We start from the raw sequence: 51,786 nt of genomic DNA on the forward strand, positions 1-51,786 counted from the left end.
CCGTAGGGCGTATGCGGTATTAGCAGTCGTTTCCAACTGTTATCCCCCTCGACTGGGCAGATCCCTAGGCATTACTCACCCGTCCGCCGCTCGCCACCTCAGGAGTAAACTCCCTTGTGCTGCCGCTCGACTTGCATGTGTTAGGCCTGCCGCCAGCGTTCAATCTGAGCCATGATCAAACTCTTCAATTAAAGTTTTGTTGCTTCCGTCTTACGACTTCAGCGGCTCAATGAATTCTGATTTTTTGTTCCCACTTAAAAGCAGAAACAAACTGTACATATTGCTATGAACACTCATTGTTACATTGATTTAAATTTTTGACTGCCAACCCAAAGGTTAAGCAGTTTCGATTAACTCAACACCTGTGAGTGTCCACACAGATTTGCTTGATAAATTGTTAAAGAGCGTTGACCACACACTGAGTTTTCAGCGGGTCAGGGCTGCGTATTCTACGCATTCCCGTTAGTGCGTCAAGTAGTTTTTTCAACTTTCTCAACACTCATCGTTTAGCTCGCTAACCGATGAACTGCTTGGCTTTCTTTGCTTAACTTGCGTTACGCTGTCTGCCGTGTCAGTGGATGCGCATTATAGGGAGATTGAGAAAGTCCGCAAGGGCTTTTTTGAGAAAAATGGATCTTTTTTTAACACTTTCAGTTAGTCACACAATACCCCCACTTTATCCTCAGACTTATCCACAAAATGGGTTTTAACGGTTAAATTTGCTACAGCGGCGGGTTAACTTTAGTGGCTATAGATAAGAGTGAAATGATGTTCAATGGGGAATAACGACGATTAGCTATATAAAGAAGAGTAAGAATGTAATCCGGATGACACGAGAGTAAGCGCTAGGCTTATTAAAGAGGAAATAAAAAGGCAACTTAAATAAGTTGCCTTTAGTGTACGTTTTATTCTACTTATTCAGTAGGCTTAATCTGTCAGCAGATTAACTTAACTTGCCGTGACATTGTTTGTACTTACGACCAGAGCCACAAGGACAAGGATCGTTGCGACCCACTTTGTCACCATCACGGATCATAGGTGCTTGCGCAGTGACAGCTTCATGCTCATCATCACCGCCAACAAGCGACTCTGCCGCTGCGTGTTGATAGTCGCGCTGGATCTTGGCATCTTCTTCACGACGACGCGCTTCCATTTCTTCCACATCTGACTGAGCTTGCACTTGTACTTTCGACAGCACACTGATGACGTCGTGTTTCAAGGTGTTCAGCAGTTGTTGGAATAACTCAAACGACTCACGCTTATATTCTTGCTTTGGATTCTTCTGCGCGTAACCACGTAAGTGGATACCTTGACGCAGATGGTCCATCGCCGCTAAGTGTTCTTTCCACAGACCATCGAGCGTTTGCAGCATAACGGCTTTCTCGAACTGGCGTAGCACTTGTGCGCCAACCATTTCTTCTTTTGCCTTATACGCATCGCCCCAAGCAGTGATAATACGCTCACGTAGACTCTCTTCATGCAGATCGTCTTCTTTATCTAACCATTCTTGGATAGGTAATTTGAGCATAAATTCTTGGTGTAGACGTTGCTCTAAACCCGGGATATCCCACAACTCTTCTACCGATTGCGGCGGAATATATTGATCGATTACCGCGCCAATTACATCGTCTTGGATGTTTTGGATAGTATCTTCAATACTTTCGGCATCCATCAACTCATTGCGCTGGGCGTAAACCACTTGGCGTTGATCGTTAGCGACGTCATCAAATTCGAGTAATTGCTTACGGATATCGAAGTTACGGGCTTCAACTTTACGTTGAGCGTTTTCAATTGCGCGAGACACCCATGGATGCTCGATCGCTTCGCCTTCTTCCATACCCAGCTTTTTCATCATGCCAGAGACACGATCCGAGGCGAAGATACGCATTAAGCTATCTTCCATCGACAGGTAGAAGCGTGATGAACCCGCGTCACCTTGACGACCCGCACGACCACGTAACTGGTTATCGATACGGCGTGATTCGTGACGTTCTGTGCCTAGGATATGTAAACCACCCGCAGCAACGACTTCATCATGACGAATTTGCCAATCGGCTTTGATCTTAGCTTTTTGCTCTGCTGTTGGATTATCGAGTTCATCGATTTCCATGTTCCAGTTGCCGCCAAGCACGATATCGGTACCACGACCTGCCATGTTCGTCGCAATAGTCACAGAGCCAGTACGGCCAGCTTGCGCGACGATTTCAGCTTCTCGTTCGTGGAATTTAGCATTTAAAACTTCGTGCGGGATCTTTTCCTGCACCATTAAGCGCGCTAACAGTTCAGACTGTTCGATTGATACTGTACCCACCAATACTGGCTGACCACGTTCACGGCAATCTTTAATGTCTTTAATGATCGCTTGATATTTTTCATCGGCGGTCAAATGACTGTGTCTAATCCATAGATATGTTGGAATTCAAACGCTTCAGTATCGGCTGTACCTGTCATACCTGCCAGCTTCTCGTATTGACGGAAGTAGTTCTGGAAAGTGATCGAAGCCAATGTTTGGTTTTCGTTTTGAATGTGTACGCCTTCTTTGGCTTCGACAGCTTGATGTAAGCCTTCTGACCAACGACGACCCGGCATAGTACGACCCGTGTGTTCATCGACTATGATGACTTCGTTGTCTTGTACTATGTAATCCACATCACGCTCAAACAGCGTGTGCGCACGAAGCGCCGCGTTGACGTGGTGTAATAGGGAAATATTTGCAGCAGAATAGAGTGAGTCGCCTTCGGCTAACATGCCGCGCTCGATCAGCAGGTTTTCTACTTTTTCTTGGCCACGCTCGGTGAAATGCACTTGTTTGGCTTTTTCATCAATGCTGTAGTCGCCCTCACCCACAAACTCTTCCGTATCTTCTTTATCTTGACGGGTAAGATTAGGGATCAAGGTGTTGATCTTGATGTATAGCTCAGAGCTATCTTCGGCGGCGCCAGAGATGATCAGCGGCGTACGCGCCTCGTCGATTAAGATTGAATCCACTTCATCGATTAGGGCGTAGTGCAACGGACGTTGGACCCGTTCTTGCGGTGAAAACGCCATGTTATCGCGCAGATAATCGAAACCAAACTCGTTGTTGGTCCCGTAAGTGATATCGGCGTTATAGGCCGATTTCTTCTCATGTTGGCCAATACCAGCGACGTTGATTCCTACGGTTAAACCAAGGAACTCAAACAGTGGGCGGTTATTCTCGGCATCACGACGTGCCAAGTAATCGTTCACTGTAATCACGTGAACGCCTTTGCCTGTCAATGCGTTTAAGTAAGCGGGTAAGGTTGCCGTTAAGGTTTTACCTTCACCCGTACGCATTTCAGCAATACGGTTGCTGTCGAGTACCATACCGCCGAGTAACTGTACGTCGAAATGACGCATATCAAATACACGCTTAGACGCTTCACGCACTGTCGCAAAGGCTTCAGCCATGATGCTATCTAATGAAGCTCCAGCAGCTAAACGCTCACGGAACTCTGCGGTTTTCGCCTTTAATGCTTCATCGGTTAATTTTTCATAATCAGCTTCTAATGCGTTAATGCTAATAACGATCTTTTGAAGCCCTTTAAGGGTGCGGTCGTTGCGACTACCAAATACTTTTGTCAGTAATTTACCAAACATCTGAATCACTTATTCTCTGTAGGCCAAGTCCATGATGGAAACTAGAAGCCAATGTTTCAATTAACTTGCTTTGCGGTAGACAAATTTTTGTGGATCTATCTGCTGTCCGCCGCGCAACACTTCATAATGCACATGAGCCCCAGTTGAGCGCCCAGTGCTTCCCATACTGGCGATAGCATCGCCTTTTGCGACCACATCACCTACAGTCACTGACAAAGCTTTATTATGGCCATAACGCGTATGCAAACCGTTACCATGGTCGATTTCAACCAATTCGCCATAACCGAACATATTTCCAGCAAAAGTCACCACGCCTGCAGCAGTCGCAACAACTTTAGCTCCTTCTCGACCGGTAAAATCAATCCCCTTATGCACAGACCTGCGACCGTTGAAAGGGTCATTACGTAATCCGTAGGGCGACGATAACCAACCTTTATCGAGCGGGATACCTGATATATAACGTTCATCATCTATATGGTGGTTAGATGACACTGTTTCAAGTAGTGAAAGCTGAACATTATTATTGTCAATTCGTGATGCCAACTTATCCATATCGTCGATAAGCTGTCCGAGCTCGATGTTAGTGCCTAGTTCGCTCAAACCACCCACACCAACCTCGGATGAAAAATCAAAATCTTCATCCAACTTATTCTGCTGGGCGACCTGTTGACCTAAAGCTTCGAGACGGGTGATCTTGGCTTGCATACGTGCAACATGAGTCACAAGCATAGCCAGTTGAGACTCAGTAGCACTTTTAAGCTCTAAGACTTGTTTCTTTTGTTGTTCGCGCACGAGACGATCGTTATCGACACTGGCTTGCTGATCTTGAAATCGAGCGGAGTTGTGTTGATAAATACCGGACCCAGTGGCCAACAATAGTATTGGAAGTAGCAACCAGCGTTTACTGGGCTGCCAGCGTGTGACGCCATTCCGACCTTGAATAAATACTGTTACACTCATAGCCTAATTCAGCCATCTTATTATCATATGAAAAAGCCCCCTCAAGATCTCAGCCAATTACTGCATCAATCGGGAAAATTACCCGACCTTGCTGAGAAAGCGGAACTACTTATGTATCTGGATCAGCATGTGAAGCAGATTATTGCAGGTCCTGTTGCGGAGCAACTAAAAGTCGCTAATTTCCGCCAGGGTGTTCTTGTGGTTGAAACCACTTCGGCAGCTTGGGCTGCGCGAATTAATTTCCAAAAGCCGAAGCTATTAACCCAGCTTCAAGCAGAAACGCTCCCAATCCTTACCGCAATTGAAGTTAAAGTCAACCCGAGATTAGCAATGTATGACGCAAAGCCTAAACAGGGACATAAAGAATTAAGCCCAGCAGCAGCAGAGCACATTGCAGCATTAGCGGAAAATATTGGCGGTTCACTGGGTGAAAAACTAAAACGGCTGGCCTCATTGGCCAGCCGTAATAAATAATCTTATCGCTTTTTAAGCAAATACAGCGCCACCTGGTACGGTAAAGCTGACTGGGACATCGGCTTCTTTTTCGAAGCTGACCAACTCCCACGCATCTTGTTGCGCGAGTAAAGCACGCACCAATTGGTTGTTCAACGCATGACCGGTTTTATACGCAGTGAACTCACCTAAAATAGCGTGCCCAGCCACATATAAATCACCAAACGCATCTAGAATTTTGTGCTTAACAAATTCGTCCTCATAACGCAGGCCGTCGGGATTAAGGACGCGATATTCATCAAGTACAACAGCGTTTTCCATGCTGCCGCCCAACGCTAGGTTGTTGGCTCGCAAATATTCGATATCACGCATAAACCCAAAAGTACGTGCGCGGCTGATATCTTTCACGAAAGCAGAAGTTGAAAAGTCCATCACCACATGCTGTTGGCTACGAGCGATTTCTGGATGCGCAAAATCAATTTTAAAATTGACTCTAAAACCTTTAAACGGTTTTAACTCGGCCCATTTATCGCCATCTTCAACGCGCACAGGGCGCTTAATCTTTAAGTACTTCTTAGGCGCGGCCTGCTCTTTAATACCCGCAGACTGCAACAAGAAGACGAATGGGCTTGCACTGCCATCCATAATAGGAATTTCAGGCGCGTCCACTTCGATTACAGCGTTATCTATGCCTAAACCCGCAAGTGCTGCAAATAAATGCTCAATGGTCGAGATACGAATACCTTCGTCATTGACAAGTGCCGTACACATAGTGGTTTCACGAACTTGCTCCGCCTTCGCTGGGATGGCGACGGCAGGACTCAAATCGGTGCGCACGAGTACGATCCCTGAATTAACGGGCGCGGGCATAATGCTCAAAGTGACCTTGTTGCCAGAATGCAATCCGACACCAGTTGTTTTCACCATTTTCTGAACAGTTCGTTGAAATATCATTCAGTTACCCGTTTATATGCCAATTATAAAGCCTAATATTTGTACACTCAGCGTCGGCAAATCGAGCCGCACTGGTCCAACATAATAACATAACTTTATTATGTCACACAAATGCAGCTATGTTGTGGTATTGCCCAAAACGAACAACACCTCACATATTACGCTGGACTCAAACGCTCTCGCTAGTCGGCTTGCTTACGCAAAAATGCTGGAATATCAAGATAATCCAATTCATGCTTTGTCGATGGTGCAGGCGTAGGAGCTGGCTGCGGAGCCGCTGGCAACACGTTGCCTTTTGGCGCTGCATAGTTCACATGTGCAGCTTCTTCGACATAGGCTTCGACTTTTGGTTCAACCACTACAGGCTCTGGACGAGGTGCAGGTTTAGAAACCAATTGGATATCTGGACGCTTTTCAGCACCAATACCAGTCGCAACAACCGTTACACGCAACTCATCACTCATTTCAGGGTCGATGACAGCACCAACAACCACAGTCGCGTTGTCAGAGGCATAAGCCTTAACATGATTACCGACAGTTTCGAATTCTTCGATACTCATATCCATACCCGCAGTGATGTTCACTAACACACCACGCGCACCGGCTAAGTCGATGTCTTCTAATAATGGGCTGGCAACAGCAGCTTCGGCCGCTTCTTCAGCGCGGTCTTCACCGCGAGCGACGCCAGTACCCATCATGGCATTACCCATTTCAGACATCACAGTCTTCACGTCGGCAAAGTCGACGTTAATCAGACCAGGACGAGTGATAAGCTCGGCAATACCTTGTACCGCACCAAGTAACACGTTATTCGCTGCGGCGAACGCATCGAGTAAAGAAGTACCACGGCCCAATACTTTTAATAATTTTTCGTTCGGGATCGTGATTAACGAATCCACGTGCTTAGCCAGCTCAGCAATACCTTGCTCAGCGTAAGCCATACGTTTTTTCCCTTCGAATGGGAAAGGCTTAGTCACAACCGCAACGGTCAGAATACCTTCTTCACGTGCGATTTGAGCCACAACAGGTGCAGCACCTGTACCTGTACCACCGCCCATACCGGCAGCGATAAAGATCATGTCAGAACCTTTGATTGCCGCGCGAATGTTTTCGCGATCTTCTTCAGCTGCAGCACGACCCACATCTGGGTTTGCCCCTGCTCCAAGACCTTTAGTGACATCGCGTCCTAATTGAATTGTTGAGCCAGCGCCTGATTTTCTCAGGGCCTGAGCGTCTGTATTGGTAACGATAAACTCAACACCTTCAATGTTGTGTTTGACCATATGTTCGACAGCGTTACCGCCGCCGCCGCCAACGCCGATGACTTTAATCACCGCGTCGTCTGAGTGAGTATCCATGATCTCAAACATTGTCTGATCTCCGTGTTGCCTGCGTTATGAAAATTAAAATTCGCCCTTAAACCAGCTTTGGACCCGATTCCAAGCGCTAGTTACCCCTTGGCGCTCAGGACGTTCGAACTGACGTTCGATCACCCGTCGTGCGCCGTAATGAAGCAGTCCGACTCCAGTGGAGTAAATAGACTGGTCCACGTATTCATATAAACCTTTGATCGGTAGCGGTGACGCTACGCGAACTGGCATGCCAAAAGTCGCTTCCGCAATATCGACCACACCTTGAATCGACGCTGTGCCACCTGTGAGCACAATACCTGCGGCGATTTGATCTTCTAACCCACTGTCTTTCAACTCTTTAAGCACAAGCTCAAACAGCTCTTGGTATCTTGGTTCAACCACTTCGGCGAGCGTGTGACGTGACATGCTCCGCGATGGACGACCACCTACCGATGGCACTTCAATACTGTCTTCGCGGCTCACCATAGAACTGCGAGCACAGGCGAACTGCACTTTAATTTGTTCAGCATGTGACGATGGCGTGCGGAAAATCTTCGCAATGTCGTTCGTCACTTGGTTACCAGCAACCGGTACAACCGCACAATGACGCAAGGCGCCATTGGTATATACCGCGATATCCGTAGTGCCACCGCCGATATCGACGATACACACACCTAAATCTTTCTCATCGAAGGTCAACACAGCATCGGCTGAAGCAATCCCAGAGAACACTAAGTCGTCGACCTTAAGGCCACAACGCTCAACGCTCTTAGTAATATTCTTCGCCATATCATTGGCGCAGGTCACTATGTGTACCTTGGCCTCCATACGCATACCGGACATACCGATTGGGCTGCGAATACCGTCTTGAACGTCGATTGCATATTCCTGCGGCAGCACGTGTAAAATGCGACGTTCGGTCGGGATCTTCACCGAGCGAGCCGTATGGATCACGTTATCAACATCTTCCTGTGTCACTTCTTCATCATTGATCGATACCATGCCGTTTTCATTTTGGCAGGCGATGTGTTTACCCGAAATACTCAAGTAAACCGATGAAACTTGGCAATCCGCCATTAATTCCGCTTGATCGAGCGCACGTTGCACACTGCGAACTATCGAATCTAAATCGTTCACGCCACCTTTATCCATGCCCCTTGAGGGATGGTTACCAAGGCCGACTATGCTAATTTCGCCATCGGGCAGAACTTCGCCTATGATCACTGCGACCTTAGAGGTTCCTATGTCCAATCCGACGATAAGGTTTCTATCTTGGTTTTTGATCATTAATTATCGGCTCTCTTGTTTGTGCATCGCCCCAGCCTACGGCCAACCCTGTGTCGTAGCGCAAATCTACTCTGGCAACGGATTTCTCTTGTTTCGCCAAAACCGGATAAACAGTAATAAATCGTTGTATCCGTGCAATTTTATCTTCTCGACCCAAATCTAAAACGATACCGTTTCCAAGGGTCGCGTGCCACGCATGTCGTGGCGTTAAATTCAAACTGGCTAAGGTAAAGCCATTAATCTTTAGTAGGGAGTTGATCTGTGCATAGACAGTCAACACCTCAAGGCCCATATCATTTGGTCCAGATAACTGCGGTAAATGTTCAAGCTCTGGGTGCGATGGCGCTTCGAATACTTCTCCATGCACGTTCAACCACAAGTCACCATTCCAATGGGCTGCGGGTTGTTGCTCTTGCAAATACACCCTGAGTTTCGCTGGCCACTCGCGCCTTACCGATGCGCGATACACCCAAGGTAAAGCTTCTAACGCCTGCTGCACTAAGGTAATGTCAGCACTAAAAAAACTGCGCTGCATTAAATGCTGTAGTGCTACTTGTATATCTTTATCTGTGGTGTAAACCCGCTCACCTTTAATGGCAACGGCCTCAATCGGCAAGTTGCTGGCATCATTCAAAAATTTATGTAACTGATAGCCACCAAATACAAAACTGGCTACGATGAAGAATAAAAAGCCAGCCCCGCTCCATTGATACCAATTAAACCGTGACATTCTTGCCCGCCAGTGCCGCCTCTTATCACTCCAAGACACGCTTCATCCCACCTTTAACGACACCCATTAAAAACCACAGAAAACCGGCCATTATATAGACCAAAATCCTTTGGTCAAAATTTCCTTTTTCTCGCAGATCAAGCGCTAAAGATCAGCTTGCTTGCGCAGGTAATTCCACCACAGCAAACCCTAATCCAGACGACGCTAACTGTCGTGACAGGGCGCCAATATTACCCGCACCTTGGGTGAGTAATAAATCCCCGTCCTGCAATACATCGGGCAACACTTCTGCAAGCAGATCTGGGCTTGCGATAAAGATCGGATCTAGCTGACCACGCAAGCGAATTGAGCGGCATAATGCTCGACCATCCGCACCTGTGATCGGCGCTTCACCCGCACTATAAATATCGAGTAACAATAAGCAATCCACTTGCGATAACACTTCCACAAAATCCTCATACAAATCACGGGTACGAGTGTATCTGTGCGGCTGATACGCCATGACCAAACGTCTATCAGGCCATCCTGCGCGCGCAGCTTTAATGGTCGCCGCAACTTCGCTGGGATGATGACCATAATCATCCACTAACATGACTTCGCCCTTCGGCGTGGCAAATTTGCCTAAATGCTGGAAACGACGCCCTATACCTTGGAACTCCACTAGAGCCTGAGTAATAGCGTTATCGTCGATTTCATCTTCAGTCGCCACCGCAATGGCCGCTAACGCATTGAGCACATTATGTTGACCCGGTAAATTCAACACCAGATCGAGATCTTCTTTAGCTTTACGTCTGACAGTAAAACGGCACTGATGACCTTGCTGGCTAAAATTAAGTGCTTGCACGTCCGCATCGTCACTGAAACCATAGGTCACGTGTTTACGGCCAATACGCGGCAGAATCTCACGCACGACGGCATCATCAATGCACACCACAGCGACACCGTAGAACGGCAAGTTGTGCAGAAAATCCACAAAAGTCGATTTCAGTTTTTCAAAATCACCGCCATAAGTATCCATATGATCAGCTTCGATGTTAGTCACCACACTGACCATAGGCTGCAAATGCAAAAAGCTCGCATCACTCTCATCGGCTTCGGCAATCAAATAACGGCTGGTACCTAATCTGGCATTGGTACCGGCACTGTTAAGCAAGCCACCAATCACAAAGGTTGGGTCCCGCCCAGCTTGACCATAAACGCTGGCGATAAGACTCGTTGTCGTGGTTTTACCATGAGTGCCCGCAATCGCCACACCATGTCGATAACGCATCAACTCGGCTAACATCTCAGCACGACGCACAATAGGAATACGTAATTCTTTAGCGGCAAGGATTTCTGGATTTTCCAGATTAATCGCGGTTGATATAACGACCACATCCACTTGCTGCACGTTTTCAGCGGCATGACCAATTTGGATCTTGGCTCCGAGTAAACACAATCTGTCGGTCACGGCATTTTGCGCAATATCCGAACCACTCACCTGATAGCCTTCGTTCACTAACACTTCGGCGATCCCGCCCATGCCCGCGCCGCCAATGCCGACGAAGTGAATACGCTTAATACGGCGCATTTCTGGGATCATGCTTCTCAGTTGTGCGTATCTTTCTGTCTTAGTCATGCTTATCCTTTCTCAGCAAGGCTGATGCACACTGCGGCAACTTGTTCAGTCGCATCCAGTACCGCAACGTCTCTCGCTCTTTGGCCCATACGGGCTAATTCTGTTCTGTCATTGGCGAGCAACTGTAATTTGTTCGCCAGTTTATTCACATCCAAGATGGCCTGTGGCAATAGGAAAGCTGCGCCAGCCTCAACCAATACTTGAGCGTTACGGGTTTGATGATCATCCACTGCATGGGGATAAGGTACCAGAATACTCGGTAGCCCCACCGCCGCTAACTCAGACACAGTCAAGGCGCCAGCTCGGCACAATACCACATCAGCCCAGCGATAGGCGGCTTCCATATCGTCGATAAACTCAGCGATATTCACGCCACCATCTTGTCCTTGTTGCTGATATGCCGCCTTCACGCCCGTAAGATTATCTTTACCCACTTGATGCCAAATCGTCACTGACTGCTGCTGACTCAGTATCGCGACAGCTTCTGGCATAAGATCGTTAAATACTTTGGCGCCAAGGCTGCCACCGACCACGAGCACTTTTAAAGCTTTATCAGCCTCATGCTTAGGTTCTGCGCCTAAGGCAATCAGTTCTTGGCGAATCGGATTACCAACGACCTTGGCCTTCACTGTGGTAAAGGTATTTTTAAAGGCGCATAACACTTGCGTCGCAATCCGCGACAATAACTTGTTTGTCATCCCTGGGATGGCATTTTGCTCATGCAGCACCAGTGGAATACCGGCTAATCTTGCCGCCACACCACCTGGGCCACTGGCGAATCCGCCCATGCCAAGGACCACATCGGGTTTAAACTCAACAATCACGGCCTTAGCCTGCAATATTGAACGCACCACTTTAAAGGGCGCCGCAAGCTTTCGGATCAAACCATTACCGCGCACACCTTTGATATCGATGAAATCAATATCAAATCCATACTGGGGCACTAAACGCGCCTCCATACGATCGGCCGTGCCTAACCAACGCACTTGCCAACCCTGTTGAGCTAAATACTTAGCCACCGCCAGTGCCGGGAACACATGTCCTCCCGTACCACCCGCCATGACTAAAATACGTTTTCCTGTTGGAGTCATCACTTCAATCTCCCTTGCACGGCCTGAACTAATGTCATGCGCCGCTCGTAATCAATGCGCAACAACATCATAGCTGCCGCAGTCATGACCCATAAACTACTACCACCGTAACTGATAAAAGGTAATGTCAGCCCTTTGGTTGGCAACATGCCGATACTCGCGCCGACATTCACCACAGTCTGGAAACAAATCCAAATACCGATGGCATAACCTAAATAACCTTCAAATGGCTTATCCATGGCTAAACACAAATTACCTAAACGAATCGATCTCAGCGCCACAAATAGCAGTACAGATAACACAGCAATAATGCCGATAAAGCCCAATTCTTCCCCGATCACGGCAAAGATAAAGTCAGTGTGCGCTTCGGGTAAATATTCTAGTTTTTGAATACTATTTCCGAGCCCTTGGCCGAACCAATCACCTCGACCATAGGCCATCAAAGATTGAGTCAACTGGTAACCGCTACCGAAGGGATCTTGCCAAGGATCCATAAAGGAGGTCACTCGGCGGATACGATACGGTTCCAATAGTACTAGGGCCACGAACGCCAATACGCCCGCAAAAATCAAGGCAAAGAAATCGAGTAAACGCGCACCGGCTAAGAACAATAAACCAACCGTTCCCACAAATAGCACCACCACAGTACCTAAGTCGGGCTGCATCAAAATCAGCACAGCGTAAATCGCAAATACTGCAATCGGCTTATAGAAGCCTTTAGCATTCTCGCGCACTTCCTGATGACGCCTCACTAAGTAACCCGCCATATAGATGGCGAAGGCAAATTTAGCGACTTCCGCCACCTGGATGCGAATAGGGCCTATGGATAACCAACGCGTTGCACCGTTTACCGTAGTGCCAACCACCAATACAGCCAACAACATCAAACCCACAATCAACAACAACATGGGGCTCCAGCGCTGCCAAGTCTGCATCTCTACTCTTAGCACAAATGCCGCAATGAATAAGCAACCCACTAAATAACCCACATGGCGAGTCATAAAATAAAATGGGTTCCCCGTGAGCGTTTGCGCTTCAGGCATAGAGGCTGACATCACCATTACAAAGCCGAAGCTAATCAAAGACAACACAGCCGCGAGCAAAGCACGGTCGTACAATTGCACGCCCGGAACTTCGGTATCACGTTGCCAATTGGGTATTGCTAAACGCAAACGCCCAAATAGGCTAAGTTGTCTTGCATCACTCGCCATTAAGTTGTCCCACGAGGTTTCTAAAATCATCACCTCGAGCCATGAAGTTACTGTACATATCTAAACTGGCGCAGGCTGGCGATAATAAAACGATATCACCAGAGGTTGCCAATTCAGCGGCTTTCGCTACCGCAGCAGCCATAGTGTCGACTCTTATCGAGCCGTCTTTCAATGCAGCAATCTTTTTACCATCGCGGCCTAAGGTGATGAGGTGCGTCACTTTAGCTAAAGCCACAGCTAAAGGCTTAAAATCAGCCCCTTTACCGTCACCGCCAGCAATCAAAATAATATCGCCTAAGTGGTCACTCAAGCCATCGAGCGCGGCGACTGTGGCACCGACATTTGTCGCTTTAGAGTCATTGACATAGGTCACGCCATTCTTAATACCAACCACTTCACAGCGATGGGATAAGCCAGTAAAAGTACGCGCCACTTTTGCCATAACGTGCTTATCGACACCGACGACATCCACAAGCGCCATCGCCGCAAGTAGGTTGGCATGGTTATGACTGCCAATCAGCGAGACTTCAGTGATCGGCATTATTTCGCTGCTGCCGTGATAAATCTTGCTGTCGCTGATGCCCCATTCGTCCGCTTCTGGCGCAGCTAAACCAAAACTATTTTGGTTCATTGGTTCTGGCGGTACGGTCAGTTTATCGTCACGATTAAAGAGTACGGCACGGGTTTGTTTGTATAAACGTAATTTAGCCTCGCGGTAGGCATCAATGTCACTGTATCTGTCCATGTGGTCTTCGCTGATATTCAAACAGGTCGCCACCACACACTTAAGGCTGTGGGTGGTTTCCAATTGAAAGCTCGACAACTCAAGCACAAATAAGTCCGCATTTTCATGCAGTAAATCCAGCGCAGGCACACCGATATTACCTCCGACGGCAACGGCAATACCCGCTTCCCTTGCCATCTCCCCCACCAGCGTAGTGACAGTCGATTTACCGTTAGAGCCAGTAATGCCAATCACACAAGGTTTACGGTCAGCAATTTCACGGGCAAATAGCTCCACATCGCCAATCACCTCAATGCCCATATCCACAGCGGCACGCACCTCTGGGGTATAAGTAGCAATGCCGGGACTGATAATGATCTGCGTCGCTTGCACAAGATAACGGCAATCGAATCCGCCAGAAATCAGCTTCACATCAGGAAAAGACGTTGCTAACGTTTCAGCACCCGGAGGCTGCCGACGACTGTCCATCACCAATGGCGTAATGCCCTTTCCACACAAATAGCGCACCACGGACAAGCCCGTGGCCCCCAAACCTAACACTATGTGTGAATACTGATTTTGCATAACCAATTACCTTAACTTCAACGTGGCTAAGCCAAGTAAGACGAGGAATATCGAGATAATCCAAAAACGCACTATCACTCGAGGTTCAGGCCAACCTTTTAACTCATAGTGATGGTGGATCGGCGCCATGCGGAAAATACGCTGGCCGCGTAACTTGTACGAACCCACCTGCAGAATGACTGACAGGGTTTCCATCACGAACACGCCGCCCATAATCACTAACAAAATCTCTTGGCGAACGAGCACTGCAATTGTGCCCAGTGCAGCACCTAATGACAGAGAACCCACATCGCCCATGAAGACTTGCGCAGGGTAAGTGTTGAACCACAAAAAGCCCAGACCCGCACCGACAATGGCGGTACAGACAATCACAAGCTCACCAGAACCGGGTAAATGCGGAATATGTAAGTAGTTCGCAAACTGAGCGTGACCCGACAAATAAGCAATCAAGGCAAACGCCGCCGCGACCATTACCGTCGGCATAATCGCCAAACCATCGAGACCATCGGTTAAGTTCACCGCATTACTCGAACCCACTATCGTGAAGTATGCCAATACGATAAATACGGCGCCGAGTTGCGGCATCACGTCTTTAAAGAAAGGCACCACTAACTGGGTTTCACCTGGATTTGCCGCTGTGGCATACAGGAAAAAAGCAATAAGCAGCGCAGCCAAAGATTGCAGAATGTACTTCCAGCGCGCGATCAAGCCTTTAGTGTCTTTACGTACCACTTTGCGATAATCGTCGATAAAACCGATCAAACCGAAACTGCCGAGCACAAACAGCATGACCCACACATAGCGGCTACCCAGATCGCCCCACAGCAACACGCTGATGAAAATAGCAGCCAATATCAGCAAACCACCCATAGTCGGTGTGCCACGCTTACTAAAATGTGATTCTGGACCATCGTTACGCACAACCTGACCAATTTGCAATAATTGCAAACGTTCAATCAGTTTAGGGCCAAACCATAAGCTAAAAACCAATGCGGTCAATAAGCCTAAAATGGCTCGAAATGTCACATAGGAAAACACGTTAAACCCGGTATGAAAACGGGTTAAATACTCGGCCAGATATACCAGCATTTACACTAACTCCCCACGCCCGAAGGCTACTGTTAGGCCATCCACGACCCGCTCCATGGCGGCGCTACGTGAACCTTTAACGAGAACCGTTACCTGTCCCGGCAACTGGTTTATATGCTTTATAAGTTTTTCTACTAACGTCGCCACACTGTCATAGTGCTCCGCACCGAAAGCTTGGCTCGTGTGCTGACTTAAAGTTCCGGTACAAAACAAGGCATCAATCCCCTGTTGCTTGGCCAGTTGCCCTAGTTCAGCGTGTAAAAGGGGCGCATTGTCGCCTAATTCTCCTAAATCTCCCAGTACCAGACAGCGATTTTCAGAAATTTCCTTTAACCAAGCGATAGCAGCGCCAACGGAGACAGGATTTGCGTTATAGCTATCGTCGATTAGACGCACGCGCCCCAATTGACTCGGCTGCATACGTCCTTTCACTGGCGTTAATTGGCTCAAGCGTTCAGATATTTCAGTCAAACTCAATCCCAAAGCAATACAAACACTTGCAGCGGCGAGTGCATTACTCACCTGATGACGACCCGCCAACGGCAATACCACTTGGCAAGATTCACCTAAATAATTGAGCATAAAACGATAGCAACCATCCGCATTAGTCTTATGGCCTGTCGCTATCACGTCGATATGACGTTTAGCGGCGCCATCTTGCTGGGAGAAGCTCAGTTGCTTATAAGGTCTTGCCTTAACGCTCATAAAATCAGCGAAGGCATCATCGGCGTTGATGATGGCAGTGCCATCGGCCTGCAGATGATTAAAAATCTCTGACTTCGCCTGTGCGACACCCGCTTGCGATCCAAATCCTTCTAAATGGGCGCTGCCGACGTTATTCACCAGCGCGACGTTTGGACGCACAAGTCCCGAGGTGTAATCGATTTCACCTTTATGGTTAGCGCCGAGCTCGAATATCCCAAACTCATCCTCTGGCGTTAAACGCAGCAAAGTGAGCGGCACACCAATCTCATTATTAAAATTGCCAGCGGTATAGAGGATTTGATGCTTTGCCGACAGAATGGTCGCGATCATTTCCTTCACGCTGGTTTTGCCGTTTGAGCCAGTCAAAGCAACACAAATCGGATTGATCTGGTCACGAACATAAGCACCAATCGCACCCATGGCTTTTTGACAATCAGCCACTATGAGCTGCGGAATATCAAAAGCTAACTCACGCTCAACCATTAACGCCGCGGCGCCGTTCGCAATAGCTGTAGCTGCAAAATCATGGCCGTCAAAGCGCTCACCCTTTAAGGCAACAAACAGGGTTGCAGCGCCGATTTTACGGCTATCACTGCTTAAATCTTGGATGGTGACGTCGTCACCGACTCGATGCACGCCTAAGTGTTGACTTAGAGTCTCGAGAGAAAGAGGGATCATCTTGATTGCTCCGATAACTGGCGTGCCAGGGCGCGTTCATCATAATCATGACGCACACCTGCCGCCTCTTGGTAAGTTTCGTGGCCCTTGCCCGCAAGCAAGATCACATCGCCAGGTTTAGCCAATGCCACAACCTCTTTAATCGCTGCGATACGGTCAACCTCAGTCAATGCCTGTTCAGGTGTTGCAAGCCCTTGGATAATATCGGTAATAATTTGCGCAGGATCTTCACTGCGCGCATTGTCGCTGGTCACCATAATACGGTCGGCATACTGTTCTGCAGCTTGACCCATCAAAGGACGCTTGCCCTTGTCACGGTCGCCACCACAGCCAAATACGCACCATAAATCACCGGCACAATGGCGACGTAGCGCGTTTAACGCTTGTTCAATCGCATCTGGCGTATGGGCATAATCGACCACTAAGGTGATGTTATTCGCAGTTGTGAAACGCTCCATACGACCTGCGACAGGCGTTAGGTATTGCACTTGCTCGGCTAACGCTTTCATATCAAAACCTTGCAGATACAAGGCTGAGAGCGCCGCGAGTAAATTAGAGAGATTAAAGGCACCAAGAAGTGGCGAGTGGATTTGAGTCTCGCCCTCGGGCCACACTAAGGTTGCACTGACACCTTGATCGTCAAACTTGGCATTTTTAGTATAAAAAGCCGCACCTTGATGACCTTCAATGCTAAAACCCCAAATCTGCGCAGGCACAGGCTTAAGCTCAGTCAACCAAGACGCGCCAACTGCATCGTCGAGATTTAATAAACCGTGACCTAAAGTGCTGAAACGAAATAGGCTTTGTTTAGCGGCGGCATAGCTTTCCATATCGCCGTGGTAATCGAGGTGATCGCGCGTCAGATTAGTGAACACGGCAACATCAAATGGTACTGCGTCGACGCGGCCTTGCACTAAGCCGTGGCTCGACACTTCCATGGCGCAGACGTTCGCGCCTTGGGCTTCAAACTCATGCAACTGACGCATTAAGGTAATCGCATCGGCAGTGGTATTACCGCTATCGACTAAAGCCCCCCAGAGACCATTACCAAGGGTGCCCATGACGGCGGCTTTGCCCCCCAATGAAGTTACCAGTTGTGCAATGAGTTGACTCGTAGAGGTTTTACCGTTAGTTCCAGTAATGCCGATAACCCCAAGGGATGGCATAACGGCAGACTTGTGCGCTAAGGGATAACGCTGGGCGGCAATTGCCGATACCTGACGACTTAACTGAAAGAAATAAATCTGCACACAGTGCTCGGCATTATCGCCCAGCAACACTTTGCCATGTTGGTCAGCCTCATCCGTGTGAACTAATACGGCTGCGGCACCTAAATCTAAGGCTTTTTCAATAAACTGTCTGCCATCGACCTTATGTCCTGGCAGCGCCAAAAACACATCGCCGCGACGTATTGCGCGGCTATCTAAGGTCAGATCATTGAAGGACTGCGCGCCAGCATAATGTAGCCAAGGCGCTAGCAAATCCCGTAATAACATCATTCTGCTCTCCCAGCGGCGATTCCCGCCAATTGCACTTGTTCTTTATCGGTAATGGGTTCAACGTTTAACATTTGCAGTGCGCCAGACATGACTTTGGCAAATGCAGGCCCCGCCACTGAACCACCATAATAGAGATCGCCCTTAGGCTCATTCACTACCACCACTATCGCTAATCTAGGATTATTCGCAGGAGCAACACCCGCAAATAAAGCAACATAATCATCACCATAACCACCAGCAACTGCCTTACGACTTGTGCCAGACTTACCTGCAACTGGATAACCGTCGATGTGCGCTAAGGTGCCAGTGCCGCCTTTTTCCGTTACACCGACCAGCATTTGCATTACATCGTGGGCCACATTTTCAGAAATAACTCGCTCACCGACAGGTGGCTTTTTCAGTTTCATTATCGAGACAGGAAACAAAGTGCCGCCATTGCCTAAGGTGGCATACATGCGCGCAAGTTGAAGTGTTGTTGCCGTTAAGCCGTAACCAAACGACAAGGTGGCACGTTCAAAGTCTGACCAACGGTGGCGATCTTGAATCAAGCCAGCGCTTTCACCCGTGAGGTTAATTCCCGAAAAACTGCCAAGTCCCATGGATTGATAAGTACCGAGCAGTTGCTGCACCGGAATAGACAAAGCCAATTTACTGATGCCGACGTTACTGGATTTAGCCAAAATACGCGCCAAACTCATATCGCCGTAGTTGGCGGGGTCACGTACTTGGCGACCACCTAAACGCATCCAACCCGGTGAAGTGGCAATAATATCGGTCGATTTAACTGTGCCAGCTTCAAGCGCTGCGGCAACCACAAATGGCTTAATGGTCGAACCCGGCTCAAAGGTATCTGTCATAGCACGGTTACGCATTCTGAAGGTTTGCAGATTGTCGCGCGCATTGGGGTTATACGAAGGCGTATTCACCATTGCCAAGACTTCACCCGTGTGAATGTCGAGGACGACAATCGAACCCGAAGTCGCTTGGTTCATCTCAGTGGTGCGTTTTAGTTCGCGATAGGCTAATTGTTGGATCCTATGATCGATACTCAGCACGAGATCGTTAGGGCTCTCACCTTCCTGCACTATATCCAGACGCTCGACGACATGACCATCGCGTGACTTACGCACTTTTTGTTTGGAAGGCGTACCTGTTAACCAACTATTGTAAGCATTTTCAACACCTTCAATCCCAACATCATCTATGTTAGTGATGCCGATTAACTGAGCTGTGATTTCACCGCCAGGATAATAACGGCGGGATTCAGACTTTAGAAATACACCGGGTAATTTAAGTTGAGTAATATAGTCCGCAACCGCAGGGGTAATTTGGCGTTTCAAGTAGGTGAAGCGTTTGGTGGGGTTACTGCGCACTCGCTCTAACAAATCTTCGAGGGGCTCATGCAACACATCGGCTAAGGCTTGCCAGCGGCGCATATCGGCAAAACCATTACTATCATTGACTTGTTTTGGATCAGCCCAGACGGCTCGTACAGGTACGCTCACGGCCAGCATGTCGCCATTACGGTCGGTGATCAAGCCACGCTGCACTTCACGACTTGTGGTCCGCAATGTTCGCATGTCACTTTCGTGACGTAATTTGTCGGGCTCGATAATTTGAATGTAAGCTGCGCGTCCCACTAGGCTGCAAAACAACGCACACACAAACCCGACCACTACGTATAAACGCCAGTGGATCAATTGAGGTTTTTGCGGTTTGCTTACCCGTTTGATTTTCGCTTGCCTAGTCATATCTTCCCTATACTCACGGCACCTTTACCACAACTTCTTCGCTGGGTAACGGACGACTCATGTTGAGTTCCTTAGAGGCAATACGCGTAATACGACTGTGCTCAGTCTGCGATTGCTCTTCTAATAATAAATTGCGCCACTCAATATCTAATCTATCTCGCTCCTGCAGTAACTGGTCCCACTGGGTTGTCAGTTGACGGCTAACATGGCTGCCATAAACCACGGCAACCGCATTACTCAGCACAAGCAAGGCTAATAACAAGATCCATTTGTGCAGCCATAAATCATGTAAAACGATCCGTGGCAGATTAATCGAGGGCTTACTCACAGTGCGCCCCTTAGTAATCTAAACGCTCGGCAATGCGTAACACTGAGCTGCGAGCTCTGGCATTGCGTTCGATTTCTTCGTCGGATGGCATAATCGCCTTGCCCACGGCACGTAACTTACGCGACTTGCTAATTTGATCTTCAGTCACCGGAAAACCGTGCGGTACACTTTCGCCTTGGCTATGACGACGAATAAAACGCTTCACGATACGATCTTCTAAAGAATGGAAACTGATGACCGACAAGCGTCCTTGGGGAGCAAGCACATTGACGGCTCCTTCAAGTGCCTGATCAATTTGATCTAATTCACTATTGATATAAATGCGGATCGCTTGAAACACCCGAGTCGCAGGGTGCTTATTGCGTTCTTTATTTTTAGTGATACGCGCAATTAAATCGGCTAAATCTTTGGTACGTAAAAACGGCGTTTTCTCACGGTCGGCAGCAATACAACGGGCAATATGGCGAGCATTTTTCTCTTCACCGTAGGTTTTAAATACCCAAGCCATATCTTCAATTTCGGCACGAGCCAACCATTGCGCAGCCGTTTGGCCTTGACTGTTATCCATACGCATATCGAGTGGACCATCGCGCAAAAAACTAAAACCGCGCTCAGCATCGTCGAGCTGGGGTGAAGACACACCTAAATCGAGTAATACGCCATCAATTTTGCCCACAAGCCCAAGCTCTTCGACATAATCGGCTAATTGACCAAAGCCACCATGCACGATTTGAAAGCGTGGATCGTCAGCAAATTGTTTGGCCGCTTCAATCGCTTGAGGATCACGATCGATGGCGATCAATCGACCATGTTCACCGAGTTGTTGTAATACTTGTCTTGAATGACCACCGCGGCCAAACGTGCCATCGATATAGATGCCATCGTCTTTGATGTTTAAACCGCCAACCGTTTCTGCTAGCAGTACGGATAAATGGGCAAATTCTTGACTCATTACTCTCTTCTTATTTAGTTATCACGACTCGTTAAAGTGAAAAATCCGCGAGGCGCTCATTATTAACGAGATCCTCACTTCGAATCGTTTCCTGACATTCATCAATTTGCTGCAGCCAAGATTGCTCATCCCACAGCTCAAATTTATTCAATTGCCCCACTAGCATGATGCGCTTATCTAAATTGGCATATTGCCTTAACGGTGGCGGCAATAATATGCGCCCATTACTGTCGAGCTCCACTTCGTGGGCGTAGCCGAGTAGCAGGCGTTTTAAGGATCTCTGGGTTTTATCGGTATCTGAAAGCTTCAACAACTTAGCTTCGATCAATTCCCATTCGTGAATGGGATACAAGAGTAAACAGGCGGATTGGATATCAACGGTAATCACGATGCGGCCTTGGTGCTCAAGCTGCAAAGGTTCGCGGTATCGCACTGGAATAGCGATCCGTCCCTTTGTATCTAAGTTGATAGCACTGGCTCCACGAAACACGCTAATTCATCCTATCCTTTGATTTTTGATCCACAAATATCCACTATTTCCCACAACTGCTAAGTTTAGGGACAGTCGACAAGCATTGTCAAGGGATGGGATCCTTTTATAAATCCAGTCGGCAAGCGGGTTAGCCGCATGTTGAGCACTTAACCTCGCGACAAACTTTTGACAAGAAAAACCATTAGAGATTGACTAAACAGAGGAAACAACAGGAATAAATAGCGCCGATATATTCAGCAACCTTTTGCTTTCAGGTGCTTGCGATGAAAAAAATGGGGAATTATTTCTGTATTTGTGGGATTTTACGGGTCGAGAAATAACGTCAAACTCAAAAACGCAACAAAACAAACTTACGTCCATCCTTATTCGACAGTCAAAAAAGAGTTGAAATCAGCATAAAAATCTAAATTTTTATTCCAAATAAAGACGTTCATCTTTTTACTAATGGCTGAATATTAATGTCGCGATTGCGAGAAAGATCAAAAATCCCACGTAAAATCCACCAAAAGAACCACTTTCTCCCTATACATTCACCTTATACCCGCACTAGCTACCTAATGGCTCGCCTTATTCGCCTTAACAAGTTAAACGGCGTATAGTCTAAATATTGACCTACTTCAGCCGATATCATATTAAGAGGTGTAATAACAAGGAGGCGTTATGAGTGGATTGGATAGCATTTATGCCATGCTGGCACAGCCAGTAAAAGCCGTGTTTCACCCTAAACGGGTTGTTGACCAAGTCAGCAGCGCAAGCGCAAATGCCCCCGATAGCCATGAAACACCGCAGTCGCAGTTACCTCCAGCGTTAGAAAGCCGCAATACTAAAGTCAGGGAAAGACGCAAAGAATCAGATAACAATAAAAATAAGAAACGCCGTGCATCGGATGAAACCGAAACGCTAAAACTAAAAGAAGGTGTCGTACTTGAAGTGACCGATGATTCCGCAGAAATCAAGAAGCTACCGAGCCAACATATCATTGATGTAGAGGTATAAATCCGTACTGATATAAAACGGAAAAGGCGCAATCCCATTGGATTAGCGCCTTTTTATTAGCCTCTTTTTAGCAGCACTATCGAGCATGTCTGAAATCAGACCAGATTTCGAATCATGCGATACCTCAAATTAAGTTTGATCTCAAACCAATGCCGCCTCAAGACGTATTGTTTAAGTTCGAGTTCTGGCCACCGCGTCCTGCCAACCTGCGTATAGCTGTACTCGAGTCTGGGCATCGATATTAGGGATAAAATGCTTATCGATGCAGGCTTTGTGCTCAAGCTCTATCACACTCTCCCAAAAGCCCACTGCCAACCCAGCTAAAAATGCCGCACCTAAAGCGGTTGTCTCACAAACGCTTGGCCTTAACACTTCCACATCGGTAATGTCGGCTTGAAATTGCATCAAAAAATCATTAGCGACCGCGCCGCCATCCACCTTTAAACGCTTAAGGCTAACGCCACTGTCTTTGGTCATGGCATCAAGTAAATCTTTACTCTGGTAAGCAATAGACTCCAACGCCGCCCGAATAATATGATTACGATTCGCCCCGCGTGTCAGACCAAATAGCGCACCACGGGCATTGGGATCCCAATAGGGCGCACCGAGTCCCACAAAAGCGGGCACCAGATACACGCCATTAGTATCGGCGACCTTAGAGGCAAAGTACTCAGTATCACTGGCATCACGAATAAGCCCCAGTTCATCTCGCAACCATTGAATGGTCGCGCCGCCCATAAAGACTGAACCTTCGAGGGCATAGTTCACTTCACCCTTAGGCCCCACGGCAACTGTAGTCAATAAGCCATGGTTTGAGCGCACCGCTTTTGTCCCTGTATTCATCAACAAAAAACAACCAGTACCGTAAGTATTCTTCGCCATGCCGGGCTCGACACATAGCTGACCAAAAAGCGCAGCCTGTTGATCGCCCGCCATTCCTGCAACTTGGATTTCACTGCCTTCGCCAGCAATCCGTGTCGTACCATACACGCTGCAGGAGGGTTTAACGTCAGGCAACATAGACAAGGGAATATCTAAGGCTTCGAGTAACTTATTATCCCAAGTCAGGCTATGGATATTGAATAGCAAAGTGCGGGCAGCATTGGTTGGATCGGTGACATGCACCTTGCCCTCGGTTAACTTCCACACGAGCCAAGTATCAATAGTGCCGAACAACAACTCACCACGCTCGGCTTGCTCACGGGCATTGGGCACATTATCTAGAATCCACTTGATCTTAGTGCCTGAAAAATAAGGGTCTAGTAATAAACCAGTATTCTCACGCACATATTCTTCTAACCCTTGAGCTTTGAGTTGCTCACAAATCTCAGCGCTGCGACGGCACTGCCACACTATCGCGTTATAAATAGGTTTACCTGTGGCCTTCTCCCATATAACAGTGGTTTCCCGCTGATTGGTAATGCCAATGGCGGCCACTTCATCGCTGTGAATACCCGCACGCGCCAATACTTCAATTAACACTGAACTTTGGCTTGCCCAAATCTCCATGGGATCATGCTCGACCCAACCCGGATTAGGGTACAACTGGGTAAATTCCCGCTGGGACACGCTGACAATGTTTGCGTCGTGATCGAACACTATCGCCCTTGAGCTGGTCGTACCTTGATCTAAGGCCACCACGTATTTTTTCTGCACGCTACTATCCTATCTGAACTCTCCGCCGCCTTTTTATGCTGGCGAGAATTAACATGATCCACCGACTTATGCAGTGAATATATTCGGAATTTACCGCCGTGACCAGCAAGCAAGCCGTAAAACAAGATAACGCCACCATGCTATAGCCATAAAAAAGCCCTGAAGATTCAGGGCTTTTTTTAACATACTGAACTTACATCTTGTAGCTCATTTGGATACCCGCAAGCCATACATCGCCGCTTGCTTCGCCGTTAAAGTTAACAGTCGCGAGGTTCAATAGGTTTTGCTGTTCGTTGATTGGCGCATCGCCAGTCGCTTTAATATAAGTCACAGCAAAATCAACGTTCAGGTTCTTAGTTGCCTGATAACCTGCGCCCACAGAGAACCACAGACGGTCAGAGTCTGGAATTGTGGTTGTGCGCCACTCGTCATTTGCCGCCGTTTTATCTAAAGCAACACCGGCACGCACTAACCAGTCGTTATTCACTTGATAAGTCGTCCCTAGCGCGAAGCGCCAGTTATCTTCGAAGTGCTCTTCTTTAACTAAATCAGACTCTAAGCCGCCCTTAGGCTTAACTTCACCAGGGAAATAAGCCACTAGTTGATCGAATACACTCCAATCGGTCCAGTTCACACTCGCATGCATGGCCCAGTTATCGGTCAATTGGTGATGGGAAGCTATCTCTGCAAAAGCGGGCAATTCAAGCGGTAAATAACCTTCAATGGACACATCTTGGCCGCCAGTGTACAGAACACCAGACGCATGGCCATCTAAGTCCAGTTGCACGCCGCTGTGATAAGCAAAACCTAAACGGTGAGCAGGATTAATTTGCCAGCTTGCACCTAACTGCCAGCCGTAACCCACATCATCACCCTTCATGCTTTTCAGCTCAGTGCCACCTGGAGGTAACATAGCCTGCACAGGAGCCGGCAGAGCAGGTTTGATACCATCAACCCAACCTGGTAATGAGGCACCAATTTCGCCTTCACCATAAACGATCCGTACACCAGCACCTACGCTGACAGCATCATTGATGCGATAAGCGATGTTTGGATTAAATTCAACGGTCGTAACCGAAGTCTTATTACCAAAAATAGCCGCTGCGTGAGTAGCGGGTAATTCAGTGGCTAGACCATAATTAGAGTTTACCGCTAGGCCCCAAGTCCATTGATCATTTAGCTGATTTGAATAATAAAAATTTGGCACGAGTGCGTCATCGGCCACATCCAGTGCATCGCCACCTTTCATAACAACAGGATTAGGACCAATTAACGGTGAGCTAAGGCTGACATCACCTGTCACATCGACGTTTGGCATAACGTAAATGCCACCCGCGGACAACTGACGTCCTTCTAAATAAGTCAGCATTGCAGGATTTCGACCTTGAGCCGAAGCGTTATCCGCCATAGCGGCTTCACCCGCAAAGGCGCGACCTAAACCTGTAGCAGAGTATTCCGCAAGTTGAAAACCCGCGGCATGGAGTTGAGTCGTTGAACTTAACAAGGCTGCAGTGACAGCCAAAGTCAGAAGACGTTTTTGCATTGTTATTCTCTAATCATATTATTGTTATCTGTACTACTTAGATGAGTACTGCGGCGTTCAGGCAAAATAGAGCAAACACTCCATATTGAATGCGCAGCAGTTTACTTATGCAGAAGATGTTTGCAACCGAAGGAGATAAAACAGACAGAAACTCTAAAGAAATGCGACTTTAAAACAGATTTAGTGACATACATCACCATTCAAACAAAAGCCAACCATTAAACACTCAAAAATCATTCACGACAGTCGTGAGATTTAAATTAAGAACCCAACAAATACCAATATTAAACAACAAGATAAAAAATTAAAACTTTGGAACACCTGTAAATCATTTAAACTCGACAAATTCAGCATAAATCACTGCAGAGAATGAAATTTTCTAGTATCAAAACGACAATAAAAATTTATGTCTTAAAATACAATAAATTAAATTAAGAGTGTATTGAGATTCAAAACAAAAACGCCTAGGTATTAACTTAGGCGCTTAATTATAGACTCAACACGAGTACAAATGTGCGCTGAAAGTTTAGCGGCGCCAACCTTGGATTTGAGTTTCGTACTGACTGATTTGCGCAGCATGGGACAAGGTCAACCCAATAGCATCTAACCCATTGAGTAACTTATGTCTCGCCGACTCTGCCAGCGTAAAACTAAACTCAGCACCTGACGGTGCAATCACTTTACAGCTTGTGAGATCAACCGTGATTTGCGCGCCTTCTTCTGCCGCCACTTCGTCCATCAACTGACGCACCTGCGCATGGGTTAACGCCACAGGCAATAGGCCATTATTGATTGAGTTGCCGTAAAAAATATCGGCAAAACTCGGCGCTATAATGGCGCGCAAACCAAAGTCTGCCAGCGCCCAAGGCGCATGCTCGCGGCTTGAACCACAACCAAAGTTTTCCTGCGACAAAAGAATTGAAGCGCCTTTATAACGAGGCTGGTTCAATGAAAACTCAGGATTAGGCACATCGCCCGCATCATCTAAATAACGCCAGTCATGAAATAAGTGCACGCCAAAACCATCGCGCGTCACCTTAGACAAAAACTGTTTCGGAATGATCTGATCCGTATCGATATTGGTGCTGTCTATCATGCCCGCAATCCCGGTATGGGTCGTAAAAGGTTGCATTAACTTCTCCTCTTGGGTTTACGGTAATTAGTAAGGTTTACGAATATCGACAAAATGCCCAGCCACCGCAGCGGCGGCGGCCATTGCAGGGCTCACCAAATGGGTGCGACTGCCACGGCCTTGGCGGCCTTCGAAGTTACGATTACTGGTCGAAGCGCAGCGATCACCCGCTTCTAATCTGTCATCGTTCATCGCTAAACACATAGAACAACCCGGTAAACGCCACTCAAACCCCGCTTCGATAAAGATTTTATCTAAGCCTTCGGCTTCGGCTTGCGCTTTCACTTGACCAGAACCGGGTACGACAATCGCGGTGACGCCATTCGCGACTTTACGACCTTTGGCATGTACGGCGGCGCTGCGTAAATCTTCAATCCTTGAGTTAGTACAAGAACCGATAAATACCTTGTTGATACTGATGTCTGTCATAGGCGTGCCCGCACTCAGGCCAATGTATTCTAAGGCCTTTTCCATGCTGGCACGGGTGCTTGGGTTGGCTTCATCAATAGGATTTGGCACTTTTCCATCGATCGCTACGACTTGGCCGGGGTTTGTACCCCAAGTCAATTGTGGTGCAATATCGGCGGCATCGAGTACCACAGTCGCATCAAACACGGCGCCATCATCGGTTTTTATGGCTTGCCAATAAGCGACAGCCTCAGTCCAATCTTCGCCCTTGGGTGCAAACTCGCGGCCTGCTAAATAGTCGAAAGTGGTTTGATCCGGCGCGACCATGCCCGCCTTAGCGCCCATCTCAATCGCCATGTTGCACACTGTCATGCGGCCTTCCATCGACAGGGCTTCAATCGCCTCACCGCAGAACTCCACCACATAACCCGTGCCACCATCCATGCCGATTTTGCCAATAATAGCGAGTACGATATCTTTGGCGGTCACGCCATCGGTGACATGACCACGCACTTCAATCTTCATGGTCTTAGCTTTTAGTTGACGCAAGGTTTGGGTTGCTAAAACGTGCTCAACCTCGGACGTACCAATGCCAAACGCCAATGCCCCAAAGGCGCCATGGGTCGCGGTATGGGAATCACCACAGACAATCACAGTGCCCGGCAAGGTAATACCCAATTCAGGGCCCATTACATGCACAATCCCTTGATTAGGATGGTGAATGTCGTATAAACGCACGCCAAAGTCTTTACAGTTTTGCGCTAGGGTTTCCACCTGAGTGCGCGCCATCGGGCTTAAGGCATCTAAGCTGGCGCTACGGGTCGAAGTATTGTGATCCATAGTGGCAAAGGTTTTTTCCGGTGCACGCAGTTTGCGGCCCGCCACTTTTAAGCCACTGAATGCTTGCGGAGAAGTCACTTCATGGACTAAATGTCTGTCGACATAAATGATCGGCGCTTCGCCCTCGGGAGAGGCAACAATATGTGCATCCCATACTTTTTGATACAACGTCTTTGCACCCACGTTTTTTGGCACAGTCGTCATTACACACCTTCCTTTATAGCATTGGCGATAAAGTCACCCATCTCGCGAGTGGATTTAGCTTGGCTACGCTTGTCTGCGCTCAATAGTTCACCGGTTAAATAGCCAGAATTTAATGCTTTGCTGACGGCGCGCTCAATCGCACAGGCGGCTTCTTCTTGCTTTAGGCTGTGGCGCAGCATTAATGCCGCCGACAGGATTTGGGCGATAGGGTTTGCAATGCCTTTACCCGCGATATCTGGCGCACTGCCACCCGCAGGTTCGAATAAACCAAAGCCAGTGCTGTTCATGCTCGCCGATGACAACAAGCCCATAGAGCCCGTTAACATGGCGATTTCGTCGGATAAAATGTCACCGAACAGGTTAGAACATAACATAACATCGAACTCATCGGGGCGACGCAGCAGCTGCATGGTCGCGTTATCGATATAGATGTGTTCAAGCTCGACATCGGGGAAATCTACCGCCACTTCTTCAACCACTTGGCGCCATAACACTGAACAGGCGAGCACGTTGGCTTTATCCACTGAGGTCACTTTTTTACGGCGACCACGGGCGGCTTCGAAGGCGATGCGGGCGATACGGCTAATTTCGCGGCGGCTATAACGCATGGTATCGAAGGCTTCTTCATTTTCGCCTTCGCCTTGACGACCCTTTGGCTTACCAAAATAAATGCCGCCGGTTAACTCGCGTACACATAAGACATCAAAGCCACGGGCGGAAATATCGCTACGCAGCGGTGACATATGTTCTAAGCCATCATGCAATTTAGCTGGGCGCAGATTACAAAACAGTTCGAAGTGACCACGCAGTGGCAATAACGCGCCGCGCTCAGGTTGCTCATTTGGCGGTAACTTTTCCCACTTAGGGCCGCCTACCGAACCAAACAGGATCGCATCGGCCGCTTCACAGCCCTTTAGTGTGGCATCGGGTAAGGGACTACCGTGGTTATCGATGGCAATACCGCCAACATCGAATTCAGTGTATTCGATATTCAAATCGAAACGCGCTTCAACCTCACGCAGCACTTTACGCGCCTCTGCCATCACTTCAGGACCGATCCCATCCCCTGCTAATACTGCTATTTGATAACTCATACGCCAGCCAACTCCTTTAAATGTAAATGCTTTATGCTCGACCTTGCTATTCTTTGGATGCTTTTAGCGACTAAACGCCGCCTAGCTCTCGATTTTTTTGCATGCTTTGTTTGTAATCGGCAACCTTGTCTGCGCGGCACGTTAAGTTCATCACATGCACTAAAGCGCGTGCCGAGGCTTCAACCACATCGGTTGCCAAACCTACGCCGTGAAAGTTTTGCTCGTGGTAAACCGCGGTAATATCCACTTGGCCTAAGGCATTTTGACCTACGCCCTTAGCACCTAACTTATAGCTGATGATATCGATTCGACGATCAGTTGCGCGGGCAATCGCGTTATAGGCAGCATCAACAGGACCATTACCCGTTGCGGCTTCGGTTTTAATTTCGCCGCCCACTTCGATACGCACAGTCGCCGTAGCAACGCCTTCAGTTGAGTCAGACTGCACCACTAATTGCTGCAATTGATAGTGATTGTCTTCTTCGGCCTGCGCTTCCATAAAGGCTAAGGCTTCTAAATCATAATCAAATACTTGGCCTTTTTTATCAGCCAATTTTAGAAACTCTTCATACAGAGTATCCATATTGTAATCGTGCTCGCTATAGCCCATTTCTTCCATGCGATGCTTGATCACATGGCGACCCGAGCGAGAGGTCATATTCAAGTTATTGCGATTCAAACCTATACTTTCTGGCGTCATGATTTCATAGGTATTTTGTGCTTTTAACATGCCATCCTGATGGATGCCCGACGAATGGGTAAAGGCATTCGCACCGACAATCGCCTTGTTCGCCTGCACTGGCATATTGCATAACTGGCTGACTAAATTAGAAGTACGGTGAATTTCTTTGGCATTAATGCCCGTTTCTAACCCTAACATCCCCTTACGCGTCGCTAAAATCATCGCGATCTCTTCCAGCGAACAGTTACCCGCACGCTCACCTATGCCATTGATCGTACATTCAATTTGACGCGCACCGTGTTGCACTGCGGTTATCGAGTTAGCCACAGACAAACCTAAGTCATCGTGGCAATGCACTGAGATCACCGCTTGGTCGATATTCGGCACCCGATTAAACAAAGTTTGAATGATATTGCCAAACTCGCTTGGCACTGTGTAACCGACCGTATCGGGAATATTAATGGTGCGTGCGCCCGCGCGAATGGCGGCTTCTACCATACGACATAGATTATCGATGGGCGTACGCCCCGCATCCTCACAGGAAAACTCCACGTCATCAGTAAAACGGCGGGCATACTTCACTGCGCCCACCGCCATCTCTAACACTTGATCGAAAGAACGCTTCAACTTGCTCTCAACGTGAATCGTTGAGGTCGAGATAAACGTATGGATACGGAATTGATCTGCAACTGACAAGGCCTGCGCCGCAGCATCTATGTCCTTTTCAAGTGCACGGGATAAAGCACAAACACGGCTATTTTTGATGGTACGCGCTATGGTCTGCACTGACTCAAAATCACCGGGTGAAGAAACCGGAAAACCCACTTCCATCACATCCACACCCAGACGTTCCAGCGCCATAGCGATCTGTAGTTTTTCTTTGACCGACAAACTTGCGGCTAACGCCTGCTCACCATCACGCAAGGTAGTATCAAATATTATGACTCGGTTAGACATCTCGCTTCTCCATGGAACGTCACCGTTCGTTAGTTAATTTTTGCCGTATTCAGATACAAAAAACCCCGCAACATCGGTGCGGGGTTTGTGAATGCTTTGCCTCTTTATCGAGCGTGCAACACTAAGACCTCCGCGTATAAACCGCGAGAGAGAGAAGGAGGAGGTCGAGTTTGCGGCTAATAATATTCATTTAATCTGTATATTTATTCTGTTTGAATTATTGAGGACGGTTAATATTTAACTTGCCTAGCCGATAGTGTCAACCCTAATTTTTTCATGTTCCACTCATTCAACCTGTCTTAAGGCTAATAACGGTGAGTTTCATCCCCAAATTAGTGATCGATTCCACAGAATTAACCGGCTGTTTGGATTCAGAAATCACTGGGATGTGTTAACTTATTCCCCTTAGAAAAAAATAGTTTTTTATGCAAAAAACGATTAAGAAAAGTTATAATCCCGCCTTAGTGATTAGGGATGTTAGAACTTACGCATTTTATATGGAGCACAAAATGGATTTTCGCGTCTTGGTACTGAGCCTGTTGTTATGGCTGTTTCCCTTTGGGGCCAGTGCTATAGACCAATTAGATGAACTCACTGAACTCGTCTACCAATATCCCAGTAAAGCACTCACTCAAATAACAGCGTTAGAAAAACAATTTGCGACCAGTGCAAGCTCGGATATCAATCGACTCAGATTAAGTGTGTTGAAATGCCAAAACCTACTACAAATAGGGGAAAATGAAGCCGCTATCAACGTCGCTCAATTAGGCGAAGCAAACGCTAAACAACTTAAGCTAGATCAAGTACGACCTTACTTTTTGATTTGCCAAGCCGATGCCAACCTTAGCTATAACAATATTCAAAATGCGCTGCCCTTGCTTGATTCAGCCATTAACCTCGCGCGACGTTACCAGCAACCACAAGCCTTAGTCGATGCTTTACGCTTACGTGGCCAACTCGATACTGACACTGACAACTTCTCTTCTGCTATCGAAGATTTACGCCTCGCGATTGATATTTATCCGGATATTCATGCTCAAACCCAAAATTGGATTTGGCCACCACAGGCCTATGTGTATGCCGCGATGGGAAATTTACTTTATGCCACCCATGATTTCCCCCAAGCCATGTATTACACCAACTTAGGTATACAAAGTGCCGATGCAAAAGGGAAAGTTTTACACTTTATTTTACGCAATGCAGCTCGGATAGCGCTTGATAATCAAGAGTTTGATTACAGTGATAAACTCGAACAACAAGCTAAAGCGCTTTTACCTGAGCTCGGTTCGCCACTTGAACTCGCCTACAGTTATGCCATTTTGGCCTCAATCGCGCTCGATAAAGGCCGCATCGATAATGCCGAAGAATATCTTTCTATCGCGATTAATACGTTTAAAAAACAAAATCAACAATTAGCGACAATGCGTTCAACTCGCCTACTCGCCCAAATTCGTTTTGCTCAGCATCAAGAAGATGCCGCTTTAATCCTCATGAATCACGCTATTGAGCAAGCTGAAAACCTAAAACAATACTCAGATCTTAAAGGGTTTTACGGGATCATGAGCGATCACTACTTAGAAAAAGGGGATTTTAAACAAGCCTATTCTTTCTTGCTCAAACGTTATCGAGCGGCCGAGCTCACCAATCAAGCGATGAATAATGCTCGGATATTGCAATTTAAGGCCCGCCTAAATCAACAAGATCTGCAGCAGGAGCCAAATAGCACTGCACCAGAAAAAGATTCAATCTTACAAGAGCTAAATGTCGATTGGGCCTATAGCACACTGTTCTTAATCGCGATGGCATTATTGGGCGGAGCTATTTGGTATTTGATTGATAAACAGAATAATCGTGCCCCACATATTGAAGGTAATGAACCTGCTGAAACGCTGCTCCAACAAGTCACATCAGCATTAAACAGTGCCAAACAAGGTAATTACCCACTGTCTTTATTATTGTTTAATGCGAGTCAGATCCGTCAAGTTGACCTGCCTCTCTTACAGGATGAGCTACAACACAGACTACGGGAGCAAGATAAGTTAATCCGATATTCGATGGATGAAATTGTCATTATCCTGCCGCATACCTCGGCAACTGGTGCTAAAAGAGTCGTTAGTCAGTTAGTTGCTTGCATTCAGCCTTGGCAGGGTTCAAGTAAGGTCAATATTGGTATAGCGGCGATGCAACAGTTTGATACCTTAGAGTCTTTAATTAAGCGAGCCAGTATCAATCAATTGGGCAAGGTTAAAGTCAATGAGAATAATCCAAACTATTATTCTCCCGCTAAATAAGCCGCGATTTCATCGAGAAAAGCGTCACCGAAACGACTCAGTTTACGCTCGCCAACCCCGTTGACGGCGAGCATTTCCCCCGCGCTCGTTGGCATCATGGCTGCCATTTCTGCGAGGGTAGCGTCGTTAAAGACTAAATACGGCGGCACATCCTGCTGCTCGGCAATGGTTCTACGCAATAACTTCAACCGTGCGAACAACTTACGGTCATAATTCAACGGTGCTTTAGACTGACTCGCCTTACGTTTTGTGGTTGTTAACTGAATACGCGGTTCAGCAAGCATTAGCGCCACTTCCCCTTTGAGCACAGGTCGTGCTGATGGGTTTAGGGTAATAGATGAACCGCGAGTCACATCTTGACTCGCCAGTCCCAAATGAATGAGTTGGCGGATCACACTCAACCAATATTCATGGCTCTTGTCTTTACCAATCCCCCAAGTCGTGAGTTTGTCATGCCCTCGATCGACTATCGGCGCGCCTTTCGAACCGCGCAACACTTCAATTAAATGATTGATACCAAAACGCTGGCCTAAACGGAAAATACATGACAGCACCTTCTGCGCATCTTCGGTGCCGTTATAACGCTTAGGCGGGTCGAGGCAAATGTCGCAGTTACCACAGGGCTCTAATGCACTCTCATCAAAGTAATGCAGCAACACTTGGCGGCGACAGGTCTGCGCCTCAGCAAAGGCAGCCATAGTATTAAGTTTGTGGAATTCGACCTGTTGCTGCGGTCCTGGCTCGGACTGTTCAATCAAATGTCGCACCCGACCAATATCGGCGGGATCGAACAACATAAAAGCTTCTGCATCGAGCCCATCACGTCCTGCTCGGCCCGTTTCCTGATAATAGGCTTCGATACTTTTCGGGATATCGTAATGCACTACAAAGCGCACATTAGACTTATTAATCCCCATACCGAAAGCCACAGTGGCAACCACAATATCAATTTGATCTTTAAGGAAACTATCCTGTACTGCACCACGGTCTTCCTGCGTCATTCCCGCATGATAGGCCTTGGCATTAAAACCTTGCAGGCATAAACGGTCAGCCACTTCATCGACACGGCGACGACTGCTGCAATAAATAATGCCGTTAGTACCATTCTGCTGCGTTAAAAAATGTCGTAACTGATTAGCTGCATTAAGCTTTTCGGCGACTGTATAGCGAATATTGGGCCGATCGAAACTTGAAAGTAAACGGAATGGGTCAATACCGAGCCGCTCACAAATACTCTGCCGAGTCGCCTGATCTGCTGTTGCGGTCAGCGCCATCATGGGCACATAGGGGAAGAGTTGCTTTAACTGGCCGAGCGCCGCATATTCTGGGCGAAAATCATGACCCCACTGACTGATACAATGCGCCTCATCGATGGCAAACATCGCGAGCTGGAGCGACTGCATGCGCTCAATAAAATCAGCGGTTAATAAACGTTCAGGTGACACATAAAGCAGTTTTAACTCACCGTGGCGTAGCTGCCTTAATACTTCGGCACTCTGCTCGCGCGGCAATGAGGAATTCAGATAAGCCGCAGCAACACCGGTTTGCAACAAGCTATCGACTTGATCTTTCATCAAAGAAATCAATGGGGAGACGACAATAGTGATGCCATTCATCATCAAGGCAGGTAACTGATAACACAGACTCTTACCGCCGCCCGTTGGCATGATCACTAAGCAATCTTGCCCGCCGCAGACACGTTCTATCACCTCCCGCTGACCGTCCCTAAAGTCACGGTAACCAAACACCTGTGCGAGGCGTTGCGAGAGCGGATCATCATGCGTGTCGAGTACGAGCTTTTCCATGGATCTTCTATGTCAAAAGTGAGGGGGCCTATTCTAAAGGACTGAACCGCTCCTGTCTTGCGCCATCTTGTCGTAAACCCATTCTGGATAAATGTCATCGACTAAGATCGCCCTCCCTCAACTAACCATAATGCCCATAGCCAATTTATCTTCAATCTAGCTTAAGTTGCATTCTGCGCACGCTTCACTGTAGATTAATTGCTCTAAGCCGCACTTTGTTAATCTAAGTGTTGATAACAAATCCAATTACGCCTAATACCGTCACTCAGTGACAAGGATGAGAAACCATGACAAACCCAATCCAAGCCGAGATATTAAGCCGAGTGGCAGAAGTCTTTGATCAACATGTCCCTTTTCATAATCTGCTCGGGCTCGATATTAAACGCTACGATGTCGACGGTGTCGAAGTGGTCATCAATATGAAACCAGAACTTATTGGCAATATCCATCAACAGATCCTCCACGGCGGTGTCACAGCTACAGTACTAGATGTGGTCGGCGGACTCACCGCATTTGCAGGACTGGTTGCAAGCCGTGAAGATTGGACGATTGAAGAATTACAACAACGCCTCCAAACTTTAGGGACGATTGATATGCGCGTCGATTATCTGCGGCCGGGACGCGGCCTCACCTTTACGGGCACGGGCAGCGTCATTCGTGCGGGTAATCGAGTTTCAGTATGCCGCATGGAACTACATAATGAGCAAGGCACGCATATCGCTTTTGGAACAGGGACTTATATGGTGGGTTAGGTGGTTAAATTTAGATGTGTATTAGTGCCTTAGGGCTCAAAATTGACTAAGGTAAACGTCTTAATTAACAGGATGGTTACTCACTTTAATCGCCCATTCAATCTATTGCGGAGATATTCTGTAACGAAAAGAACACGGCGATGCCCTTGAGTCAGCGGTCAGACACACCTACAATCGCCACCTTGTTGTTCTTCGAAGATGTCTCATGCCAGATCTTGAATACCGCAAAGGGATCCTACTTGCCGTCAGTGCTTACTGTATGTGGGGTTTTGCGCCTTTATATTTCAAATTACTCAACCATGTTTCCGCCACCGAAATTTTGCTCCATCGGGTGATTTGGTCATTCGTGTTTATGCTGATGATTATGCAGTTTATCGGCGGGTTCTCACGCTTACGCTTACTGTTTAAACAGCCTAAACAGCTGATGGTTCTCACCATTACTTCCATATTGATCGCGGGAAACTGGCTACTATTTATCTGGGCGGTAAATAACGATCACATGCTCGATGCCAGCCTAGGTTACTTCATCAATCCTTTACTCAACGTCTTACTCGGTATGTTATTTCTAGGCGAAAGATTGCGTAAACTGCAATGGTTTGCGGTTTCACTCGCCAGCGCTGGCGTATTGATCCAGTTAATCTCTTTTGGCTCAATTCCCATCGTCTCACTGGCACTCGCGGGCACCTTTGGTTTCTATGCGCTGCTGCGAAAAAAGGTCAATGTGGATGCTAAGGCCGGATTATTGGTCGAAACCGCAGTGTTATTACCGGTAGCGCTGATTTATCTCGTCGCAACCTTAGACACTGCCACGGCGAGCATGCTGACTAACGATTGGCAATTGAATCTGATGTTAATGGCGGCTGGGATAGTGACTACCATTCCTTTGCTGTGTTTTGCAGGGGCAGCGGTACGTATTCCATTGTCTATGCTCGGCTTTTTCCAATATATTGGCCCGAGTATTATGTTCATCCTCGCGGTGAGTCTGTTCAATGAGCCCTTCGATGCCGAAAAAGGCGTGACCTTCGGCTTTATCTGGAGCGCGCTACTCGTCTTTACCTTAGATATGGCCTATAAACGCAAGACGGCGTAAGCATTATCACGCCGATACACAGTTGCAGAAGTGATGACATATGATGATTACTTTTGTAACTGTGCTAAAAACTCACTCCCTTGCGGTACTGTCAGTAATAAACTGTAGCCTTTAGTCGTTGGCACTAACACTAACTGCGATTTATCTGTTATCGCCAAAAATGCCCTGCCTTTCCCTTGTAGATTAAACCAACCCAATTGAAATCCTGGCATGCCTATACCGTTGGCTTTAAATCTCGGCGTTAAATCTGCCTCTTGTTGCAAATCGACTATGCGTGCCTCGGCGGGCAATAAATCCACGCGGGATAACTGCACTTTATAGAAGGGAACATCCAATGTGAGCTCTGTATCGGTTAACACTAATTCGGCGCTATTCGATTGATAGAAGACCCAAGAAAATCCGCCCATCATCACCAGCAATATACCTAAACTCGCTGACTTCGCTATCTTAGGCATATTTTTTAGCCATAACATCAGTAAGATACCCGCTAAACCGAGCAATAAGACGATAAAACTGAAGATAGAGGTTTGGGTTAAAGGGGCGAGTTCAAAAAATTGAGGACTCATTGGCAGTATCTCCCGTGCAGTGAAGCCTTAATCTGCCAACAAAGACATATTATGTCGATAAAAATGCCAGCGCTAATATGAGTACTAGGCTGACATTGATTGGATTGATTTAGAACGGCTTAAAGATCGAGCGCGAGAATTTTGGAGCGGCGTTGATAGTTATACAACTGCTTCTTCTTCTGCGGCAGTGCTTCAACATCTTCAATCACAAAACCATGCTCTAAGAACCAGTGAATGCTCCGAGTTGTCAATGCAAACAATCGTGAATAACCACGGTTTCTGGCCTGATTGATAATGTTCTTCAGCAGTAAGCTCCCTCTATCGGCATCGCGATAATCAGGATGCACCACCAAACAAGCAAACTCACCCGCATTGTCCTCTTCAAAAGGATAGAGCGCAGCACAACCAATCACTAAACCATCGCGTTCAATCAACATGAACTGTTCGATTTCGATCTCAAGCTGCTCACGGCTACGACGCACCAGAATGCCTTGCTCCTCCAATGGACGGATAAGGTTCAGTACACCGCCAATATCAGCGATCGACGCACAGCGTAAACGCTCGGCACTCTCAGTCACGATTTGCGTGCCTATCCCTTCGCGAGAAAACAGTTCCTGCAACAAGGCGCCATCTTCGAGGTAGCTAACTAAATGACAACGCGGTACGCCATTGCGGCAAGCATCGATACTGGCTTTGAGAAACGCCATAGTGCCAACACAAGCAGACCCTTGCTCGGCCAGCTTGTTCATGATGTTTTGCGCATCATTTGGCATCAACTCGGCAATCACATCGCCATTACGATCGAGAATACCGTTCTGTGAGCTAAAGCCGATCATCTTGTCGGCTTTGAGCTTAATTGCCACTTGAGTCGCGATTTCCTCGGCGGTGAGATTAAAGCTTTCACCAGTAACCGAAGCCGCAATCGGCCCCATCAATACGATGCAGTGATTATCTAACTGACGTTTTAAGCCTTGCACATCAATACGACGCACTTTGCCACTCAGACAAAAGTCCACACCATTATCCACACCCAGTGGTTGAGCAATCACAAAGTTGCCGCTCACTAAGTTAATTTGCGCACCTTGCATCGGCGTATTACTTAAACTCATGGATAAACGCGCTGTGATATCAAATTGCAGTGCACCCGCAACTTGCTTAATCACTTTGAGCGAATCTTCATCCGTGATACGCACACCGTCGTGGTAGGCAGGCGCAATACCGTTGGCGGCTAATGCAGCATCAATCTGCGGCCTAGCGCCATATACCAACACCACTTTGATCCCTAAACTGTGCAGCAGGGCGACATCATTTAAGATGGCGCGGAATTGATTTTGAGCCAAAGCTTCACCACCCAGCATGACCACAAAAGTTTTACCTCTGTGGGCATTAACATAGGGGGCAGAATGACGAAATCCATCAACCAGTTCAGTGGTACGCACGCGTTATTTACACCTCATTTTTGAGCTGGCAGCGTCACTATGACACACCAGGAATGAATCGCTAACTTTCGCGTATGGTATTGCATTTTAATTCACATATAAAGAATTTATTCTCACTAAAGTGCAGATTTGATGATTTAAAGTGCTTAGAACTGCACTATTTTATATTTTCAGTAAGTGTTCACACTTTTTTAACTTCACAGGGGATGATTCAGCGGCATCAGTTTGCGAGGCAATTATCTCAACTTGATGACTAGCCACTAAAAAAATGCAAAAAAAAGCCCCTTAAATAAGGGGCTTTTCTCGAAACACTAACCAAGGATTACTTGATTTTGGCTTCTTTGTAGATAACGTGCTGACGAATAACTGGATCAAATTTTTTGATTTCCATTTTTTCAGGCATGTTACGCTTGTTTTTTTCAGTTGTGTAGAAGTGACCAGTCTTAGCTGTAGAAACTAATTTGATCTTCTCACGATTACCTTTAGCTTTAGCCATGATCTATTATACCTTCTCGCCACGGGCACGAAGTTCAGCAACAACAACTTCGATACCTTTTTTGTCGATCAGACGGATACCTTTAGTAGATACACGTAACTGTACGAAACGCTTTTCTTCTTCTAACCAAAAACGGTGGTTTTGTAGGTTAGGTAAAAAACGACGACGGGTCGCGTTTTTTGCATGCGAACGGTTGTTACCAACCATCGGCTTCTTGCCAGTAACTTGGCATACTCTTGACATGTCAATCTTCTCCAAAAACAATTTTAACGCTCGAGCATTAATGTGCCTCGTATGGCCGTCGCCCGAGGCACAAAGAGGGCGCATTTTATACACGATCACAGAGTGAAGATCAAGTGTTAGATTAATTAATCCAGCCTCGTTCTGCAAAAGAAACTATCTCTCGATCACCTACAACCATATGGTCCAACAAGGATACGTCTATGGTTGCTAACGCATTTTTTAATCGCTCAGTTATTCGTCGGTCAGCCTGACTGGGCTCGGCAATACCAGACGGATGATTATGACAAACTATAACTGCTGCGGCCTTTTTCTCCAGCACTAAGCTCACCACTTCACGTGGATATACTGAGGCTGAGTCTATTGTGCCGCGGAATAATTCGACAAATTGAATCACTCTATGCTGGCTATCCAGCAGTAAAACTGCGAACACTTCATAGGAGCGATCGGCCAATTGTCGCATTAAATAGTCCCGAGTTAAATCGGGATTTGTCAAAACCTGACCTCTTTGCAGATTTTCCTGCGCTACACGCCGCGCTAATTCGGCCGCAGCTTGAAGCTGGGCGTATTTTACAGGTCCTACGCCCGGAAGTCGACACACCTGATTTCTTGGGGCACAGAGCAGGTTTCTGAGGCCGCCAAACTCGCAAATAAGCGACCTAGCAAGGTCAACCGCGTTTAATCCAGCTAAACCGTTACGCAGCAATACTGCCAGTAATTCAGCATCCGAGAGATGCGCAGCTCCTTTTTGTAACAGTTTATCTCTGGGACCTTCGCCCTCAGGCCAATCTTTAATCCCCATGCGACCTCCCTGTCATCTCACATATTTTCACTTTACTGAGTATGGACGAGATTTTTTGAACTGGGATAGTCACTAAAATTCACCGCTTTGTGATATTGTTGCCGGCATTATTTCTATCTCGGATGATGTCTGTGAGTCTGACAAATAAAAACGTCCTGCTGGGCATTGGCGGCGGTATTGCGGCCTATAAAAGTGCTGATTTAGTACGTCGCTTGAAAGAGCGTGGTTTTGATGTGCGCGTGGTGATGAGCCAAAGTGCGATGGAATTTATCACGCCTCTGACGCTGCAAGCGTTGTCTGGACATCCAGTGGCATCTAGCTTGCTCGACCCCGCAGCAGAAGCAGCCATGGGTCATATAGAACTCGCTCGTTGGGCAGATCTCGTCATCATCGCCCCTGCAACCGCAAACCTATTGGCGCGGATTAATGCAGGCATGGCCGATGAGCTAATCACCACCACGTGTCTTGCCACTGAGGCGCCAATTGCCCTGTGTCCAGCAATGAACCAACAGATGTACCGTAATCTGGCAACTCAAGCTAATTTAACTAGCCTAGCATCACGTGGTTTTACACTTTGGGGACCCGCCAGTGGCAGTCAGGCCTGTGGTGAAGTGGGTCCTGGTCGTATGTTAGAGCCATTAGACATAGCGGAACTGGCTACACAATTTTTTGCCACGCCTGACGCCGTTGAATTTAAGCCACTCGCAGGACAGTCGGTGCTGATTACCGCCGGACCAACCCGTGAAGCAATTGATCCCGTCAGATACATTTCAAATCACAGTTCTGGAAAAATGGGCTTTGCACTGGCCAAAGCCGCGGCAGATATGGGGGCAACAGTCACCTTAGTCTCAGGCCCAGTAAATCTAAGCACCCCAGAAGGCGTGACACGCATTGATGTTGAATCGGCGCAAAATATGCTCGATGCTGTTATGGATAACGTTGATAAAAAAGATATTTTTATTGGCTGCGCCGCCGTTGCAGACTACCGCATTAGCGATATTGCTACCTGTAAGATCAAAAAATCGACCGAAGAAATGCAACTTGCGCTGGTGAGGAATCCTGATATCTTAGCCACGGTTGCGAGCTTACCTAACCGTCCTTTTGTGGTGGGATTTGCCGCCGAAACCCATGATGTAGAAGCCTATGCGCGTGATAAGCTCAAACGTAAAAACTTGAACATGATCGCCGCAAACGACGTTTCCATTGCTGGCCTAGGCTTTAATGCCGATGCTAATGCCCTGCGTGTTTTCTGGCCGCACGGCAGTCAAGATTTGCCTGCTACTGACAAACTCACGTTGGCACGGCAATTACTTTCGTTGATAGTGAAAGAAAAAACAAATACATGAAAACACCGATTGAATTAAAAATTCTCGACTCCCGTATCGGCTCAGAATTTCCCTTGCCCGCTTACGCCACCGCAGGCAGTGCAGGCATGGATCTTCGCGCCATGATAGACACGGCTTTAACCATAGCACCGGGTGAAACAGTGCTCATTCCCACGGGGATTGCCATTCATGTGGCCGACCCAGGACTTGCAGCGGTGATTTTACCGCGCTCAGGCCTTGGCCATAAACACGGTATCGTACTGGGGAATCTAGTCGGACTCATAGATTCAGATTACCAAGGCCCCTTAATGGTATCTTGTTGGAATCGTGGTGACAGTCCATTCACCTTAGAAATGGGCGATCGTCTCGCGCAACTGGTGTTTGTTCCTGTGGTACAAGCACAATTCAAACTCGTTGATGAGTTCGACAGCTCAGACCGTGGTGAAGGCGGATTTGGCCATTCAGGCACTAAATAATCCCCTAAGTCGTTATTGAGCCAAGGATACTGCAATGGCTGTAAGCCCAAAAATTAATCGTCGTGAACACATTCTGCAATGTCTAGCGCAGATGCTAGAAACCAACCCAGGACAAAGGATCACCACAGCGAAACTGGCCTCAGAAGTCGGTGTATCGGAAGCCGCACTGTATCGCCACTTCCCGAGTAAAGCGCGGATGTTCGAAGGCCTAATCGAATTTATCGAAGAGTCGTTATTGTCGCGCATCAATTTAATCATGGATGACGAAAAAGACACCATGAAGCGCTGCCAGTTGGTACTGCAACTGCTGCTGATCTTTGCCGAGCGTAACCCAGGAATTTCCCGCGTTCTCAACGGTGATGCTCTACTCGGTGAAAATGAACGCCTGCGAAGCCGTATTGGTAACTTATTTGCCAAAATTGAAACCCAGTTAAAGCAAATTTTACGGGAAAAAACCCTGCGAGAAGGTAAAGGCTTCAACTTAGACGAAGCCATATTAGCCAATTTACTGTTAGCCTTTGCCGAAGGCCGAATCGCTCAATTTGTACGAAGTGAATTCAAACTCAAACCGACGACACACTTCGATGAACAGTGGCGTTTTATCCAGCACCAACTTTTACAAAGCTAATGATTTTTCAACATAAAGGACGGTAACTATCGTCCTTTATTTTCGATATTCCTTCCTTGTTTCGCCCCATCTTTTGTTTTATCCTCGAAAAACATTTTAAGAACAAAAAACACAATGATTTTACAAGGATGTCAGATGAAACTCTTCCGATTAGCCATGTTGGCGACACTTTGCTTACCAATACTTCCAATATCCACCTTTGCAGCCAATAGCTCCAACGCGAATGCGTTATCGCAAGCACAGTTATTCAGCAAAGGTGATGAGTACTCGGATGTAAAAATATCGCCTACTGGTAAATACTTAAGCGCTATCACAAGTGTCGAAGGTAAAAACGTTCTCTTAGTCTTAGATACCCAAACCAAAAAACTCCTCAATGCGATACGTTTTCCCGATAATGCTCAAGTCGGCGACTATGAATGGGCCAACAGTGAGCGACTGGTACTGGCAAAAGAATACCTAAAAGGCTGGCAAGACACACCTATCTACTACGGTGAATTGATGGCGGTAAATGCCGATGGTTCACGAAAAGCGTATTTATTCGGCTTCGAGAGTGGCGAGCAACAAACAGGTTCAAATATCAAGAAAAATACCCCTATGCGGGCGAGCGCGTTTATCCTCGATCCTCTGCCAGATGATGAACGCTACATGTTAGTTAATGCTATTCCATGGAATGATAGGATCAATCTTGACTTTGAACTATCACAAGATGTCTATCGCGTAGACTTGTTCAATGGCACACGTAAACGCATCACAGGCTCACCTATCGGCCGAGCCCGTTTTATGACAGACCATCAAGGTGAAGTCCGCTTCGTTGCCGGTGAGGACAATAAAAACATTACTAAAGTGTTCTACCGCAAAGACGGTAACTGGGTAAATACCGATAAACTAAATCTAGGTCTTGCTGATTTTAAACCACTCTCCTTTGCCGATGATAAAAATACGATTTATGCCGCCGGTCGATCCCAAGGTGAAACCTTAGGGGTTTACAAAATTAATCTCGAAACGGGCGATAAAACTGAAATCATTCAGGATGAAAACGTTGACCCTAGCAACTTTTGGATTAACGGCACCAATAAACAACTTTATGCCGTCGAGTTTGAAAATGGTTACCCAAGTTATGCCTTTGTCGATAATGAGGATTCGCACGCTAAATTGCTAAAAGATCTGCTGGGTGCTCTCCCCGGTCACCAAGTACGAATTGTTAGCGAAACCCGAGATGCAGCAAAACTCGTCGTACTTGCGTTTAATGATCGAAACCCTGGCGATTACTACATATTTGATACGAAAACACTAAAACTTGAATATCTAGCCGCCGCTAAAAAATGGCTCGACCCAGAGCAAATGGCTGATGTTAAACCCATCACTTTCACCAGCCGTGATGGTAAACAACTCCATGGATATCTAACGCTCCCCTTTGGTAAAGAAGCTAAAAACCTACCCTTAGTCGTCAATCCACACGGTGGTCCACACGGTATCCGTGACTGGTGGGGCTTTGACCCACAAAACCAATATCTAGCAAGCCAAGGCATAGCAGTTCTACAGGTCAACTTCCGTGGTTCAGGCGGATATGGCGATCAATTTGAACGCGCTGGCTATCAAAAATGGGGCTCAGATATTCAGCATGACATTATCGACGCAACCCAGTACGTTATTGACCAAGGTTTTGCCGATAAGGAACGCATCTGTATCGTTGGTGGTAGCTTTGGTGGGTACAGCGCCTTGCAGAGCGCTGTGCTTGCGCCAGATATGTTTAAATGCGCCATAGGTGTAGCTGGCGTATATGATCTTGAATTGATGTTTAATGAAGGCGATGTCGCCAACAGCCGTTCTGGTACTAGCTATCTCAAGGATGTGCTTGGCCAAGATAAAGCGGTACTTAAAGCAATGTCTCCTTCTGAAAACGTCGATAAACTCAAAGCAAACATACTATTGGTGCATGGTGGTGAAGATGAGCGAGCGCCAATTGAACAACTCGAATCCCTCGAAAAAGGCCTAAAAGCTCACAATTATCCTTACCAAAAACTGGTGATGGACAATGAAGGCCACGGTTTTTATAACGATGAGCATAGAGCGAAATACTATGAACAAATGCTCAGTTTCCTAAAAACCAACCTAAAACTTTAGAATTGACTCAAACTTGCCGACACTACTAGGCTAAACTCGATTGGCAGTGGTAGATTTAAAGCCGATATCCGATAAGGACTATCGGCTTTTTCATGTGGCCTATGCGCGTTTTTCGGTATGAATTGTCTGCAATTCGCGCTATCCTCCTCCCCCTATTCTTGCCCTAGCGAGAATAACAATAATTTGTATCTGATGCTGAACAGCCCAAGTACCACGCGATGATCAGCATAGGTTTTCTGTTATAGCCGCTACGACGTAGTGGAGGATAAGATGGCATTAAGTGAAGCAGCAGTAAAAGTACAAGCTGCGTTATTAGAACGTGGACTTGAAACCCCAATGCTCCCAAGCGTTTACAGCAGTGAAGAACGTAAAGACAAGATTGAACATCATATGAAAGAAATCCTGACATTAATGTCATTGGATCTGTCAGATGATAGCCTTGCCGATACGCCGCGCCGCATTGCTAAAATGTACGTCGATGAAATCTTCTCCGGCTTAGATTATGCGAACTTCCCTAAGATCACGGTTATCGACAATAAGATGGGCTTCGATGAAATGGTGCGAGTGCAAGACATTAGCCTTACCAGCACCTGCGAACATCATTTAGTGACTATCGATGGCACTGCGACCATAGCTTATCTACCACGCAAAAAAATCATTGGTTTATCAAAGATTAACCGTATTGTGCGTTTCTTTGCTCAACGCCCTCAGGTACAAGAGCGTTTGACTCAGCAAGTGTTAGTCGCGCTACAAACCTTGCTCGAAACCAAAGACGTTGCCGTTAAAATGGATGCCGTGCATTACTGCGTAAAATCCCGTGGCGTGATGGACTCCACCAGTTCGACCACTACCACAGCGCTGGGCGGTATTTTCAAATCTAACCCCGCAACTCGCGCCGAGTTTTTGCACCAGTCTAAATAAAAGTATTGAAACTTAACGTGATTTAAAGCGTGCCTAAATCAATAGCAATCAATACAGCTCAATAAAAAACGCTGCGATTCCTTCTATAGAATCGCAGCGTTTTTTGTTTTCATACTCACTCAATCAAACCCTTCTCAACCTAGCTAAGATCAATGCTGGCTGATTAACTGATTTCACCAAGCCTGCGATAACCGCTTGATTAATACCAGCGGCCAAACACTAGACTTAAATCCCGTATTGCTCGCGGTACTGGCTCACGGCGGCAAGTTGCACTTCCATCCCTGGTTTTTCAGACAAATAACTGATTAGGTTGGCGAGTTTAATAATTGCCACTATGCCACAACCAAAATCACGCTCAACTTCTTGGATGGCCGATAACTCGCCCTTGCCTTTCTCTTGTCTGTCTAAGGCAATCAACACGCCAGCTAATTGTGCTTTATGGGCTTCGATGATTTCCATCGATTCACGGATCGCAGTACCTGCAGTGATCACATCATCCACCAGCATCACGCGGCCTTTAAGCTCGCTACCGACTAAGCTGCCACCTTCGCCGTGATCTTTTTTCTCTTTGCGATTAAAGCAGTAAGGAATGTCAATATCGTGATGCTCACACAGGGCAACGGCCGTAGTCGTAGCAATCGGAATACCTTTGTAAGCAGGGCCAAACAGCAAGTCGTAATCAATGCCAGAGTCCACTAACGCAGCGGCATAAAAACGACCTAAACGCGCTAAGTCACGGCCAGTATTGAACAAACCCGCATTGAAGAAATAAGGACTGATACGGCCCGATTTAAGGGTAAATTCGCCAAATCGCAACACCTGACGTTCTAGGGCAAATTCAATAAACTCACGTTGATAAGCTTTCACAATATCTCCTTACGACTTTGTATTTTATTGGTTTTTTATTATGAGGAATTTTTATTCGGTACAGGGCTTGCACTACACTAGCATCTTGCTGCAGATAAAAAGCTGCAGTTAATAAAAAGCCCCGCACTCTATAACATGACGGGGCTTTTTCATCACCACAATATTAGTTCAGGGCGGCTTTCTGCACATCGACGATTTCACGAATACTGTTCTTCGCCAATGCCAACAGTTCGAGTAATTCTTCGTGGCTGAATGGCTCGCCTTCGGCGGTGCCTTGAATTTCGATGATCTTGCCCGTTTCTGTCATCACGACGTTCATGTCAGTTTCTGCGGCGCTGTCTTCGATATATTCTAGATCGCTTATCGCTTCACCCTTGTAAATACCGACGCTGACAGCAGCGATAAGGAATTTCAGCGGGTTAGATTTAATGATGCCTTTACCACGCGCCCAGTTCAACGCATCCACTAAGGCCACACAGGCGCCAGTGATAGAGGCAGTGCGTGTGCCACCGTCAGCTTGGATCACATCACAGTCGATCACGATAGTGTTTTCGCCTAGGGCTTTCATATCCACACAGGCGCGTAGTGCACGACCGATAAGACGTTGAATTTCTTGTGTACGGCCAGATTGCTTACCGCGAGCGGCTTCACGATCCATACGGCTATGGGTCGAACGTGGCAACATGCCGTATTCCGCAGTCACCCAGCCTTGACCCTGACCTTTAAGGAAACGTGGCACACCTTCAGTAAAACTGGCGGTACAAAGCACTTTCGTTTCGCCAAATTCCACTAACACAGAACCTTCGGCATGGGCCGTAAACTGGCGAGTGATAGTGATGGGACGAGTTTGTGCTGGCGTTCTGTTACTTGGACGCATGCGAGATTCCTGTATTCTGAGTCATTGACCGATTTTGGCTGCATATTATAAGGGCTTGAGCCTTAGGATGCCATGCTTAGGGTGATTCTCTGGCAAACTCATCACACTCAAACGCCTAATCAGTGTCCTTATACCCAAACAACCTGAAGATGCAGAATTCAGCGGGAGTTTAACGCACTTTAGGCAAGGCCATTTATTGCTCCTGCATAAATGGCATTCACGCCATCCATGGCGATTGCGGTTATTTGCGGACCTAGTGGACTAAGTTAAAAATAACCAACGCAGCATAAAGTGCGTTACCCCGTGGTTAACATCAACCGCCGGGACGGAACGCCTAGGGCACTTCACTTCCGTGTTGCATCAATTCAAAAGGTAGCCGACATTCTGTCATTGCTGCGCCTTGAATTGAAGCATCCTAGGCGCTCTGAAACTCGTATCTTCAGGTAGCTTGGGTATATTTACTGTATGCCTTTAATCCTAAAGCCATTGACTCTATAATCGCCTCTCATTATGACGATTACACCATTAGGACAACCCATGATCCAAAGCATGACAGCCTACGCTCGCATCGAGCACAAAGCACAATGGGGCACTGCCTCCTGGGAAATTCGCTCAGTCAATCAACGTTATCTCGAAACTTACCTACGTTTACCCGAGCAATTCCGCAGCTTCGAACCCGTACTGCGCGACCGCCTTCGTAAACGTTTAAGCCGCGGCAAAGTGGAAGTCAATTTGCGCTACGAGCTGGCAGACAACAGCAATAACGAGCTGCAGTTGAATCAAGCGCTAGCAAAACAGTTATTAGGCGCCGCCACTTGGCTCAAGCAAGAAGCGGGACAAGGCGATGTCAATCTGACCGACATCCTGCGCTGGCCGGGTGTGCTCGCGAGCGGTGAACAAGATATGGATGCCATCGGCGCCGATCTGATGACAGCCTTCGACTCAGCCATAGATCAATTCATCGAAGCCCGTGGCCGTGAAGGCGAAGCCATCAAAGACATGCTGTTAAGCCGCTTAGACGGAGTCAGCGAGCAAATCGCCGTCGTACGCGAGCACATGCCAACGGTGATGCTGTATCAACGCGAAAAGCTCACCAACCGCCTTGCAGAAATCAAAGGTGAATTCGACCCAGCCCGCATCGAGCAAGAAATGGTGCTTCTGGCTCAGAAACAAGATGTCGCCGAAGAAATGGACAGACTCGAAGCCCATGTGGCCGAAGCTCGCCGCATCCTCAAAAAAGGCGGCAGCGAAGGTCGCCGTTTAGATTTTATGATGCAAGAATTCAACCGCGAATCGAACACACTCGCCTCTAAATCCATCAGCACTGAAATCACCTCAGCCGCAGTTGAACTTAAAGTGCTCATCGAGCAAATGCGCGAGCAGATCCAGAACGTTGAATAATGCCCACAAACATCCACCTAGAATTATTAACTATTGTTTTTAATCAGTTTTAGCATATAAACCGTCTACTAACATCCATCTATACCCACCATTACCCACCACCATATGGTGGGTATATTGGTGGGTATGCTACAATAATCCCGATCGCCAGCGGTGGGTATTGTTGGCTTTCATAAAAGCAACCTTAAGGTCATGATGGGGAATGTATTTATGGGAAACCTGACAGTAAAAGAGATTGAGTCCAAGGCAAAAGGAGAGCCAGGCCGGTATGCAGATGGAAACGGTCTGTATTTTGTTGTCCCAAAACTTGGCGTTCCATATTGGATGCTCCGTTACACGGCGCAATCTAAACGCAAAGAAATGACCTTAGCAAAATACAGTGATATGTCTCTTGCTGATGCGCGTGCAGAAGCTGCTACCAAAATGAAACAGTTTCGCGATGGTCTCGACCCGCTCGTAGCCAAAAAACGTGCAGAGCAATCTCAAATCAAAACTGTTGATGAGCTTTTTGCTGATTGGCACCTTGGTAACATCAATCGACTTAAATACGCCAATATTCCAGAACGTATCTATCGCAAGGATATCGCGCCGCATATAGGCAGCTTTAGTATCGATACTGTTACAGCTAGAGATATCAGAGACATCCTCAAAACTATCGCCGCGACAGGCCGCCCCGCCATCGCTAACGATGCTCTAATGTACTGTAAGCAGCTTTTTAATCACGGCATAAAACTAGATTTACTTGGTGCAAATCCAGCCAGTGCATTTTCTATATCAGATGCTGGTGGCTTAGAAAAAAGTAAAGACCGCGCTTTAACGCTAGAGGAAGTCACCACGTTTTTTAAGATCGCTAGGGAAAATAGTGACAGTTTTAGCCGTGACAATTACCTAGCCTGCGCACTACTGATTACATTGGGAGTACGTAAGTCTGAGTTGGCTGAAGCGCCTTGGAAGGAGTTTAATCTTGATGAAAAGGTGTGGAATCTGTCCAAAAACAGAAGCAAATCAGGAGTGGGTATTGCGATTCCATTGCCTCCCATAGTGATGGAATGGCTATATGAATTAAAAATTAGAGCGTGTGGCTCAGATTATGTCTTTCCAAGCAGACGCTCCAGTAAAAATCCCCATATGGGCCCTGATACGCTAAACCGAGCGATCACTAAACTATTTGGCCACGAAGCCGGTAAGAAAAAACAACCCCCAAACTTAATGGGTGATATGCCCCACTTCACTGTGCACGATCTACGTCGTACCTGCCGCACCCTGCTTGCCAAACAAGGTACGTCAGGACACGTTGCTGAACGTTGCCTCAACCACAAACTGAAGGGCGTTGAAGGGATTTATAACCAGCATGATTATTTCGATGAGCGAAGGGAAGCGTTAGAAAAATTGTCGCAATATTTGAAGGATATTATCAACACTCCTAAAAAGGCGAATTGATAATTATTTATATGCAGTAACTCATACAGGATCTGACAGTTTTGATGGTGTTGTTAAATCTACTCGTAGAAGCTAGCACCATCAAAGTCATTTTTGGACACTTCCGAGTTAAAGCATTAACTCTAACTCGTCAGTTTCGGATAAAAATTTCTATGGATTAACGCCTCAAAGACCAGCGCAGCTTTGCTGCGTCCGAGTGCTTTGACTTGTTATGTGCTACTTTTTATCGCCCATTTTGAAGATCCGTTAACGCTTGATCTAATGCCCCTACAGCTTGGACAATAGTTTCAACAGCCGAGCGATCAAACTCACCATCTCGCTGAGAATCATGAGTTCCACTATTTAGGTATCCCCATTCTATTGAGCCGCCAGCCACCCCTAATAATGCATCTAGAGCTCCCAGAGAAGAAATAATTGAAATAGACTGATTCTGATTCCTTCTCAAGGAAGAACGAATTTTATTGCACTTATTATTCAATTCCCAAGGTGATCTTGGCCCACTAAGTTTAAGTTCAATACGCCCATCTCCACTTCTTCCCATCCAAGTCCATAACCGATCCGTTAGGCTTTCTATAGCTGCCCGAGAGTAATAAAGAGTATCTCGTTTATCATCATTAGCAAATGCCTGCAGGGCTTTAAGAACGTAGTTCTTTGAG

At 47.1% G+C, this 51,786-nt stretch carries 42 protein-coding genes, 1 rRNA gene and 2 pseudogenes; 12 read left to right on the top strand and 33 right to left on the bottom strand.

Annotated features, from left to right (window positions below):
• From L5L94_RS21020 to L5L94_RS21030, 3 genes and pseudogenes are all read right to left on the bottom strand, one after another.
• Positions 1-191: ribosomal RNA gene (locus tag L5L94_RS21020) — 16S ribosomal RNA — on the bottom strand; the annotation flags it as partial.
• A gap of 752 nt (positions 192-943) precedes the next feature.
• Positions 944-3,618, bottom strand: a pseudogene (secA, locus tag L5L94_RS21025) (preprotein translocase subunit SecA).
• Positions 3,619-3,678: 60 nt separating this feature from the next.
• Positions 3,679-4,578: a M23 family metallopeptidase gene (locus L5L94_RS21030; protein ID WP_105251201.1), complete on the bottom strand. Its 900-nt coding sequence runs from the start codon at positions 4,576-4,578 to the stop codon at positions 3,679-3,681.
• A 27-nt stretch (positions 4,579-4,605) separates the two neighbouring features.
• Between L5L94_RS21030 and L5L94_RS21035 the strand changes: the two genes are divergently transcribed.
• Positions 4,606-5,052, top strand: a complete 447-nt coding sequence (locus tag L5L94_RS21035; RefSeq protein ID WP_106648311.1) for a DUF721 domain-containing protein — start codon at positions 4,606-4,608, stop codon at positions 5,050-5,052.
• Positions 5,053-5,064: 12 nt separating this feature from the next.
• Here the strand turns inward: L5L94_RS21035 and lpxC are convergent, their stop codons facing one another.
• The 15 genes from lpxC to mraZ all read right to left on the bottom strand — a co-directional run bounded on the left by lpxC (position 5,065) and on the right by mraZ (position 22,075).
• A complete protein-coding gene (gene lpxC / locus L5L94_RS21040; RefSeq protein WP_011845621.1) occupies positions 5,065-5,985 on the bottom strand; it encodes a UDP-3-O-acyl-N-acetylglucosamine deacetylase in 921 nt (306 codons plus the stop codon).
• 182 nt (positions 5,986-6,167) lie between these two features.
• A complete protein-coding gene (gene ftsZ, locus L5L94_RS21045) occupies positions 6,168-7,355 on the bottom strand; it encodes a cell division protein FtsZ (RefSeq protein ID WP_106648312.1) in 1,188 nt (395 codons plus the stop codon).
• A 33-nt stretch (positions 7,356-7,388) separates the two neighbouring features.
• The gene (ftsA, locus tag L5L94_RS21050) at positions 7,389-8,624 is read right to left on the bottom strand and encodes a cell division protein FtsA (protein ID WP_006079897.1); all 1,236 of its coding nucleotides are present in this window, start codon (positions 8,622-8,624) and stop codon (positions 7,389-7,391) included.
• Positions 8,605-9,354, bottom strand: coding sequence for a cell division protein FtsQ/DivIB (locus tag L5L94_RS21055; protein ID WP_168826587.1), 750 nt, complete (start codon positions 9,352-9,354; stop codon positions 8,605-8,607). The genes ftsA and L5L94_RS21055 overlap by 20 nt, the downstream gene beginning before the upstream one ends.
• 151 nt (positions 9,355-9,505) lie before the next feature.
• Positions 9,506-10,972, bottom strand: coding sequence for a UDP-N-acetylmuramate--L-alanine ligase (gene murC / locus L5L94_RS21060; protein WP_105251197.1), 1,467 nt, complete (start codon positions 10,970-10,972; stop codon positions 9,506-9,508).
• Positions 10,973-10,974: 2 nt separating this feature from the next.
• On the bottom strand, positions 10,975-12,063 hold the full coding sequence (murG, locus tag L5L94_RS21065) for an undecaprenyldiphospho-muramoylpentapeptide beta-N-acetylglucosaminyltransferase (RefSeq protein ID WP_263164981.1): 1,089 nt from the start codon (positions 12,061-12,063) through the stop codon (positions 10,975-10,977).
• Positions 12,063-13,274, bottom strand: coding sequence for a cell division protein FtsW (gene ftsW / locus L5L94_RS21070; protein WP_113941076.1), 1,212 nt, complete (start codon positions 13,272-13,274; stop codon positions 12,063-12,065). Before ftsW ends, murG begins: the two co-directional genes overlap by 1 nt.
• A complete protein-coding gene (murD, locus tag L5L94_RS21075) occupies positions 13,264-14,583 on the bottom strand; it encodes a UDP-N-acetylmuramoyl-L-alanine--D-glutamate ligase (protein WP_212601188.1) in 1,320 nt (439 codons plus the stop codon). The genes ftsW and murD overlap by 11 nt, the downstream gene beginning before the upstream one ends.
• A gap of 6 nt (positions 14,584-14,589) precedes the next feature.
• Positions 14,590-15,672, bottom strand: a complete 1,083-nt coding sequence (gene mraY, locus L5L94_RS21080) for a phospho-N-acetylmuramoyl-pentapeptide-transferase (protein WP_006079891.1) — start codon at positions 15,670-15,672, stop codon at positions 14,590-14,592.
• A complete protein-coding gene (locus L5L94_RS21085) occupies positions 15,673-17,055 on the bottom strand; it encodes a UDP-N-acetylmuramoyl-tripeptide--D-alanyl-D-alanine ligase (protein ID WP_168826585.1) in 1,383 nt (460 codons plus the stop codon). It abuts the gene before it with no gap.
• Positions 17,052-18,554 (bottom strand): UDP-N-acetylmuramoyl-L-alanyl-D-glutamate--2,6-diaminopimelate ligase, encoded by a 1,503-nt coding sequence (murE, locus tag L5L94_RS21090; protein WP_263164959.1) that lies wholly within the window; start codon positions 18,552-18,554, stop codon positions 17,052-17,054. The genes L5L94_RS21085 and murE overlap by 4 nt, the downstream gene beginning before the upstream one ends.
• The gene (locus L5L94_RS21095) at positions 18,551-20,305 is read right to left on the bottom strand and encodes a penicillin-binding transpeptidase domain-containing protein (protein WP_105251191.1); all 1,755 of its coding nucleotides are present in this window, start codon (positions 20,303-20,305) and stop codon (positions 18,551-18,553) included. Before L5L94_RS21095 ends, murE begins: the two co-directional genes overlap by 4 nt.
• 13 nt (positions 20,306-20,318) lie before the next feature.
• Positions 20,319-20,633 carry a cell division protein FtsL gene (gene ftsL, locus L5L94_RS21100; protein WP_105251190.1) on the bottom strand — a complete coding sequence of 105 codons (315 nt, stop codon included), beginning with the start codon at positions 20,631-20,633 and terminating at the stop codon, positions 20,319-20,321.
• Positions 20,634-20,643: 10 nt separating this feature from the next.
• Positions 20,644-21,585, bottom strand: coding sequence for a 16S rRNA (cytosine(1402)-N(4))-methyltransferase RsmH (rsmH, locus tag L5L94_RS21105; RefSeq protein ID WP_263164960.1), 942 nt, complete (start codon positions 21,583-21,585; stop codon positions 20,644-20,646).
• Positions 21,586-21,616: 31 nt separating this feature from the next.
• Positions 21,617-22,075, bottom strand: coding sequence for a division/cell wall cluster transcriptional repressor MraZ (gene mraZ / locus L5L94_RS21110; RefSeq protein WP_105251188.1), 459 nt, complete (start codon positions 22,073-22,075; stop codon positions 21,617-21,619).
• A 663-nt stretch (positions 22,076-22,738) separates the two neighbouring features.
• Here mraZ and L5L94_RS21115 point away from each other — a divergent pair.
• Positions 22,739-23,074, top strand: a complete 336-nt coding sequence (locus tag L5L94_RS21115; protein WP_105251187.1) for a hypothetical protein — start codon at positions 22,739-22,741, stop codon at positions 23,072-23,074.
• A gap of 171 nt (positions 23,075-23,245) precedes the next feature.
• Here the strand turns inward: L5L94_RS21115 and glpK are convergent, their stop codons facing one another.
• The 6 genes from glpK to leuA form a co-directional block, all read right to left on the bottom strand.
• Positions 23,246-24,730, bottom strand: a complete 1,485-nt coding sequence (gene glpK, locus L5L94_RS21120) for a glycerol kinase GlpK (RefSeq protein WP_131525719.1) — start codon at positions 24,728-24,730, stop codon at positions 23,246-23,248.
• A 193-nt stretch (positions 24,731-24,923) separates the two neighbouring features.
• Positions 24,924-26,273, bottom strand: a complete 1,350-nt coding sequence (locus tag L5L94_RS21125) for an outer membrane protein transport protein (RefSeq protein ID WP_263164963.1) — start codon at positions 26,271-26,273, stop codon at positions 24,924-24,926.
• A 526-nt stretch (positions 26,274-26,799) separates the two neighbouring features.
• A complete protein-coding gene (gene leuD, locus L5L94_RS21130) occupies positions 26,800-27,405 on the bottom strand; it encodes a 3-isopropylmalate dehydratase small subunit (protein WP_263164965.1) in 606 nt (201 codons plus the stop codon).
• A 27-nt stretch (positions 27,406-27,432) separates the two neighbouring features.
• Entirely contained in the window at positions 27,433-28,857 is a 1,425-nt protein-coding gene (gene leuC / locus L5L94_RS21135; protein ID WP_263164966.1) for a 3-isopropylmalate dehydratase large subunit, read from the bottom strand.
• Positions 28,857-29,951, bottom strand: coding sequence for a 3-isopropylmalate dehydrogenase (gene leuB / locus L5L94_RS21140; RefSeq protein WP_173247358.1), 1,095 nt, complete (start codon positions 29,949-29,951; stop codon positions 28,857-28,859). Before leuB ends, leuC begins: the two co-directional genes overlap by 1 nt.
• 70 nt (positions 29,952-30,021) lie before the next feature.
• Positions 30,022-31,590, bottom strand: coding sequence for a 2-isopropylmalate synthase (gene leuA, locus L5L94_RS21145; protein WP_113941087.1), 1,569 nt, complete (start codon positions 31,588-31,590; stop codon positions 30,022-30,024).
• Between the two features lie 509 nt (positions 31,591-32,099).
• Here leuA and L5L94_RS21150 point away from each other — a divergent pair.
• On the top strand, positions 32,100-33,881 hold the full coding sequence (locus tag L5L94_RS21150) for a diguanylate cyclase domain-containing protein (RefSeq protein ID WP_212601183.1): 1,782 nt from the start codon (positions 32,100-32,102) through the stop codon (positions 33,879-33,881).
• On the opposite strand, the gene recQ is transcribed toward L5L94_RS21150, so the two are convergent.
• Complete coding sequence (recQ, locus tag L5L94_RS21155; RefSeq protein WP_263164969.1) at positions 33,863-35,686, bottom strand: DNA helicase RecQ; 1,824 nt, start codon at positions 35,684-35,686, stop codon at positions 33,863-33,865. The two genes, L5L94_RS21150 and recQ, sit on opposite strands and share 19 nt — an antisense overlap.
• A 287-nt stretch (positions 35,687-35,973) precedes the next feature.
• On the opposite strand from recQ, the gene L5L94_RS21160 reads away from it, so the two are divergent.
• On the top strand, positions 35,974-36,438 hold the full coding sequence (locus tag L5L94_RS21160) for a thioesterase family protein (RefSeq protein ID WP_131525639.1): 465 nt from the start codon (positions 35,974-35,976) through the stop codon (positions 36,436-36,438).
• A 205-nt stretch (positions 36,439-36,643) separates the two neighbouring features.
• A complete protein-coding gene (rarD, locus tag L5L94_RS21165) occupies positions 36,644-37,528 on the top strand; it encodes an EamA family transporter RarD (RefSeq protein ID WP_263164971.1) in 885 nt (294 codons plus the stop codon).
• 47 nt (positions 37,529-37,575) lie between these two features.
• Here rarD and L5L94_RS21170 read toward each other — a convergent pair whose 3' ends face one another.
• The 5 genes from L5L94_RS21170 to radC all read right to left on the bottom strand — a co-directional run bounded on the left by L5L94_RS21170 (position 37,576) and on the right by radC (position 41,071).
• Positions 37,576-38,094 (bottom strand): PH domain-containing protein, encoded by a 519-nt coding sequence (locus L5L94_RS21170; protein WP_263164973.1) that lies wholly within the window; start codon positions 38,092-38,094, stop codon positions 37,576-37,578.
• A 119-nt stretch (positions 38,095-38,213) separates the two neighbouring features.
• On the bottom strand, positions 38,214-39,533 hold the full coding sequence (argA, locus tag L5L94_RS21175; RefSeq protein WP_105251176.1) for an amino-acid N-acetyltransferase: 1,320 nt from the start codon (positions 39,531-39,533) through the stop codon (positions 38,214-38,216).
• A 322-nt stretch (positions 39,534-39,855) separates the two neighbouring features.
• On the bottom strand, positions 39,856-40,029 hold the full coding sequence (gene rpmG / locus L5L94_RS21180; protein ID WP_006079871.1) for a 50S ribosomal protein L33: 174 nt from the start codon (positions 40,027-40,029) through the stop codon (positions 39,856-39,858).
• A 6-nt stretch (positions 40,030-40,035) separates the two neighbouring features.
• Positions 40,036-40,272 (bottom strand): 50S ribosomal protein L28, encoded by a 237-nt coding sequence (gene rpmB / locus L5L94_RS21185; protein ID WP_006079870.1) that lies wholly within the window; start codon positions 40,270-40,272, stop codon positions 40,036-40,038.
• Positions 40,273-40,393: 121 nt separating this feature from the next.
• Positions 40,394-41,071: a RadC family protein gene (radC, locus tag L5L94_RS21190; RefSeq protein WP_113941095.1), complete on the bottom strand. Its 678-nt coding sequence runs from the start codon at positions 41,069-41,071 to the stop codon at positions 40,394-40,396.
• Between the two features lie 122 nt (positions 41,072-41,193).
• Here radC and coaBC point away from each other — a divergent pair, with 122 nt between their 5' ends.
• The 5 genes from coaBC (at position 41,194) to folE (ending at position 46,545) form a co-directional block, all read left to right on the top strand.
• The gene (coaBC, locus tag L5L94_RS21195) at positions 41,194-42,417 is read left to right on the top strand and encodes a bifunctional phosphopantothenoylcysteine decarboxylase/phosphopantothenate--cysteine ligase CoaBC (protein WP_173497931.1); all 1,224 of its coding nucleotides are present in this window, start codon (positions 41,194-41,196) and stop codon (positions 42,415-42,417) included.
• Entirely contained in the window at positions 42,414-42,872 is a 459-nt protein-coding gene (gene dut, locus L5L94_RS21200) for a dUTP diphosphatase (protein ID WP_105251173.1), read from the top strand. The genes coaBC and dut overlap by 4 nt, the downstream gene beginning before the upstream one ends.
• A gap of 34 nt (positions 42,873-42,906) precedes the next feature.
• The gene (slmA, locus tag L5L94_RS21205) at positions 42,907-43,500 is read left to right on the top strand and encodes a nucleoid occlusion factor SlmA (protein WP_113941097.1); all 594 of its coding nucleotides are present in this window, start codon (positions 42,907-42,909) and stop codon (positions 43,498-43,500) included.
• A 135-nt stretch (positions 43,501-43,635) separates the two neighbouring features.
• Positions 43,636-45,624 carry an alpha/beta hydrolase family protein gene (locus tag L5L94_RS21210; protein WP_263164975.1) on the top strand — a complete coding sequence of 663 codons (1,989 nt, stop codon included), beginning with the start codon at positions 43,636-43,638 and terminating at the stop codon, positions 45,622-45,624.
• A 270-nt stretch (positions 45,625-45,894) separates the two neighbouring features.
• Positions 45,895-46,545: a GTP cyclohydrolase I FolE gene (gene folE, locus L5L94_RS21215; protein ID WP_006079864.1), complete on the top strand. Its 651-nt coding sequence runs from the start codon at positions 45,895-45,897 to the stop codon at positions 46,543-46,545.
• A gap of 225 nt (positions 46,546-46,770) precedes the next feature.
• Here folE and pyrE read toward each other — a convergent pair whose 3' ends face one another.
• Both pyrE and rph read right to left on the bottom strand, forming a co-directional pair.
• Positions 46,771-47,412: an orotate phosphoribosyltransferase gene (gene pyrE / locus L5L94_RS21220; RefSeq protein ID WP_263164977.1), complete on the bottom strand. Its 642-nt coding sequence runs from the start codon at positions 47,410-47,412 to the stop codon at positions 46,771-46,773.
• 163 nt (positions 47,413-47,575) lie between these two features.
• Positions 47,576-48,289 (bottom strand): ribonuclease PH, encoded by a 714-nt coding sequence (rph, locus tag L5L94_RS21225; RefSeq protein ID WP_006079862.1) that lies wholly within the window; start codon positions 48,287-48,289, stop codon positions 47,576-47,578.
• A 537-nt stretch (positions 48,290-48,826) separates the two neighbouring features.
• Here rph and L5L94_RS21230 point away from each other — a divergent pair.
• Both L5L94_RS21230 and L5L94_RS21235 read left to right on the top strand, forming a co-directional pair.
• Positions 48,827-49,690: a YicC/YloC family endoribonuclease gene (locus tag L5L94_RS21230; protein ID WP_263164978.1), complete on the top strand. Its 864-nt coding sequence runs from the start codon at positions 48,827-48,829 to the stop codon at positions 49,688-49,690.
• A gap of 210 nt (positions 49,691-49,900) precedes the next feature.
• A complete protein-coding gene (locus L5L94_RS21235) occupies positions 49,901-51,130 on the top strand; it encodes a tyrosine-type recombinase/integrase (protein ID WP_263164980.1) in 1,230 nt (409 codons plus the stop codon).
• Positions 51,131-51,353: 223 nt separating this feature from the next.
• Here the strand turns inward: L5L94_RS21235 and L5L94_RS21240 are convergent.
• Positions 51,354-51,786 (bottom strand): annotated as a pseudogene (locus L5L94_RS21240) (ATPase); the annotation flags it as partial.

The sequence above is a fragment of the Shewanella sp. SM21 genome (genome assembly GCF_025654335.1).
GTDB lineage: Bacteria > Pseudomonadota > Gammaproteobacteria > Enterobacterales > Shewanellaceae > Shewanella > Shewanella oncorhynchi.

Excerpts from the sequence above, each read along its gene's own strand:
- L5L94_RS21030 (WP_105251201.1), bottom strand. The coding sequence starts at position 4,578 with ATGAGTGTAACAGTATTTATTCAAGGTCGGAATGGCGTCACACGCTGG.
- L5L94_RS21035 (WP_106648311.1), top strand. The coding sequence starts at position 4,606 with ATGAAAAAGCCCCCTCAAGATCTCAGCCAATTACTGCATCAATCGGGA.
- lpxC (WP_011845621.1), bottom strand. The coding sequence starts at position 5,985 with ATGATATTTCAACGAACTGTTCAGAAAATGGTGAAAACAACTGGTGTC.
- ftsZ (WP_106648312.1), bottom strand. The coding sequence starts at position 7,355 with ATGTTTGAGATCATGGATACTCACTCAGACGACGCGGTGATTAAAGTC.
- ftsA (WP_006079897.1), bottom strand. The coding sequence starts at position 8,624 with ATGATCAAAAACCAAGATAGAAACCTTATCGTCGGATTGGACATAGGA.
- L5L94_RS21055 (WP_168826587.1), bottom strand. The coding sequence starts at position 9,354 with ATGTCACGGTTTAATTGGTATCAATGGAGCGGGGCTGGCTTTTTATTC.
- murC (WP_105251197.1), bottom strand. The coding sequence starts at position 10,972 with ATGACTAAGACAGAAAGATACGCACAACTGAGAAGCATGATCCCAGAA.
- murG (WP_263164981.1), bottom strand. The coding sequence starts at position 12,063 with ATGACTCCAACAGGAAAACGTATTTTAGTCATGGCGGGTGGTACGGGA.
- ftsW (WP_113941076.1), bottom strand. The coding sequence starts at position 13,274 with ATGGCGAGTGATGCAAGACAACTTAGCCTATTTGGGCGTTTGCGTTTA.
- murD (WP_212601188.1), bottom strand. The coding sequence starts at position 14,583 with ATGCAAAATCAGTATTCACACATAGTGTTAGGTTTGGGGGCCACGGGC.
- mraY (WP_006079891.1), bottom strand. The coding sequence starts at position 15,672 with ATGCTGGTATATCTGGCCGAGTATTTAACCCGTTTTCATACCGGGTTT.
- L5L94_RS21085 (WP_168826585.1), bottom strand. The coding sequence starts at position 17,055 with ATGATCCCTCTTTCTCTCGAGACTCTAAGTCAACACTTAGGCGTGCAT.
- murE (WP_263164959.1), bottom strand. The coding sequence starts at position 18,554 with ATGATGTTATTACGGGATTTGCTAGCGCCTTGGCTACATTATGCTGGC.
- L5L94_RS21095 (WP_105251191.1), bottom strand. The coding sequence starts at position 20,305 with ATGACTAGGCAAGCGAAAATCAAACGGGTAAGCAAACCGCAAAAACCT.
- rsmH (WP_263164960.1), bottom strand. The coding sequence starts at position 21,585 with ATGAGTCAAGAATTTGCCCATTTATCCGTACTGCTAGCAGAAACGGTT.
- L5L94_RS21115 (WP_105251187.1), top strand. The coding sequence starts at position 22,739 with ATGAGTGGATTGGATAGCATTTATGCCATGCTGGCACAGCCAGTAAAA.
- L5L94_RS21125 (WP_263164963.1), bottom strand. The coding sequence starts at position 26,273 with ATGCAAAAACGTCTTCTGACTTTGGCTGTCACTGCAGCCTTGTTAAGT.
- leuD (WP_263164965.1), bottom strand. The coding sequence starts at position 27,405 with ATGCAACCTTTTACGACCCATACCGGGATTGCGGGCATGATAGACAGC.
- leuC (WP_263164966.1), bottom strand. The coding sequence starts at position 28,857 with ATGACGACTGTGCCAAAAAACGTGGGTGCAAAGACGTTGTATCAAAAA.
- leuB (WP_173247358.1), bottom strand. The coding sequence starts at position 29,951 with ATGAGTTATCAAATAGCAGTATTAGCAGGGGATGGGATCGGTCCTGAA.
- leuA (WP_113941087.1), bottom strand. The coding sequence starts at position 31,590 with ATGTCTAACCGAGTCATAATATTTGATACTACCTTGCGTGATGGTGAG.
- L5L94_RS21150 (WP_212601183.1), top strand. The coding sequence starts at position 32,100 with ATGGATTTTCGCGTCTTGGTACTGAGCCTGTTGTTATGGCTGTTTCCC.
- recQ (WP_263164969.1), bottom strand. The coding sequence starts at position 35,686 with ATGGAAAAGCTCGTACTCGACACGCATGATGATCCGCTCTCGCAACGC.
- L5L94_RS21160 (WP_131525639.1), top strand. The coding sequence starts at position 35,974 with ATGACAAACCCAATCCAAGCCGAGATATTAAGCCGAGTGGCAGAAGTC.
- rarD (WP_263164971.1), top strand. The coding sequence starts at position 36,644 with ATGCCAGATCTTGAATACCGCAAAGGGATCCTACTTGCCGTCAGTGCT.
- L5L94_RS21170 (WP_263164973.1), bottom strand. The coding sequence starts at position 38,094 with ATGAGTCCTCAATTTTTTGAACTCGCCCCTTTAACCCAAACCTCTATC.
- rpmG (WP_006079871.1), bottom strand. The coding sequence starts at position 40,029 with ATGGCTAAAGCTAAAGGTAATCGTGAGAAGATCAAATTAGTTTCTACA.
- rpmB (WP_006079870.1), bottom strand. The coding sequence starts at position 40,272 with ATGTCAAGAGTATGCCAAGTTACTGGCAAGAAGCCGATGGTTGGTAAC.
- radC (WP_113941095.1), bottom strand. The coding sequence starts at position 41,071 with ATGGGGATTAAAGATTGGCCTGAGGGCGAAGGTCCCAGAGATAAACTG.
- coaBC (WP_173497931.1), top strand. The coding sequence starts at position 41,194 with ATGATGTCTGTGAGTCTGACAAATAAAAACGTCCTGCTGGGCATTGGC.
- dut (WP_105251173.1), top strand. The coding sequence starts at position 42,414 with ATGAAAACACCGATTGAATTAAAAATTCTCGACTCCCGTATCGGCTCA.
- slmA (WP_113941097.1), top strand. The coding sequence starts at position 42,907 with ATGGCTGTAAGCCCAAAAATTAATCGTCGTGAACACATTCTGCAATGT.
- L5L94_RS21210 (WP_263164975.1), top strand. The coding sequence starts at position 43,636 with ATGAAACTCTTCCGATTAGCCATGTTGGCGACACTTTGCTTACCAATA.
- folE (WP_006079864.1), top strand. The coding sequence starts at position 45,895 with ATGGCATTAAGTGAAGCAGCAGTAAAAGTACAAGCTGCGTTATTAGAA.
- rph (WP_006079862.1), bottom strand. The coding sequence starts at position 48,289 with ATGCGTCCAAGTAACAGAACGCCAGCACAAACTCGTCCCATCACTATC.
- L5L94_RS21230 (WP_263164978.1), top strand. The coding sequence starts at position 48,827 with ATGATCCAAAGCATGACAGCCTACGCTCGCATCGAGCACAAAGCACAA.
- L5L94_RS21235 (WP_263164980.1), top strand. The coding sequence starts at position 49,901 with ATGGGAAACCTGACAGTAAAAGAGATTGAGTCCAAGGCAAAAGGAGAG.